General features: G+C 72.3%; 60 protein-coding genes and 1 pseudogene (2 of these 61 running past the window's edge). 34 read left to right on the forward strand and 27 right to left on the reverse strand.

Annotation, left to right across the window (positions count from 1 at the left end; genetic code table 11):
- The 3 genes in view from AB0G32_RS00300 to AB0G32_RS00310 are tightly spaced (at most 16 nt apart) and all read left to right on the forward strand, a layout consistent with a single transcriptional unit that may run on beyond the window.
- Positions 1–258: the 3' end of an FABP family protein gene (locus tag AB0G32_RS00300; RefSeq protein ID WP_361155988.1), read on the forward strand. Its footprint begins 318 nt before the window's first position; 258 of the gene's 576 nt are visible here — the last part of the coding sequence; its start codon lies beyond the left edge, outside the window; it ends in the stop codon at positions 256–258.
- 16 nt (positions 259–274) lie between these two features.
- On the forward strand, positions 275–712 hold the full coding sequence (locus AB0G32_RS00305) for a transcriptional repressor (RefSeq protein ID WP_361155991.1): 438 nt from the start codon (positions 275–277) through the stop codon (positions 710–712).
- A 10-nt stretch (positions 713–722) separates the two neighbouring features.
- Positions 723–1,688, forward strand: coding sequence for a folate-binding protein (locus AB0G32_RS00310; protein WP_361155993.1), 966 nt, complete (start codon positions 723–725; stop codon positions 1,686–1,688).
- On the opposite strand, the gene dtd is transcribed toward AB0G32_RS00310, so the two are convergent.
- On the reverse strand, positions 1,685–2,110 hold the full coding sequence (gene dtd / locus AB0G32_RS00315) for a D-aminoacyl-tRNA deacylase (RefSeq protein WP_361155995.1): 426 nt from the start codon (positions 2,108–2,110) through the stop codon (positions 1,685–1,687). The genes AB0G32_RS00310 and dtd overlap by 4 nt on opposite strands.
- 168 nt (positions 2,111–2,278) lie before the next feature.
- On the opposite strand from dtd, the gene AB0G32_RS00320 reads away from it, so the two are divergent.
- The 3 genes from AB0G32_RS00320 (at position 2,279) to AB0G32_RS00330 (ending at position 5,480) form a co-directional block, all read left to right on the forward strand.
- Positions 2,279–3,004 carry an aerial mycelium formation protein gene (locus tag AB0G32_RS00320; RefSeq protein ID WP_361155998.1) on the forward strand — a complete coding sequence of 242 codons (726 nt, stop codon included), beginning with the start codon at positions 2,279–2,281 and terminating at the stop codon, positions 3,002–3,004.
- A 75-nt stretch (positions 3,005–3,079) separates the two neighbouring features.
- Positions 3,080–4,111: an asparaginase gene (locus tag AB0G32_RS00325; protein WP_361156001.1), complete on the forward strand. Its 1,032-nt coding sequence runs from the start codon at positions 3,080–3,082 to the stop codon at positions 4,109–4,111.
- A 115-nt stretch (positions 4,112–4,226) separates the two neighbouring features.
- Positions 4,227–5,480, forward strand: coding sequence for a GNAT family N-acetyltransferase (locus AB0G32_RS00330; protein ID WP_361156004.1), 1,254 nt, complete (start codon positions 4,227–4,229; stop codon positions 5,478–5,480).
- Positions 5,481–5,699: 219 nt separating this feature from the next.
- On the opposite strand, the gene AB0G32_RS00335 is transcribed toward AB0G32_RS00330, so the two are convergent.
- Positions 5,700–5,885, reverse strand: a complete 186-nt coding sequence (locus tag AB0G32_RS00335; RefSeq protein ID WP_361156007.1) for a hypothetical protein — start codon at positions 5,883–5,885, stop codon at positions 5,700–5,702.
- A 195-nt stretch (positions 5,886–6,080) separates the two neighbouring features.
- Between AB0G32_RS00335 and AB0G32_RS00340 the strand changes: the two genes are divergently transcribed.
- Entirely contained in the window at positions 6,081–6,995 is a 915-nt protein-coding gene (locus tag AB0G32_RS00340) for a winged helix-turn-helix domain-containing protein (protein ID WP_361156010.1), read from the forward strand.
- Between the two features lie 6 nt (positions 6,996–7,001).
- On the opposite strand, the gene AB0G32_RS00345 is transcribed toward AB0G32_RS00340, so the two are convergent.
- Entirely contained in the window at positions 7,002–7,208 is a 207-nt protein-coding gene (locus AB0G32_RS00345) for a hypothetical protein (protein WP_361156013.1), read from the reverse strand.
- Between the two features lie 170 nt (positions 7,209–7,378).
- Here AB0G32_RS00345 and AB0G32_RS00350 point away from each other — a divergent pair, with 170 nt between their 5' ends.
- The 6 genes from AB0G32_RS00350 to AB0G32_RS00375 all read left to right on the forward strand — a co-directional run bounded on the left by AB0G32_RS00350 (position 7,379) and on the right by AB0G32_RS00375 (position 14,984).
- Positions 7,379–8,236 carry a winged helix-turn-helix domain-containing protein gene (locus AB0G32_RS00350; RefSeq protein WP_361156016.1) on the forward strand — a complete coding sequence of 286 codons (858 nt, stop codon included), beginning with the start codon at positions 7,379–7,381 and terminating at the stop codon, positions 8,234–8,236.
- A gap of 29 nt (positions 8,237–8,265) precedes the next feature.
- Complete coding sequence (locus AB0G32_RS00355) at positions 8,266–8,976, forward strand: HAD family hydrolase (RefSeq protein ID WP_361156018.1); 711 nt, start codon at positions 8,266–8,268, stop codon at positions 8,974–8,976.
- Between the two features lie 199 nt (positions 8,977–9,175).
- Positions 9,176–10,033, forward strand: a complete 858-nt coding sequence (locus AB0G32_RS00360) for a GntR family transcriptional regulator (RefSeq protein ID WP_361156021.1) — start codon at positions 9,176–9,178, stop codon at positions 10,031–10,033.
- Positions 10,034–10,151: 118 nt separating this feature from the next.
- On the forward strand, positions 10,152–12,311 hold the full coding sequence (locus tag AB0G32_RS00365) for an aminoglycoside phosphotransferase family protein (RefSeq protein ID WP_361156024.1): 2,160 nt from the start codon (positions 10,152–10,154) through the stop codon (positions 12,309–12,311).
- Positions 12,308–12,919, forward strand: coding sequence for a TetR family transcriptional regulator (locus AB0G32_RS00370; RefSeq protein ID WP_361156027.1), 612 nt, complete (start codon positions 12,308–12,310; stop codon positions 12,917–12,919). The genes AB0G32_RS00365 and AB0G32_RS00370 overlap by 4 nt, the downstream gene beginning before the upstream one ends.
- A gap of 49 nt (positions 12,920–12,968) precedes the next feature.
- Entirely contained in the window at positions 12,969–14,984 is a 2,016-nt protein-coding gene (locus AB0G32_RS00375) for an AAA family ATPase (protein ID WP_361156029.1), read from the forward strand.
- A 151-nt stretch (positions 14,985–15,135) separates the two neighbouring features.
- Here AB0G32_RS00375 and AB0G32_RS00380 read toward each other — a convergent pair whose 3' ends face one another.
- Both AB0G32_RS00380 and AB0G32_RS00385 read right to left on the reverse strand, forming a co-directional pair.
- Complete coding sequence (locus AB0G32_RS00380) at positions 15,136–16,293, reverse strand: SGNH/GDSL hydrolase family protein (protein WP_361156032.1); 1,158 nt, start codon at positions 16,291–16,293, stop codon at positions 15,136–15,138.
- Position 16,294: 1 nt separating this feature from the next.
- A complete protein-coding gene (locus AB0G32_RS00385; protein WP_361156034.1) occupies positions 16,295–16,897 on the reverse strand; it encodes a TetR/AcrR family transcriptional regulator in 603 nt (200 codons plus the stop codon).
- 71 nt (positions 16,898–16,968) lie between these two features.
- Here AB0G32_RS00385 and AB0G32_RS00390 point away from each other — a divergent pair, with 71 nt between their 5' ends.
- The gene (locus AB0G32_RS00390; RefSeq protein ID WP_361156036.1) at positions 16,969–17,463 is read left to right on the forward strand and encodes an FBP domain-containing protein; all 495 of its coding nucleotides are present in this window, start codon (positions 16,969–16,971) and stop codon (positions 17,461–17,463) included.
- Between the two features lie 77 nt (positions 17,464–17,540).
- Here the strand turns inward: AB0G32_RS00390 and AB0G32_RS00395 are convergent, their stop codons facing one another.
- Positions 17,541–18,074, reverse strand: a complete 534-nt coding sequence (locus AB0G32_RS00395) for an AAA family ATPase (protein ID WP_361156039.1) — start codon at positions 18,072–18,074, stop codon at positions 17,541–17,543.
- Positions 18,075–18,230: 156 nt separating this feature from the next.
- Here AB0G32_RS00395 and AB0G32_RS00400 point away from each other — a divergent pair, with 156 nt between their 5' ends.
- Positions 18,231–18,776, forward strand: coding sequence for a 1,4-alpha-glucan branching protein (locus tag AB0G32_RS00400; RefSeq protein ID WP_361156042.1), 546 nt, complete (start codon positions 18,231–18,233; stop codon positions 18,774–18,776).
- A gap of 18 nt (positions 18,777–18,794) precedes the next feature.
- Here AB0G32_RS00400 and AB0G32_RS00405 read toward each other — a convergent pair whose 3' ends face one another.
- Entirely contained in the window at positions 18,795–19,496 is a 702-nt protein-coding gene (locus AB0G32_RS00405; RefSeq protein WP_361156043.1) for a TetR/AcrR family transcriptional regulator C-terminal domain-containing protein, read from the reverse strand.
- A gap of 53 nt (positions 19,497–19,549) precedes the next feature.
- Between AB0G32_RS00405 and AB0G32_RS00410 the strand changes: the two genes are divergently transcribed.
- The 4 genes from AB0G32_RS00410 to AB0G32_RS00425 all read left to right on the forward strand — a co-directional run bounded on the left by AB0G32_RS00410 (position 19,550) and on the right by AB0G32_RS00425 (position 22,404).
- The gene (locus AB0G32_RS00410) at positions 19,550–20,665 is read left to right on the forward strand and encodes an NAD(P)/FAD-dependent oxidoreductase (RefSeq protein WP_361156046.1); all 1,116 of its coding nucleotides are present in this window, start codon (positions 19,550–19,552) and stop codon (positions 20,663–20,665) included.
- Between the two features lie 130 nt (positions 20,666–20,795).
- The gene (locus AB0G32_RS00415) at positions 20,796–21,254 is read left to right on the forward strand and encodes a helix-turn-helix transcriptional regulator (RefSeq protein ID WP_361156048.1); all 459 of its coding nucleotides are present in this window, start codon (positions 20,796–20,798) and stop codon (positions 21,252–21,254) included.
- A gap of 92 nt (positions 21,255–21,346) precedes the next feature.
- The gene (locus AB0G32_RS00420) at positions 21,347–21,970 is read left to right on the forward strand and encodes a hypothetical protein (RefSeq protein WP_361156051.1); all 624 of its coding nucleotides are present in this window, start codon (positions 21,347–21,349) and stop codon (positions 21,968–21,970) included.
- A gap of 98 nt (positions 21,971–22,068) precedes the next feature.
- On the forward strand, positions 22,069–22,404 hold the full coding sequence (locus tag AB0G32_RS00425; RefSeq protein ID WP_361157113.1) for a DUF2516 family protein: 336 nt from the start codon (positions 22,069–22,071) through the stop codon (positions 22,402–22,404).
- 15 nt (positions 22,405–22,419) lie between these two features.
- Here AB0G32_RS00425 and AB0G32_RS00430 read toward each other — a convergent pair whose 3' ends face one another.
- The 3 genes from AB0G32_RS00430 to AB0G32_RS00440 form a co-directional block, all read right to left on the reverse strand.
- Positions 22,420–23,808 (reverse strand): SpoIIE family protein phosphatase, encoded by a 1,389-nt coding sequence (locus AB0G32_RS00430; RefSeq protein WP_361156054.1) that lies wholly within the window; start codon positions 23,806–23,808, stop codon positions 22,420–22,422.
- A 282-nt stretch (positions 23,809–24,090) separates the two neighbouring features.
- Positions 24,091–25,182 carry an NlpC/P60 family protein gene (locus AB0G32_RS00435; protein WP_361156056.1) on the reverse strand — a complete coding sequence of 364 codons (1,092 nt, stop codon included), beginning with the start codon at positions 25,180–25,182 and terminating at the stop codon, positions 24,091–24,093.
- 126 nt (positions 25,183–25,308) lie between these two features.
- Positions 25,309–26,136, reverse strand: a complete 828-nt coding sequence (locus tag AB0G32_RS00440; RefSeq protein WP_361156059.1) for a class I SAM-dependent methyltransferase — start codon at positions 26,134–26,136, stop codon at positions 25,309–25,311.
- A 228-nt stretch (positions 26,137–26,364) separates the two neighbouring features.
- Between AB0G32_RS00440 and mshA the strand changes: the two genes are divergently transcribed.
- The 3 genes from mshA to AB0G32_RS00455 all read left to right on the forward strand — a co-directional run bounded on the left by mshA (position 26,365) and on the right by AB0G32_RS00455 (position 29,127).
- Positions 26,365–27,702 (forward strand): D-inositol-3-phosphate glycosyltransferase, encoded by a 1,338-nt coding sequence (gene mshA / locus AB0G32_RS00445; RefSeq protein ID WP_361156061.1) that lies wholly within the window; start codon positions 26,365–26,367, stop codon positions 27,700–27,702.
- A complete protein-coding gene (locus tag AB0G32_RS00450) occupies positions 27,695–28,213 on the forward strand; it encodes a YbjN domain-containing protein (RefSeq protein WP_361156064.1) in 519 nt (172 codons plus the stop codon). The genes mshA and AB0G32_RS00450 overlap by 8 nt, the downstream gene beginning before the upstream one ends.
- Before the next feature lie 107 nt (positions 28,214–28,320).
- Positions 28,321–29,127 carry a hypothetical protein gene (locus tag AB0G32_RS00455; protein WP_361156065.1) on the forward strand — a complete coding sequence of 269 codons (807 nt, stop codon included), beginning with the start codon at positions 28,321–28,323 and terminating at the stop codon, positions 29,125–29,127.
- Here the strand turns inward: AB0G32_RS00455 and AB0G32_RS00460 are convergent.
- The gene (locus AB0G32_RS00460; RefSeq protein WP_361156068.1) at positions 29,120–29,941 is read right to left on the reverse strand and encodes an AraC family transcriptional regulator; all 822 of its coding nucleotides are present in this window, start codon (positions 29,939–29,941) and stop codon (positions 29,120–29,122) included. The two genes, AB0G32_RS00455 and AB0G32_RS00460, sit on opposite strands and share 8 nt — an antisense overlap.
- 49 nt (positions 29,942–29,990) lie before the next feature.
- Between AB0G32_RS00460 and AB0G32_RS00465 the strand changes: the two genes are divergently transcribed.
- Positions 29,991–30,419 (forward strand): DUF2000 domain-containing protein, encoded by a 429-nt coding sequence (locus AB0G32_RS00465; RefSeq protein WP_361156070.1) that lies wholly within the window; start codon positions 29,991–29,993, stop codon positions 30,417–30,419.
- Positions 30,420–30,487: 68 nt separating this feature from the next.
- Positions 30,488–31,051: a dihydrofolate reductase family protein gene (locus AB0G32_RS00470; RefSeq protein WP_361156073.1), complete on the forward strand. Its 564-nt coding sequence runs from the start codon at positions 30,488–30,490 to the stop codon at positions 31,049–31,051.
- Between the two features lie 67 nt (positions 31,052–31,118).
- On the opposite strand, the gene AB0G32_RS00475 is transcribed toward AB0G32_RS00470, so the two are convergent.
- Positions 31,119–32,063 carry an aldo/keto reductase gene (locus AB0G32_RS00475; RefSeq protein ID WP_361156076.1) on the reverse strand — a complete coding sequence of 315 codons (945 nt, stop codon included), beginning with the start codon at positions 32,061–32,063 and terminating at the stop codon, positions 31,119–31,121.
- A gap of 211 nt (positions 32,064–32,274) precedes the next feature.
- Positions 32,275–33,534: an MFS transporter gene (locus tag AB0G32_RS00480; protein ID WP_361156078.1), complete on the reverse strand. Its 1,260-nt coding sequence runs from the start codon at positions 33,532–33,534 to the stop codon at positions 32,275–32,277.
- 156 nt (positions 33,535–33,690) lie between these two features.
- Between AB0G32_RS00480 and AB0G32_RS00485 the strand changes: the two genes are divergently transcribed.
- Entirely contained in the window at positions 33,691–34,452 is a 762-nt protein-coding gene (locus tag AB0G32_RS00485) for a phosphoglyceromutase (RefSeq protein ID WP_361156081.1), read from the forward strand.
- A 69-nt stretch (positions 34,453–34,521) separates the two neighbouring features.
- Here AB0G32_RS00485 and AB0G32_RS00490 read toward each other — a convergent pair whose 3' ends face one another.
- From AB0G32_RS00490 to AB0G32_RS00525, 8 genes and pseudogenes are all read right to left on the reverse strand, one after another.
- Complete coding sequence (locus AB0G32_RS00490) at positions 34,522–34,701, reverse strand: hypothetical protein (RefSeq protein ID WP_361156084.1); 180 nt, start codon at positions 34,699–34,701, stop codon at positions 34,522–34,524.
- Between the two features lie 203 nt (positions 34,702–34,904).
- On the reverse strand, positions 34,905–35,093 hold the full coding sequence (locus AB0G32_RS00495; protein ID WP_361156086.1) for a hypothetical protein: 189 nt from the start codon (positions 35,091–35,093) through the stop codon (positions 34,905–34,907).
- A gap of 9 nt (positions 35,094–35,102) precedes the next feature.
- A pseudogene (locus AB0G32_RS00500) lies at positions 35,103–35,513 on the reverse strand (site-specific integrase); the annotation flags it as partial.
- On the reverse strand, positions 35,501–35,629 hold the full coding sequence (locus AB0G32_RS00505) for a hypothetical protein (RefSeq protein ID WP_361157182.1): 129 nt from the start codon (positions 35,627–35,629) through the stop codon (positions 35,501–35,503). The gene AB0G32_RS00505 and the pseudogene AB0G32_RS00500, both read right to left, overlap by 13 nt.
- A gap of 838 nt (positions 35,630–36,467) precedes the next feature.
- On the reverse strand, positions 36,468–36,929 hold the full coding sequence (locus AB0G32_RS00510; protein ID WP_361156089.1) for a hypothetical protein: 462 nt from the start codon (positions 36,927–36,929) through the stop codon (positions 36,468–36,470).
- Between the two features lie 93 nt (positions 36,930–37,022).
- Positions 37,023–38,273, reverse strand: a complete 1,251-nt coding sequence (locus AB0G32_RS00515; RefSeq protein ID WP_361156092.1) for a helix-turn-helix transcriptional regulator — start codon at positions 38,271–38,273, stop codon at positions 37,023–37,025.
- Positions 38,274–38,366: 93 nt separating this feature from the next.
- Positions 38,367–38,894 (reverse strand): SMI1/KNR4 family protein, encoded by a 528-nt coding sequence (locus AB0G32_RS00520; RefSeq protein WP_361156094.1) that lies wholly within the window; start codon positions 38,892–38,894, stop codon positions 38,367–38,369.
- A 16-nt stretch (positions 38,895–38,910) separates the two neighbouring features.
- Positions 38,911–39,225, reverse strand: a complete 315-nt coding sequence (locus AB0G32_RS00525; protein ID WP_361156097.1) for a hypothetical protein — start codon at positions 39,223–39,225, stop codon at positions 38,911–38,913.
- 141 nt (positions 39,226–39,366) lie between these two features.
- Between AB0G32_RS00525 and AB0G32_RS00530 the strand changes: the two genes are divergently transcribed.
- Positions 39,367–39,588: a hypothetical protein gene (locus AB0G32_RS00530; protein ID WP_361156099.1), complete on the forward strand. Its 222-nt coding sequence runs from the start codon at positions 39,367–39,369 to the stop codon at positions 39,586–39,588.
- A gap of 375 nt (positions 39,589–39,963) precedes the next feature.
- Here AB0G32_RS00530 and AB0G32_RS00535 read toward each other — a convergent pair whose 3' ends face one another.
- Positions 39,964–40,212 carry an SCO4226 family nickel-binding protein gene (locus AB0G32_RS00535; protein WP_361156102.1) on the reverse strand — a complete coding sequence of 83 codons (249 nt, stop codon included), beginning with the start codon at positions 40,210–40,212 and terminating at the stop codon, positions 39,964–39,966.
- A gap of 419 nt (positions 40,213–40,631) precedes the next feature.
- The gene (gene phoU, locus AB0G32_RS00540; RefSeq protein ID WP_361156103.1) at positions 40,632–41,321 is read right to left on the reverse strand and encodes a phosphate signaling complex protein PhoU; all 690 of its coding nucleotides are present in this window, start codon (positions 41,319–41,321) and stop codon (positions 40,632–40,634) included.
- A gap of 280 nt (positions 41,322–41,601) precedes the next feature.
- Between phoU and AB0G32_RS00545 the strand changes: the two genes are divergently transcribed.
- Together AB0G32_RS00545 and AB0G32_RS00550 are read left to right on the forward strand one after the other, a co-directional pair.
- Positions 41,602–42,921, forward strand: coding sequence for an ATP-binding protein (locus tag AB0G32_RS00545; protein WP_361156106.1), 1,320 nt, complete (start codon positions 41,602–41,604; stop codon positions 42,919–42,921).
- Entirely contained in the window at positions 42,918–43,598 is a 681-nt protein-coding gene (locus AB0G32_RS00550) for a response regulator transcription factor (protein ID WP_215166158.1), read from the forward strand. The genes AB0G32_RS00545 and AB0G32_RS00550 overlap by 4 nt, the downstream gene beginning before the upstream one ends.
- Before the next feature lie 101 nt (positions 43,599–43,699).
- On the opposite strand, the gene AB0G32_RS00555 is transcribed toward AB0G32_RS00550, so the two are convergent.
- Complete coding sequence (locus AB0G32_RS00555; protein ID WP_361156109.1) at positions 43,700–44,410, reverse strand: DUF461 domain-containing protein; 711 nt, start codon at positions 44,408–44,410, stop codon at positions 43,700–43,702.
- A 629-nt stretch (positions 44,411–45,039) separates the two neighbouring features.
- Between AB0G32_RS00555 and AB0G32_RS00560 the strand changes: the two genes are divergently transcribed.
- The 6 genes from AB0G32_RS00560 to AB0G32_RS00585 all read left to right on the forward strand — a co-directional run bounded on the left by AB0G32_RS00560 (position 45,040) and on the right by AB0G32_RS00585 (position 51,530).
- The gene (locus AB0G32_RS00560) at positions 45,040–45,522 is read left to right on the forward strand and encodes a CarD family transcriptional regulator (RefSeq protein WP_003953493.1); all 483 of its coding nucleotides are present in this window, start codon (positions 45,040–45,042) and stop codon (positions 45,520–45,522) included.
- A gap of 293 nt (positions 45,523–45,815) precedes the next feature.
- Complete coding sequence (gene ispD / locus AB0G32_RS00565; protein ID WP_361156112.1) at positions 45,816–46,616, forward strand: 2-C-methyl-D-erythritol 4-phosphate cytidylyltransferase; 801 nt, start codon at positions 45,816–45,818, stop codon at positions 46,614–46,616.
- A complete protein-coding gene (gene ispF / locus AB0G32_RS00570; protein WP_361156115.1) occupies positions 46,606–47,130 on the forward strand; it encodes a 2-C-methyl-D-erythritol 2,4-cyclodiphosphate synthase in 525 nt (174 codons plus the stop codon). Before ispD ends, ispF begins: the two co-directional genes overlap by 11 nt.
- 125 nt (positions 47,131–47,255) lie before the next feature.
- Positions 47,256–48,656, forward strand: coding sequence for a cysteine--tRNA ligase (cysS, locus tag AB0G32_RS00575; RefSeq protein WP_361156117.1), 1,401 nt, complete (start codon positions 47,256–47,258; stop codon positions 48,654–48,656).
- A 111-nt stretch (positions 48,657–48,767) separates the two neighbouring features.
- Positions 48,768–49,706: a 23S rRNA (guanosine(2251)-2'-O)-methyltransferase RlmB gene (gene rlmB, locus AB0G32_RS00580; protein ID WP_361156120.1), complete on the forward strand. Its 939-nt coding sequence runs from the start codon at positions 48,768–48,770 to the stop codon at positions 49,704–49,706.
- 90 nt (positions 49,707–49,796) lie between these two features.
- Positions 49,797–51,530: a DoxX family membrane protein gene (locus AB0G32_RS00585; RefSeq protein WP_361156123.1), complete on the forward strand. Its 1,734-nt coding sequence runs from the start codon at positions 49,797–49,799 to the stop codon at positions 51,528–51,530.
- 84 nt (positions 51,531–51,614) lie between these two features.
- Here AB0G32_RS00585 and AB0G32_RS00590 read toward each other — a convergent pair whose 3' ends face one another.
- The 3 genes from AB0G32_RS00590 to msiK all read right to left on the reverse strand — a co-directional run.
- A complete protein-coding gene (locus AB0G32_RS00590) occupies positions 51,615–52,346 on the reverse strand; it encodes a nucleotidyltransferase family protein (RefSeq protein ID WP_361156125.1) in 732 nt (243 codons plus the stop codon).
- Positions 52,347–52,492: 146 nt separating this feature from the next.
- Positions 52,493–52,948, reverse strand: coding sequence for a hypothetical protein (locus AB0G32_RS00595; RefSeq protein ID WP_361157115.1), 456 nt, complete (start codon positions 52,946–52,948; stop codon positions 52,493–52,495).
- 214 nt (positions 52,949–53,162) lie between these two features.
- Positions 53,163–53,915, reverse strand: partial view of a diacetylchitobiose ABC transporter ATP-binding protein MsiK gene (gene msiK / locus AB0G32_RS00600; RefSeq protein WP_361156127.1) — the 3' portion only. It continues 384 nt past the right edge of the window; 753 of the gene's 1,137 nt are visible here — the last part of the coding sequence; its start codon lies beyond the right edge, outside the window — the gene reads right to left on this strand; the stop codon is at positions 53,163–53,165.

Consider the following 53,915-nt stretch of genomic DNA (forward strand, 5'->3'; position numbering starts at 1 on the left):
CAGAAGCCGCAGATCGACCTGGTGACGGACGCGGTGGCCCGTACCGCCGCCGCCCGGCCCTACACCGGTGGCAAGCGGCTGTACGGCTACGTCAAGAGCGACCTGATGTGGGTCGGCGAGAAGCAGACCCCCGAGGTCGAGCTGCGCCCCTACATGTCCGCGCACCTGAAGAAGGTCGTCACCCCGGAGGACGTCGAGCGCTGGGCCAAGGCGCTGCCCGACGACATGCCGGACGACGGGATCGCTTTCTTCAAGTAGTCCTAGACTGGCCGGTGTGGTGAGCACCGACTGGAAGAGCGACCTCAGGCAGCGCGGCTACCGGCTGACCCCGCAGCGACAGCTGGTGCTGGAAGCCGTGGACACCCTGGAACACGCGACCCCCGACGACATCCTGGGCGAAGTCCGCAGGACGGCGTCGGGGGTCAACATCTCCACCGTCTACCGCACCCTGGAGCTGCTGGAGGAGCTGGGCCTGGTCAGCCACGCCCACCTCGGGCACGGTGCGCCGACCTACCACCTCGCCGACCGGCACCACCACATCCATCTGGTCTGCCGGGACTGCACCAACGTGATCGAGGCCGATCTGTCGGTGGCCGCCGAGTTCACCGCCAAGCTGCGCGAGCAGTTCGGGTTCGACACCGACATGAAGCACTTCGCGATCTTCGGCCGCTGCCGCGACTGCGCGCTGAAGGATTCAACTACCGAGTCGTAGGCTGGGAGCCATGAAGAGCCCCCTGCTGTCCCTGCCCGGAGCCGTATCCGCCGAGGGCGTGGACGAAGGCGTCGCCGCGCACTACGGCGACCTGTTCCGCGAGCAGCGCGCCCTCGCCGACGGCACCGGTTTCGTCGACCTCTCGCACCGCGGGGTCGTCACCGTCACCGGAGCGGACCGGCTGACCTGGCTGCACCTGCTGCTCACGCAAGCCGTCAGCGACCTGCCGGCCGGCCGGGCCACCGAGGCGCTGATCCTGTCCGCCAACGGCCACATCGAGCACGCGCTGTACCTCGTCGACGACGGGGCGACCGTCTGGGCGCACGTCGAGCCGGGCACCCGTGAGGCGCTGGTCGGCTACCTGGAGTCGATGAAGTTCTTCTACCGGGTCGAGGTCGCCGACCGCACGGACGACATCGCGGTGGCGCACCTGCCGGCCGGGTCCATCGCCGCCGTCCCCGAGGGCGTCGCCGTACGGGAGACCCCGTACGGGCGTGATCTCTTCCTGCCGCGCGCGGAACTGGCGACCTGGGCGGCGCAGGCCGGGCCGCCGGCCGGGCTGCTGGCGTACGAGGCGCTGCGGGTCGAGCAGCACCGGCCCCGGCTCGGCTTCGAGACCGACCACCGGACCATCCCGCACGAGCTGGGCTGGATCGGCTCGGCCGTCCATCTCCAGAAGGGCTGCTACCGCGGCCAGGAGACCGTCGCCCGGGTGCAGAACCTGGGCAAGCCGCCGCGCCGGCTGGTCTTCCTGCACCTGGACGGCAGCGAGGTCCACCTGCCGGCGGCGGGCACCGAGATCCGGCTCGCGGACGACGGCCCCGACGGGCGGAAGATCGGCTTCATCACCACCTCGGTACGCCACCACGAGCTGGGCCCGGTCGCCCTCGCCCTGGTCAAGCGGAACGTGCCGGTGGACGCCCGGCTGGTGGCCGGGGACACGGCGGCGGCCCAGGAGACGGTCGTAGCGCCCTAGATCTCGATCAGTACGGTGAACGGGCCGTCGTTCGTCAGCGACACCCGCATGTGCGCGCCGAACCGGCCCGTCGCCACCGTCGCGCCCAGTGCGCGCAGCTGGGCGACCACCTCGGCGACGAGCGGTTCGGCGACGTCGCCGGGGGCGGCGGCGTTCCAGGTGGGCCGGCGGCCCTTGCGGGCGTCGCCGTAAAGAGTGAACTGGCTGATGACCAGCAGCGGGGCGTCGAGGTCGCTGCACGACCGCTCGTCCGCCAGCATCCGCACCGACCAGAGCTTGCGGGCCAGTTGCGCGGCCTTCTCCTTCGTGTCCCCGTGGGTGATGCCGACCAGGACGCACAGGCCCTCGCCCGCGAAGCCGCCCACCGTCTCGCCGTCCACGACGACGCTCGCGCCGTCCGCCCGTTGTACCACCGCTCGCATGCCGTCATGATGCCGTGCGCCCCCCGGGCGCCGGCGGGCGGCCCCGTACGGGTTTCTTTTCGTATCCGAACCCCCCATCTGGGGCCGATCGGGGGCACTCGGTCACATAGCGGCCAGCTGTGGTGGCACGATGCTCCCAGAAGCCGGTCGAGGGGACGGTTGAGGCACATGAGCACACCGAGTACCGGGCAGCCGTTGAGCACTGTCTCGTTGACGTATGCGGTCGGCAGAGACAGGCTCCGGACGCCCGTACAGCGCACGAACAGTCCGGAGCTGCCCGCGGATCCACCCGCGAGCACACCGCCGGGGGGGAGCACACAGGGAATCACCCAGGGGATCACCCAGAGAACCACCCAGGGCAGTACTCAGGGAACCACCCAGGGGGCGACCGCGAGGGACGATCTGACCGCGCAGAGTCTGCCCGAATTGCGCGCGCTGCGCAGGCACGCCCAGCGGGAGGAGGCCGACCTGAGTTACGTACGGCGGCTGCTTCAGGGGCGGATCGACATCCTGCGGGCCGAGCTGACCCGGCGCCTGCCGGCCTCCGTCACGGCGGCCGGGACGGGGGCCGGGTCCGTGGTCGAGCGGCTGTCGGAGATCCTGACGGACGCCCCGGCGCGGCACCGCTCCTCCGCCCGGCACGTGACGCTGGGCACGCCGCGCAGCGAGGAGTACCGGCAACTGGCCGCCGAGATGCTGGGCGAGGTCGAGCTGTCGGACCTCCAGGCGCGCACCGATCCGGAGCTGACCGCGGCGATGGGGCGGCTGGTGCGCTACGAGCAGCAGGTGTCCCGGCGACGGCAGCGGCTCCAGCGCACGGCGGACGGTTGCAGTGCCGAGATCGCCCGCCGGTACCGTGAAGGGGAAGCTCAAGTAGACGACCTGCTGGCGTGACGTGCGGGCCCGGTGATCCCGGGCCGTTCGCTCGGCCGACCGCCCGGCGGGTCCCCCGTCGGAAGGCCACCGCCGATGCCCGCGCCCACGTCCGCATCCACGTCCACGTCCGCATCCACGTCCGCACCCACACCGACACCCACAGCCACGTCCGAGGCGACACCCCCCGCGCCGCCCGTCCTCGCCGAGGTCGTGCGGTCCGGGTTCGTCGAGGGCCGGCACCGCGGCAGCCTGGTGCTGCTGGGCCCGGACGGGACGGTCGAACTGGCGCTCGGCGACCCGGCCGCCCCCGTCTTCCCGCGTTCCGCCAACAAGCCGATGCAGGCCGCCGGCGTGCTGCGGGCGGGCCTCGGCCTGGCGGGGGAGCGGCTGGCGCTGGCCGCCGCGAGTCACTCTGGAGAATCGTTTCATCGCGATCTGGTCCGGAAGATGCTCGCCGAGCACTCGCTGGCTGCCGGACAGCTCCAGTGCCCGCCCGACCTGCCGCTGGACCCGGTGGAACGAGAGACGTACCTGGCCTCGGGCGCCGCACCGGACCGGGTGACCATGAACTGCTCCGGCAAGCACACCGCGATGCTCGCCGTCTGCGCCGAGCGCGGCTGGCCGCTGGAGAGCTATCTGGACCCCGGCCACCCGCTCCAGCGGCTGATCCACGAGGTGGTGGAGGAGGCCGCCGGGGAGCCGGTCGCCGCCGTCGGCACCGACGGGTGCGGGGCGCCGCTGATGGCGATCACCCTGACCGGGCTGGCCCGCGCCTTCCGGTCCTTCGTGCGGGCCGCGCCGGGCTCGGCCGAGCGCCGGGTCGCCGACGCGATGCGGGCCCACCCCGAGTACGTCGCCGGCACCCGGCGGGCCGACACCTGGCTGATGCGGGAGGTGCCGGGCACGCTGTCCAAGATGGGCGCGGAGGCGGTCCAGGCGGTGGCCCTGCCCGACGGCCGGGCGCTCGCCTTCAAGGTGGACGACGGCTCGACCCGGGCGCTCGGCCCGGTACTGGCCCGGGCCCTGACCCTGCTGGGCGTCGACGCGCCGGTGGTGACGCGGATCGGGCAGGCCCCGCTGCTCGGCGGCGGCCAGGAGGTGGGGGAGATCCGGGCCGCGTTCTGACGGGGGCCGGGGCTGATCAGGCGTTGGGCAGCGGTTGGTCGGTTGTTGGCCCGGGCGCCAGCGGGGGGCGTGAATTGCCGCGACGCCGGTCAGGCCCCCGGCCTACGGTGAGCGCATGAGCAGCAGCACAGCCATTGACGTACGCCCCGTCACCGAAGCCGAACTCCCGGACTGGAACCGGGCCCTGAACACCGGGTTCCTGCGGGAGCCCACCGCCGCCGAGGAGCAACTGCGCGCACGGCGCCTTCAGTTCGTCCCCGAACGGCTGCTGGGTGCCTTCGACGGAGGGCGGTGCGTGGCGACGTTCCGCTCCTTCGCGCAGGAGATCACGGCGGTCGGCGGCGGCTTCGTGCCCGCGGACGCGATATCGAACGTCACCGTCACTCCGACGCACCGCCGGCGCGGGCTGCTGACCCGCATGATGGCGCAGGACCTGGCGGCCGCGAAGGAGCGCGGGGACGTCGTCGCCACGCTGATCGCCGCCGAGTACCCGATCTACGGGCGGTACGGCTTCGGCCCCGCGACCACGATGACCGAGTGGACGGTCGACGTGCCCCGGGCCGGCCTGGACCCGCGCTGGGCCGGGCCCGCGGACGGCGGCCGGATCGACCTGGTGGACGGCGCGGACGTGCGCGAACTCGGCCCGGAGTTCCACGAGCGGCTGCGCCGGAGCCGGCCGGGCGCGGTCAGCCGCGACGAGCTGTGGTGGCGGGCGCGGACCGGCGCGCTGCGCTTCGACCCGTCCTGGACCGAGCCCTTCTTCGTGGTGTACCGCTCGGCGGCCGGTGAGGTCGAGGGCATGGCCGCCTACCGGGCCGACGACACCTGGGGGGACGCCAAGCAGCCGCTGAACACGGTGAGCGTGGCGTGGCTGGCGGGCACGACGCCGGCCGCCGAGCGGGCCCTGTGGCACTTCCTGTGCTCGATCGACTGGGTCGTGACGGTCAAGAGCGGCTGGCGCTCCCCCGACGACCTGCTTCCGCACTTCCTGCCCGACCCGCGGGCCGCCCGGATCAGCACGCAGGCCGACTGGCTGTGGATCCGGATCCTGGACGTCGTACGGGCGCTGGAGGCGCGCACCTACGGCGGTGCGGGCGAACTGGTGCTGGAGGTGGTGGACCGGGACGGGCTGGCCGGCGGGCGGTGGCGGCTGGCGGCGTCCGGCGGCCGGGCGTCCTGCCGGGCGACGGCCGACGGCGCGGACCTGGTGCTGGACGTGGCCGACCTGTCCCGGCTGTGGCTGGGCGACGAGTCGGCGGTCCGGCTGGCGGCGCTGGGCCGGGTCCGGGAAGAACGAGCGGGCGCCGCCGTGGTGGCCGACGCCCTGCTGCGTACTTCCAGGCGACCGTGGTGCCCGGACCAGTTCTGAGGGACCAGCCTCCTTCCGGCGGGGACGGGTGAGCGGTGCGTGTGCGTAGGTGCGTATGTGCGTTTGTGCGTATCCGTAGCGTGCTCTTCAGTTGTGGTTGTGGTTGTGGTTGCGGTTGCGGATTGCGGTTGCGGTTGTTGTGCGGTGGTGCCGGCCCGTCCGTCCGGATTCCCGGCTCCCCTCCGGAAGGGAGTCCGGACGGCGGGCACACTGAGGGGCTCAGCCCGACTGGGCGAGCAGCATGACGAGGATCACCGCGCCGACGCCGCCGATCGCGGTGTTCTTCGCCTTGATGCCGATGGACAGCGCGACGAACGCGATGATGCCCAACGGGCCGTACTTCCACTGGACGAGCTGCTCGAACCCGATGGCGAGCGCTGCGATGACGACTGCGACGAGCGGCATGGTGGTTCCCCCCTTCGGGACGTCCCCCCGCGGGACATGGTCCCAACTGACATCCTCTTGGCCAACCCCTGTGAGGTCGAACCATGTTGTGCAAGTTGGCTGCCAACTCTTCCATAGTTCTCTCCACTTGGATGCGGCTCATAACCACCTTCTCGCGAACTGTCTGAACTTGGCGAGAAGTTGTAGGGTTCGTGCGTGGAGCCGGAACACGCCACCGTCAATGGACGGAAGAGGTCACAGCGGCCGCAGCGGACCCATCGCGAGGTGGCCGCCGAACTGCGCGCCCGGATCAAGGCCGGTGAACTGGGGCCGGGCCAGCGGATGCCCACCCAGGCCCAGTTGGCGGACGAGTTCGGCGTGGAGCGCGGCACGGTCCGCCAGGCGCTGCGCATTCTCCAGTCCGAGCATCTGCTCACCAACGTCTCCAAGGGCAGTCCCGCGACCGTCGCCGCCGACTTCGGCCGGGCGGCGACGGGGCCGTCGGCGGACCCGCTGCCCACCACGGTCGCCCTCGCGCCGCGGATCGCCGCCGCCTTCGCCGCCGAGCACGTGCGCATCGACGCGCTGTGCCTGACCTCGGTCTCGCTCACCCTCGCCATCGGGGAGCCGCTGCGCGAGATCCACGCCGGGCGGATGAAACCGGCCAAGATCGACCTCAGGGTCCTGCTGCCCTCCCGCGACATCAGCCTGGCCTTCCCGGTGGCGGTCGCCGGACACCCCGGGAACAACCCCGAGGACCCGGTGCACCGCCGGTGGCTGGCCCAGCGCAACGCCCAGGGGCAGGTGCTGCGGCACAACCTGCTGTCCCTGCGCTCCACGTACGGCATCGACGTGAGCGTCACCTTCCGGGCCCTGCCCTTCACGCCGCCGGTCAAGCTGTACCTGCTCAACGGCGAGGAGGCGCTCTTCGCCTACTACACGCTCGGCCGGCGGCGGCACGAGACCGACGACGGCGAGGTGGAGATGTACGACGCCGAGGGCATCCGCTCGGTGCTGTTCGCCTTCGAGCAGGGCGCCGGGCCGCGGGACGCCGGATTCGTGGAACAGTCCCGCCGGTGGTTCGACGCGCTGTGGGAGACGATCAGTTCGCGGCTGGTGCTCACGGTCTGACCCCGGTCACAGGGCGGGCCGCGCCACCAGCAGGGCGAGCACCACCGCGCCGGTGGAACTGACCGCGGGCCGACGGGCCTTGATGCCTATGGTGAGCAGCAGCAGAGCGATGACACCGGTGGCGCCGTACCGCCAGTGGAGGAAGTCCTCGAAGGCGACGACGAAGACGGTGGAGACACTGGAGGCGGTGGGGACGACGGCGAGGACGGGCATGAGTTCCTCCTTGGCCGAGCGGAGGTGAAACGTTCGCCAACTCGGCTAAGTTGGCGACCAACTCTTCTTATATGGTCCCACTTGGTGGCAGGCACTAAACAACTTCCAAACAACTCCCCTAAGATGGATCACAGTTGTAGTTTTCGGACGTGACTCAGGAGAACGTTGCGGTGGACGGCAGCAGAAGGCTCTCTCCCCAGGAGATCGCCGACATCCTGCGGGAGCGCATCCGCGCCGGTGAGCTGAAGGCGGGCGACCGCCTGCCGACGCAGGCGGAGCTGTCGGAGGAGTTCGGGGTGGAGCGCGGCGCCGTCCGGCAGGCCCTGCGGTCCCTCCAGGAGGACGGACTGCTCAGCAATGTCAGCAAGGGCAGCCCGCCGCGGATCGCCGCCCCCAACCCGGCGAGCGGCGAGCCGCAGCCCACGATGGTGGCGCTGGCGCCGCGGCTGACACTGGCGTTCAACGAGCCGGAGGTCCGGATCGACGTCGTCTGCCACACCTCCGAGACGCTGATGCTCGCGCTCAGCGAGCCGCTCCGCATGATCCACGAGGGCCGGCTGCGGCCCCGGTCCATCTCCTTCCGCGTCCTGATGCCCTCCCGGGACATCAACCTCGCCTTCCCGGTGCTGGTCGAGACCCCGGCCGACGACGACTCCGACCCGGTGCACGAGCGCTGGGTCCAGATGCGCGACGCCCAGGCCCGGGTCCTGCGGCACAACCTGAACGCCGTACGGTCCACCCAGCGCGTCGACGTCGACGTCTCCTTCCGCGCGCTGCCCTTCACCCCGCCGATGAAGCTGTACCTGCTCAACGGCGAGGAGGCGCTGATCGGCTACTACATGCTCACCCGGCGCGAGGAGGAGTGGCAGAGCCGGACCCTGGAGATGTACGACGCGCTCGGCTCCCAGTCCCTGCTGTTCGCGTTCCTGAAGCAGGCGGGGCACCGGGACGCGGCGTTCGTGGAGGAATCCCAGAAGTGGTTCGACGCCCTCTGGGAAACCATCACCACGGACCTGACACTCTCCTAGTGACTTCAGATACGCAGCAGACTGTTCCGGTGACCGCATCGACAGATTCCTTGCAAGAACTGATCACTCCGGTCCAGTACGTCCTGTGGGACCTGGACGGGCCCATCTGCCGGCTGTTCGCCGGGCGCCCGGCCGGCGGCATCGCCCGCGACCTGGTGCACAAGATCGACGCACTGGGGCTGGGCGGCTCGCTGTCCCCGGCCGAACGGGCCCGGCGCGATCCGCACGCCGTGCTGCTCCGGGTCGGCGAACAGCACCCGGGCAGCGACCTGGTGGTGGAACTGGAGGAATGGCTCACCCGCCAGGAACTCACCGCCGTCCCCGGCGCCCGCCCCACCCCCTACGCCGATCCGCTCATCCGGACCTGGACCGCGCTGCGCGTGGTGTCCGCCGTCACCACCAACAACTCGGCCCGGGTGGCGGCGGCGTACCTGGAGACCCGGGGCCTGGCCGGCTGCTTCGCCTCCCTCTACGGCCGCACCGGCGATCTCGGCCTCATGAAACCGCACCCGTACTCGCTGCGGCGGGCCCTGACCGCGATGGGCGCCGACCCGTCCCGGGCGCTGATGATCGGGGACTCCCCGTCCGACTACGCGGCCGCGGCTGCGGCCGGGGTCCCGTTCCTCGGGTACGCGCGGAACGAGGAGAAGGCCGCTGCGCTGGTGGACGCGGGCGCCCGCCCGACCCACATCGTCGCGGACCTGTCGCACGTACGGACCGCCCTGCTGGCTCAGGCCTGAGCCGTCCCGCCGCGAGTGCCCACGCATCATGTGCCTCCTCATCAGGTGGGTGCTTGCCCGACAACTTGCCGTCCAATTGGTTCGGTTGTCGTAATGCGGTTGTGCCCGCTTCCTGAGATCGCTTAACGGGCCCACCAGTTGGACTGCCTACTTGTCCGAAAGTGGTGTGCGCACCGGTTGGCGACGGTACGGTCGGCGGGTGGGCGAGGCGCGGGCGGGTGACGGCGGCGGCAGGGAGTTCCAGCGGGTCCTGGCGGCACTGCGGGAGCGGATACTCGACGGCACCTACGGGTTCGGGCGGGTGCTGCCACCGCAACGGGAACTCGCCGCGCGGCTCGGTGTCTCACGGGACACCGTGCAGCGGGTGCTGGCGGAGCTGCGCGAGGAGGGCTGGCTCGAGACCCGCCAGGGCAGCGGCTCCCGGGTGATCAGGGAGGGCGCCCCCGCGCCGGTGCCGGCGTTGCCGATGGCCGAGGCGGACCTGGGATGGTTCATCGGCCGGGTGTTCGCCGCTCGCACGGCGGCGCTCGACGTCTACACCCTCACCACCGAATCGCTCGACGCCCATGTCCGGGAACAGGCCGAGCGGATCGTGCACGGGCGTTCCCCGGCGCCGGAGGAGATCACGCTGCGTATCCTCCTGCCGTCCGAGGAGCAGGAGCACCCCTATCCGCGCAGCACGCGGGACCCGGACGACCGGCGGATGCGGGACCGGCTGCGGCGGATCAGCGACCGGCATCTCGGTTCGCTGCGGATGACACTGGCGGAGTTGGCGGCGAACTCCCTGGTCGCCAGGGCGTCGGTGGTCGTGCGGCGGGTACCGCTGACGCCGGCCTTCAAGGTCTACCTGCTCAACCGGACCGAGCTGCTGCACAGCGTGTACCAGGTGATACCCCGGCGGATCATGCTGACCGAGACGGACCAGGTCGACGCGCTCGATGTGCTCGGCCTGGGTGCGCGGGCCACCCACTTCGCGAAGTCGCCCTTCGTCGACGCTCACCAGCAGTGGTTCGACTCCCTCTGGGAGCATCTGTCGGTGCCGGAAAGCAAAACCTGATGCGGTAAGGTCCCCGGCACCTCACTGGTCGCGGCCGTGCAGGTGACACCCCGCCCTGCGCTGTCCCGGCATTGCGTTTACCGTCGTCACACCAGCCCCTTTCGCACCGGAGCGACCAGTGGTCGTACCTTCCCCTCCTGATCCGCTCCGCGCCTTCGTGCGGCTGGCCGTCGATCAGGGGGTGCTCGTCCAGGGCCACCACCACCGGAACCACATCACGCCCCTGCCGCCCCGCCCCGCCGCGCTGCTCGGCCGTGACCCCGGTGAGTCGGTCACTGTGCGTATCCCACGGGCCGACGCCCTCCCCGTGGTGATCCGGACCTGGCCGGACGAGACGGCCGTCCTGACCGCCGTACGGGAGGTGCTGCCCGGTGTGCCGCGGTCTCTGGCGCGGTGGGACGGCGGCACGGTCCAGACCCATGTGGCGGGCGTCACCCTCAACGAGCTCTGCCCGGACGGCAAGCCCGTCGACCGCATCCTCGTCGAAGCGCTGGCCGGCCGGCTCGCCCGGCTGACACAGGTACGCCGTTCCGCGCTGCCGCCGCTGCCGGTGACCTGGCCCCGCAACGGCACGGACACCCGAGCCTTCCTGCGCACCCTCGCGCACCGCGCCGACGTACAGATCAGGCAGGCCAATTGGACTGAGTTCGGCGGGCTCTTCACCGCGCTCGGGCTGCCCGAGGACGCGCTGCGGGAGTGGGGCGAGCGGACGCCCGCCCTGACCCGCCGGCCGTTCAGCCTGCTCCACGCCGATCTGCACCGGGACAACGTGATCGTCTCGGAGGGGCCCGACGGTCCCCGCCTCACCTGCGTGGACTGGGAGCTGGCCAGCTACGGCGATCCCCTGCACGACCTGGCGACCCATCTGGTCCGCATGCGGTACCCGGACGCTCAGTGGCCCGAGGTGATCGAGGCGTGGGCGGCGGCCGTGCGGGAGGTCCGGCCCGCGGCCGGGCACGGACTGAGCCGGGACCTGCCGCACTACCTGGCCTTCGAACGCGCCCAGTCGGTGTACCCGGACGTCATGCGCGCCGCGCGCTCGCTGGCCCGGTCGTTCACCCAGGAGCGGCTGACGGCGGCGACGGAGGCGGTCCGGCGGGCGCTGGACACGGCGGCGCAGCCGCTGCGGCTGGCCCGGGTGGCCGGCGACGGCGAGATCGAGCGGGCCCTGTTCCGGTGGTGCGCGTCCCGGGACGGCGGCGGACCGCGGCCGCTCGCCGGCGCGCACCGCTGGAGCCGCGACCGGCGGGTGCCCGAGCGGGCCGACTTCCCCGACGCGGCCGTGCGGCAGGCGCTGCGCGAGGAGGGCGCCGCGCCCGCGCACCGCGTCTTCAAAGGCACCGGGCATCTGAACACCGTCGTGTGGGTACCGGGTGCCGGCACCCCCGTGGTCGTCCGGCGGAAACTGCCCCAGGACTGCCGTCGCGAGCGGAGTTTCCTCAGCGAGCACTCCGTGCTGCGGGCCATCGAGCGGGCGAACGTCCGGGTCGCGGCACCCCGGGTGCTGGCGCTCGGCGAGAGCGGCAGCCGGGACCCGTTCGCGATCCACACCTACGTCGGTCCGGCCGACGTCGACCGGACCCCCCGCCACCCCGTCGACGGCCTCCTGCCGCACGAGGCGGACGGGCTCGTCGACCAGCTCTGCGCGCTGACCCGGGTGCACTACCGGCAGCTCGACCCGGTGGCCGGCGGCGGCGGGTTCTACGGCTGGCTGGTGGAACAGCTCGTCGCGCTGGTCGCCGAACTGCCCGCCGAGTCCCTGCGCCGCGCCCGGCTGCTCGGCCTGCCCGACGCCGACCGGCTGCGCCGCATCCTGTCCCGGCAGCCGCCGACCGAGCGGAAACCGTCCCTGCTGCACGGCGACCTGAACCCCTGGAACCTGGTCCGCCGGGACGACGACCTGGCGCTCACCATCATCGACTGGGAGATGGCAGTGGTCGGCGACCCGCTCTACGACCTGGTCCGGCACCTGCATCTGACGCCGACCCGCCCGGAGATCCGGGCCCGGATGTTCCGCCGCTGGGAGCGCGGCCTGCCGCCCGAGCACACCCGGGACTGGCGCCAGGACTGGCGGGCGTACCGCAGGCTGGAGGCGGTCCGGTCGGCCTACATCGACCTGGACCGTCTGGTGACCGGCGCGAGCCTGGACGCGCCCAACGTCCGCCGTGCCATCGACTCCTACGCGGGGACCCTGGCGGTAGCCACCGGCGCGCTCGGGCTGCCGGTGCGCCGCCTGAGTGCGGGGATGCGGGAGCGGCTGCGTACGCTCGCCCCATGACCGAGCCCGGCCTGCGTGAGCGCAAGAAGCAGCGGATGTACCAGGTGCTGTCGGACACCGCCGTCCGGCTGTTCCTGGAGCGCGGCTTCGACGCCGTGTCGGTGGCCGAGGTGGCCGCCGCGGCCGAGGTCTCCAAACCGACGCTGTTCCGGTACTTCCCGGCCAAGGAGGACCTGGTCCTGTACCGGATCGCGGACCACGAGGGCGAGGCCGCCCGGGTGGCCGCCGAGGGCCCGGACCCGGTGGCGGCGCTGCGGCGGCACTTCCTGGCCGGACTGGACCGGTGCGACCCGGTGACCGGGCTGAACGACCACCCCGACGTCCTCGCCTTCCACCGGCTGCTCTACGGCACCCCCGCCCTCGCCGCCCGGGTCTGCGGACACCAGGAACGCGCCGAGGCCGCGCTCGCCGACGCCCTCGGCGGCGACCTGGACGCCCGGCTGGCGGCCGGGCAGATCATCGCCGTACAGCGGATCCTCGCGCTGGAGAACTGGCGGCGGATCGCGGGCGGGGAGCGGGTCGAGGAGGTACGGGCGGACGCGGTGGCGGCGGCCGGGCGGGCTTTCGGGCGGCTGGCGGCGGGGCTGTCGCAGCTGAACCCCGAGTGAGATGCGGTTAAAAATGTTACTCGGTTAAGAAATCCATTAGGCTCGGGGAATGACGTCACCCGACCCCGTCCTCCGGGACGCCCTCGCCCAGGAACGCGCCCACCACGACCGGTGCCGTGCCGCCCTCGCCCGGATGCTCGACGGCGCCCAGGAACACGTCGTCACCGGCGAGGACGTCTCCGCCTCCGGTGCCGACGCCGAGGTACTCGGGTTCCGGCTGCGCAGCCGGGCCAAGGAACTGCGCGAACTGCCCGAAGGGCCGCTGTTCTTCGGGCGCCTCGACCTCACCGAGGGGCCGCTGCACATCGGCCGGCTGCGGATCTCCGCGCACCCGGCCGCCCCGCCGCTGGTGGTCGACTGGCGGGCCCCCGTCTCCCGCGCCTTCTACCAGGCCACCGCGCACGACCCCCAGGGCGTGACGGTCCGCCGCCGGTTCGGCTGGGCGCCCGGCAGCCGCGGCGACTCGGCCGACCTGACCGGGCTGGAGGACGAGCACCTGGCCCGGGGCGAGTCGGGGGCCGGCCGGATCGTCGCCCGGGAGATCGAACGCCCCCGGGTCGGGCCGATGCGGGACATCGCCGCGACCATCCAGCCCGAGCAGGACGACCTGGTCCGGGCCTCGCCGGCCGACTCGGTCTGCGTGCAGGGCGCCCCCGGCACCGGCAAGACCGCCGTCGGCCTGCACCGGGCCGCCTACCTCCTCTACACCCACCCGCGCCGGATGCGGCGCGGCGGACTGCTCGTCCTCGGCCCCAGCCCGGTCTTCCTCAACTACATCGCCGAGGTGCTGCCCGCCCTCGGGGAGAGCGGCGTACGGCAGTCCACGCTGACCCAGGAGATCGCCCGGCACCCGGTGACCGGCACCGACGAGAGGGCGGCGGCCGTCGTCAAGCACGACGCCCGGATGGCCGAGGTGCTGCGCCGGGCGCTGTACGGGCGGGTGTCCGCGGCGGCGGCGGCCGACCTGGAGGTGCCGGACGGGTCCCTGCGCAGGCGGCTGCCGGCCGGTGCGCTGGCGCGGATCGTGGCCGGCGTACGGGCGGAGGAACCGCCGTACGACACCGGGCGGGAGCGGGTCCGGGCCCGGATCGTGCGCTGCCTCCAGGACCAGGCCGAACGGCGCGGTGAGACCTGCGGCGCGGCCTGGGTGCGGCGGATCGGGCGGGCCCGGCCGGTCACCGCCTGCCTGGACGCCGTATGGCCGCGGGTGCGGCCGGAGGAGGTGGTGGCCGGGCTGCTGGGCGACCACCGGGCGCTGGCTGAAGCGGCCGACGGGGTGCTGGACGCCGACGAGCAGAAAGCGGTGCGGTGGCCGCGCCCGCCGCGGTCCTGGCGGTCGGCGCGCTGGTCCGCCGCCGACCTGGTCCTGCTCGACGAGGTCGCCGGACTCCTGGACCGTCCCGGCGGCTACGGCCATGTCGTCGTCGACGAGGCGCAGGACCTGTCCCCGATGGAGTGCCGGGCGATCGCCCGCCGGGCCGCCTTCGGGTCGCTCACCGTCCTGGGCGACCTGGCGCAGGGCACCACGCCGTGGGCGGCACGGTCCTGGCACCCGGTCCTCGGCCACCTCGGCCGGCCGGACGCGGCCCTGGCGGAGCTGACCACCGGCCACCGGGTGCCGCAGGCAGTCGTCGGCCTCACCAACCGGCTGCTCGGCCGGCTGGACGTGGCCGTCCCGGAGGCTCGTTCGCTGCGCCGGGACGGTGAACTGACGATGCGGCGGACAGCTCCGGAAGACGTGCCGGGGGCGGTGCTGGCCGCCGTGCGGGCCGCGCTCACCCGGGAGGGGTCGGTCGGGGTGATCGTGGCCGACGCGGACGCCGGCCGGGTGCGGGCCGCCCTCGCCGCGGCCGGGATCACGGCGGGCGGCCCCGAGGACCCGGCCGCCCGCCCGGCCGTGGTCCCGGCGGGCGAGGTCAAGGGACTGGAGTACGACCACGTCGTCGCCGTGGAACCGGCGGCGATCGCGGCGGCGGAGGAGCGGGGGCTCAACCGGCTGTACGTGGTGCTGACCCGGGCGGTGTCGCGGCTGGACGTGGTGCACGCCCGGCCGCTGCCGTTCTGATGCCCGGCCGCGCCTTTTCGTTCGCTTTCGGGTTCGTTCGCTTTTGCGTTCGCCTGCCTTCGTGTTCGCCTGCCTTCGTGTTCGCCTGCCTTCGCGTTCGTTCGCCTTCGCGTTCGTCCGCCTTTGCGTTCGTTCGCTTTCGCGCGCGAGGTCAGCCGAGGGGGCCGCCGGGGGCCAGGGCCAGGTCCGCGAAGCGGTCGCCGACGCGCAGGTGGGTGGCGGCGTCCGGGTGCAGGCCGTCGGGGAGGGGGAGTTCGGCGTGGTCGGACTCGCCGTACAGGGCGCGGCCGTCCAGGAGGTGCAGGTGCGGATCGGCGGCGGCGCGGTCCCGGACGATACGGGCGAGTTCCTCGCGGATGACGGTCAGCGTCAGCTTCCCGGCGGCGACCTCGGCCGGGTCGCCGGTGGCCCGGAAGCCGAGCCGGCCCTCGGCGAGCAGGGCGGGGTCGAAGGCGGCGGGCCCCGGGGTGTCCTCGTGGATCGGGCAGTAGAGCGGGGAGACCACCAGCAGGGGCGTCGCCGGATGGCCCTCGCGGACGGTGTCCAGGAAGCCGTGCACCGCCGGGCCGAAGGCGCGCAGCCGCATCAGGTCGGTGTTTACCAGGTTGAGGCCGATCTTGACGCTGATCAGGTCGGCCGGGGTGTCCCGCAGCGCGCGGGCGGTGAACGGGTCGAGCAGGGCGCTGCCGCCCAGGCCCAGGTTGACCAGCTCCACCCCGGCGAGCAGGGCGGCGCGGGCCGGCCAGGTGGTGGTGGGGCTCGCGGCGTCCGAGCCGTGGCTGACCGAACTGCCGTGGTGCAGCCAGACCTTGCGGCCCCGGTCGGGTACCGGGGACACGGGGGCGTCGGCGCGCAGGGCGACCAGTTCAGTGGTCTCGTTGTGCGGCAGCCAGATCTCGACGTCCTTGTCGTGGTCCGGCAGGCCGGTGAAGCGCAGGGTGGCCGCCGGGCCGGGGCGGTGCTCGGTGGCCCCGGTGCCCAGGTCGACGGTGAGGGTGTGGCCGCCGGCGGCGGTGGCCCGGCCGTGCGGAACGCCGTCGACCAGGAGGTCGTAGACGCCGTCCGGGCGGGGCGGGGCGCCGGGGTAGACCCGTTTGGTGGGGACGGTGTCCAGTTCGACGGTGGTGGCGCGGGTGCGCAGCGCCAGCCGTACGCCGGAGGGCTGGCTCTCGGCCAGGGCGAGCTGCGGGTCGGCGCACTGCGCGCGGGCCCGGGCGGGCAGCCGGTGCGGCAGCAGGCCGTACGCGGTGCGCTCGAGGTCGAGGGCGCCGCGCAGCAGGCCGGGGGTGGTGAGCGGGATGGTGTGCATGTCAGGGGCCTGTCGGTGCGGGGGCGGGGGCGGGGGGCGCCGGGGGCCAGTTGCGCAGCAGGGCGTCCAGGGCGTCCAGGATCCGGCTCCAGGACTCCTCGGGGCCGGGGGAGCTGTGGCTGAAGCTGCCGCCCAGCTCCATGCTGACGTAGCCGTAGAAGACGCTGCCGAGCAGCCGTACGGCGTGCGTCTGGTCGGGTTCGGCCAGGTGGTAGCCGCGCAGCAGCGCCCGGGTCAGCTGCGCCTGCCGGGCGCCGGCGCTGGCGGCGGCGGTCTCGGGGTCGAGCCGGAGCTGGGCGGCGGCGAAGCGGCCGGGGTGCTCGCGGGCGTAGTCGCGGTAGACGTTCGCCAGGGCGGTCAGGGCGTCCCGGCCGGCCCGGCCGGCGAGCGCGTCGGCGGCCCGGTCGGCGAGGTCGGCCAGGGCGAGCAGGGCGATACCGGTCTTCAGCTCCTGGGAGTTCTTCAGATGCGAGTAGAGGCTCGCGACCTTGACGTCGAACCGCCGGGCCAGCGCCGAGACGGTCACCTGCGCGAAGCCGGTTTCGTCGGCGAGCTCGGCGCCCGCCGCGATCAGCCGTTCCCTGGTCAGTCCCGCTCGTGCCATGACCGTCCTTCCGTCTGCCTAGTAGCAATAATCGTTTGCCTAAAGCTTTTAGGCAAATTACCGTCGGCTCTATGGAACCTGTGACCGAACCCGAGATCCGCGCCGCGTTCGTCAACCGCACCAAGGGCGAGGCCAAGCGCCTGCACGTGCCGCGCGATCTCGCCGACCGGCCCTGGGCCGACCTGGACTTCCTGGGCTGGCGCGACCCGCAGGCCCCCGACCGGGCCCACCTCGTCGCCGAACTCGACGGTCGGCTGGCCGGCATCGCCCTGCGCTGCCCCGCACCGCACTCCGGGCAGGCCCGGCGCAGCATGTGCTCGATCTGCCTGACCACGCACACCGGCGGCGTCTCCCTGATGGTCGCCCCGAAAGCGGGCAAGGCCGGACAGCAGGGCAACTCGGTCGGCATCTACCTGTGCGACGACCTCGCCTGCTCGCTCTACGTACGGGGGCTCAGGAGCGCGGGGCCGGGGGCGCGGCTCCAGGAGTCGCTGACCTTGGAGGAGAAGATCGCGCGGACGGCGGGGAACGTGGCGGGACTCTTCGCCATGGTGATGGCGGGATGACGGGGTGACGGATGGCGGCGAGAGGGGGCGACGGGGGTGAGGGGGGGCGACGGGGGCGTCCTCCTCGCGGAACGCCGTCAGTTCTTGACGACGGCCGTCGCGATCCGCCGGGCGGCCTCGGCGGGGGTGAGGTGCGTGGTGTCGACGACCTCCGCCGCGGCGTGCAGCCAGGTGCGGGCCGCCTCGGCGTAGGGCTCCAGGTAGGCGAGGCGGAAGGGCGAGTCGGGGCCGATGACGGTGTCGCCCGCGATGCGCTCGCGCAGGGTGGCCGGGTCGGCGTGGAGGACGAAGTGCCGTACCGGGACGCCGTGCTGGGCGAGGCCGGTGCTGATCTCGCGCCAGTACCGCTCGACCAGCACGGTCATCGGCATCACCAGGGTGCCGCCGGCGAAGTCCAGCACCCGGCGGGCGGTCTCGACGACGAGCGGGCGCCACGGCGGCCAGTGCTGGAAGTTGTCCACCCCCGCGCCCGGCAGCTTCGGCCTGATGTCCATGAGCGTCTCGCCGACCTTCTCGGCGTCGAACACCCGGGAGTCCGGGATCAGTCGCTGTACGAGCGCGGCGGTGGTGGTCTTGCCCGCGCCGTGGGTGCCGTTGAGCCATACGATCATGGGCGCTCAGGCTAGCGGGCCACGGTTTCGCGGGGCCACGGGCACGGCGACGCGGCCGCCGCCGTCGCCCGGCAGCCCAGGGCCACTCCCGTGCCGGACGGCTCCGCGGGCGTGAAAGGATCCCGGCCCACGCGTTGCTCCGAGGAAGGAACCCCAATGGCCGTCATCCACCTCACCACGATGAGTCCCACCAAGCTGGAACTGCTCGCCGAGTGGCTGCCGGCCCAGTCCTGGTACCGGGACGGCCCCGACGCGGAGCTCACGAAGGCCGGCGGGTTCCGGCTGGACGACCCGGCCGGGGAGGTCGGCATCGAGTTCATGATCGTCACGGGTGCCGCGCCGGGGGCGTACTTCGTGCCGCTGACCTACCGGGGGGCGCCGCTGGACGGCGCGGAGGCGGCGCTGATCGGCACGTCCGAGCACGGCGTCCTCGGCACCCGCTGGGTATACGACGGCGTGCGCGACCCGGTGCTGGTCGCCTGCCTGACCGCGCTGCTGCGCGGCGAGACGGCCGCGCAGGCACAGAGCGAGAGCGACACTCCGGACCCGTCCGTACGGGTGCGGGCCACCGACCCCGGCGACGCGGTGCCCGTCGTCCACCGGCTGCTGCCCCACCACGAGCCCACCGCCACCGGGACGGTCACCGCACCCTGGCAGCGCCCGGACGGGACCCGCACGGAGTCGGTCGTCGTCTCCGTCTAGCGGTCGTCTAGAGGTCGTCTAGGAGTCGTCTACCGGCGGCCGGGTCAGTTTGGCGGCCACGGCGTCGAGGACCCAGTCCAGGCCGGTCGCGAAGGAGGTCCCGGCGTCCACGTCCGTGCCGTCGTACACGGCCTTGGCCAGCGCCGGGAAGCGGCCGGTGGCCAGCATCCTCGTCACATGCGGGCCGTGCGCGCGCTGCCAGTCGTGCGTGGACAGGCCGGTGGCGCGCTCGGCCCGCAGGTACGCGATCTCGCGCCGGATCGCGCCGATGAAGTAGGCGCTGACGGTCTCCACGGCGCGCATGACGGTGTCGATATCGGCGAGACCGTCGAAGGCGGCCAGCGTGGCCTCGGTCACGGCGAGGCCGTTCGGACCCATGGCCGGGCGACCGCCGAGCAGGTCGGCCAGCCATTCGTGGCGCAGGGCGGCCCGCCTGGTGCGCTGGGCGAGGCCGCGCAAGGCCGCCCGCCAGTCACCGGGCTGCTCCGCGGGGAGGATCTCGGCCTGGACCTCGTCCACCATGAGGTCGAACAGCTCCTCCTTGGTGGAGATGTACCGGTACAGCCGCATCGGGCCGGCGTCCAGGCGGGCCGCGACCTTGCGCACCGACACCGCCTCGAGTCCGCCCTCGTCGGCCAGTGCGATGGCGGCGGCGACGATCCGCTCCCGGTCGAGCGGCACGGGGCGAGTCGGCGGCTCCGGCCGGTCCCAGACAGTCATGCTCACACCGTACCGTTGCGATGCACCGTACACGAGCAATACGGTGTATCGATATGAGACACCGCATCGCAGTGGTCGGGGGCGGTCCGGCCGGCCTGACTTTCGCCCGTGTCCTGCACCGCCACGACCGCCCCGTCACCGTCCTCGAACGCGATCCCGCCCCCGACGCCCGCCCTCCGGGCGGCACGCTGGACCTGCACCAGGGGATGGGGCAGCTCGCGCTGGACAAGGCGGGGCTGCTGGCGGAGTTCCAGGCGCTGGCCCGCCCCGAGGGGCAGGCCATGCGCATCCTGGATACGGACGGGACCGTCCTGCGCGACTGGCGGCCCCGCCCGGACGACCGGGCCCATCCCGAGATCGACCGCGGGCAACTGCGTGACCTGCTGCTCGGCGAACTCGACGTCCAGTGGGGACGGGCCGTGACGCGGGTGGTGCCGGGGCCCCGGGACGGCGTACTGGTCCGGTTCGCGGACGGGCGACAGGAGACGTTCGACCTCGTGGTCGGCGCGGACGGCGCCTGGTCCCGGACCCGCCCGGCGGTCTCGCCGGCGACACCGCACTACACCGGCGTCACGTATGTCGAGACCTCCCTCGACGACGTAGACACCCGCCACCCCGGCCTCGCCCGGCTGATCGGCGACGGTTCCATGGCTGTGTACGGCGTGAACCGGGCTCTCGTCGCCCAGCGCAACAGCGGCGGCCACGTCAAGGTGTACGCCCAGTTCCGCGCGCCGCTGGACTGGCACACGGACCTGGACCTGGCCGACGTCGAGGCCGTGCGATCAAGTCTGCTGGCCCTGTTCGACGGCTGGGCCGCTCCCGTCCTGGACCTGCTCCGGCACGGCACCGCCTTCGTCCACCGCCCCCTCCACGTCCTGCCCGTGTCCCACACCTGGACGCACGTCCCCGGGGTGACGCTGCTGGGCGATGCCGCCCACCTGATGCCCCCGTTGGGGGCGGGCGCGAACCTCGCGATGCTGGAAGGCGCCGAACTCGCCGAGTCGATCGCCGCCGGCCCGGGAGACCTGGACGAAACCGTCCGCGCCTTCGAGGAACGGATGTGGGCACGGGCCGGCGGGTGGGCGCGGAGCACGAAGGCCGGTCTGGAACGCCTCGTGAGCCCGGACCCCGCCGCAGCCCTCGCCCTCTTCGACCAGGTCCAGCCATAGTCCAGCCATCCTGACCGGCGAGCGTGGGAGCACCGGTACCGACAGCGGAGACAGGGCAGCCGGCCCGGGGTGAGTCACTCTTGCAAGCACCTTGCTTGCAATAGTTAGCACGGTCGGGCATCGTGGAGGCATGGCATCGCTCAACGTCGGCAACCTCGGCGAGTACCTGCGCGAGCAGCGGCGCACCGCGCAGCTGTCGTTGCGGCAGCTCGCCGATGCCGCGGGGGTGTCCAATCCGTATCTGAGCCAGATCGAGCGCGGGCTGCGCAAGCCGAGCGCGGAGGTGCTCCAGCAGGTCGCCAAGGCGCTGCGGATCTCCGCCGAGACGCTGTACGTGCGGGCCGGGATCCTGGATGCCGAGCGGGACCGGGAGGAGTGGCAACGGGAGGGGGCGACCACGGCGGTCATCCTCGCCGACCCCACCCTCACCGAGCGCCAGAAGCAGGTACTGCTCCAGATCTACGAGTCCTTCCGCAAGGAGAACGGATTCGTGGCCGGACCGGACCCGGCTCCCGACGACGACACCTCCATACGCGGCCCGCGCGTGACCGGCGGCGACGACGCCGCCCCGCGACGGACGGCCGGGTAGGAAGCGGCCACCGGCCGCCGGCCCCGCGCGGGAGACCCGTACCACGCCCTTCACACACTTAAAGCTGAACGCGATCCGGGAGGACCGTCACCATGGCCATCACCGACGACCTGCGCAAGACCTTCAGCGACCCGACGCCGCTCTACTTCGCCGCCGGCACCGCCGATCTGGCCTGGCAGCAGGCCAAGAAGGTGCCCGTCCTGGTGGACCAGCTGCGCACCGAGGCCCCGGCCCGCATCGAGGCCGTGCGCAGCACCGACCCCAAGGCCGTCCAGGAGAAGGCGACCGCCCGCGTCAAGGAGACGCAGGGCACGCTCCAGACCAAGGTCAACGAGTTCATCGGCTCGCTCGACACCGACCTCAAGAAGCTCGGCGAGAGCGCCCAGGACCTCGCGCTGCGCGGGGTCGGCGTGGCCGCCGAGTACGCGGTGAAGGCCAAGGAGACCTACGAGAAGGTCGCCGAGCACGGCGAGCAGGCCGTGCGCACCTGGCGCGGCCAGGCCGCCGAGGGCATCGAGGACGTCGCCGAGGACGTCGAGAACCTCGCCGTGGCCGTCGAGCCGAAGACCGAGCCGGTCAGGGTCGAGGAGGAGAAGCCCGGCACGGCGCCGGTGACTCCCGCCGCGGTCGCCGCGAAGAAGACGTCCGCCGCGCGCAAGGCCCCGGCGAAGAAGACCGCCACCGCCGCCACCACGAAGAACACCACGAAGAAGTGAGCCCGCGGCGGTCCGGGCACCCTCGGGGTGCCCGGACCGTTGTACGGGTACGGTGACGGCGTAGGGACGACCCGAGTCTGGTGGTGGACGTAGTGCTGATGCAGGGGTTCGCGGGCTTCATGTGGCTGTTGAGCATGGCCCTGATCGTGTTCAGCGGCTTCGCGCTGGTCGACGCCGCCGTCCGCCGCGAGGACGCCTATCGCGCGGCCGACAAGAAGACCAAGCCGTTCTGGCTGATCATCCTGGGGCTCGCCTTCGTGGTGAACCTGATCTTCAACATCCTGTCGTTCCTGCCGATCATCGGCCTCATCGCGACGATCGTGTACATGGTCGACGTACGCCCGGCCCTGCGCGGCCTGCCGGGCGGCGGCCGCAGCAGCCGCCGGGGCAGCAGCAGCGACGGCCCGTACGGGCCGTACAACGGGGGCCGCTGACCGGGGCGGACCGCCTCAGGCGGTCCGGTCCAGCAGCACCACCGCCACGTCGTCCGCCAGCTCGCCGCCGTTCAGCCGGCGCACCTCGTTGACGGTCGTCCGCAGCAGCGCCTCGCCGCTCAGTCCCTCGGCGAACTTGCCGCGGACCAGCTCCACCATCCCGTCCTGGCCGAGCCGCTCCCGGCCCGCGCCGATGTGGCCCTCGATCAGCCCGTCGGTGTAGAGCATCAGGCTCCACTCGGCGCCCAGTTCCACCTGCGTACGCGGCCAGCGCGCCCCGGGCAGCAGCCCGAGCGCCGGGCCGTTGTTGTCGTACGGCAGCAGCCGCGCGGGCCGGCCGGGGCCGGCGATCAGCGGTGCCGGGTGCCCGGCCAGGCACAGCCCGGCGCGGCGGCCGTCCGGCGCGATGTCCACGGTGCACAGCGTCGCGAAGATCTCGTCGTCCCCGCGTTCGTGTTCCAGCACCTCCTGGAGCGTGCCGAGGAGCTGATCCCCGCAGAGCCCGGCCAGGGTCAGCGCCCGCCAGGCGATCCGCAGCTCCACGCCGAGCGCCGCCTCGTCCGGGCCGTGCCCGCAGACGTCGCCGATCATGGCGTGCACGGTGCCGTCGGGGGTGCGGACGACGTCGTAGAAGTCGCCGCCGAGCAGGGCGCGGGAGCGGCCGGGGCGGTAGCGGGCGGCGAACCGCAGCGAGGAGCCGTCCAGCAGCGGCGTCGGCAGCAGGCCGCGCTCCAGCCGGCGGTTCTCCTGGGCCCGCAGCCGGCCCTCGGCCAGCCGCCGCTCGGCCGAGTCGGACCGCTTGCGTTCGACGGCGTAGCGGATGGCCCGGCTCAGCAGCCGGCCGTCCAGCTCGTCGCGGAACAGGTAGTCCTGGGCGCCGACCGCCACCGCCTCGGCGCCGCGCTCGGCGTCGGACGACGAGGTCAGCGCGAGCACGGCGTGCCGGGGCGCGAGCTCCAGTACGTGCTTGAGCACCGCCAGTTCGTCGCCGCCGCCATCGCCGCCACCGTCGCCTTCCGCGTCGGTGGTGGTGGTGGTGGCGGTGGCCGGTCGGCCGGGGGCGGGCAGGGCGAGGTCCAGCAGGATGCAGTGCACGTCGTCGGTGAGCAGCCGCCCGGCCTCGGTGAGGTTGCGGGCGGTACGGATCCGGATCGGCCTGCCGGACTGGTCCACCAGGTCGGGCACGATCGGCGAGCCGGCCGGGTCGTCCTCGATGAGCAGCAGCGTCAGGCTGGTGTGCGCGGCGGGGTCGGCGGCGGCCGGCTCCCTGCCGGCGTCGTGACCCGCCGTCCGGCCGGCCGGGCCGCCGGGGCCGGCCGCGCCGGTGTCCTTCCGGGCCGGGGCCTGCGCCTGACCACTCTCCACGGCCGGGATCGCTCTCTGCCGCGGTACGGGTACGGGCATCGTCTGGGTTCCTTCCCTCCCCCCGAGGGCATGGTGGGGCGAGGGACCTCGACCCACCGACGGGGACCATAGCGGGTGACCGCCGGGCAGCGGAATGGCGCACGGCACGTCGGTCCGCCAACGGCCACTGTCATATGCCGCGTTCCGTACCGCAGTTGGACAGCGGTCCCGGTTCCCGAGGATGACGAACGTCACGTCGCCGCGAGAGCGGGACCGGGAACCGGGGGTGGGGCCGGTCACGTGGCGCGGCTCACGCCGGCCTCCGGCGCGCCCGCACCCGCGTCACGCCTCCGGCCGGACCACCCCGAGGATCGGCATGGTGCCCGCCCCCGTGACCGTCACCGTGCGTCCCGGCCGCGGGGCGTGCACCACCTTGCCGTCCCCGACGTACATCCCCACGTGGCTGGCGTCGTCGAAGTAGATGATCAGGTCGCCGGGCCGCATGTCCTCGGTGGATACGCGCTTCAGCTGCCGCCACTGCTCCTGCGAGGTGCGCGGGATGCCCAGGCCGGCCGCGGCCCAGGCCCGCGAGGTCAGTCCGGAGCAGTCGAACGCCTTCGGGCCCTCGGCGCCCCACACGTACGGCTTGCCGATCTGTGCGGTGGCGTACTTCACGGCCTTCGCGCCCTGCTCGGTGGCGTCCGCGCCGGCCCCGTCGAGGGCTCCGGAGTCGAGCCAGGCGGTCTGCGCCCGCTCGGCCGCCGCGCGCTCCAGGCGGGCGAGGCGCTCCTTCTCCTCCTTCGCCAGCTCGGACTCCAGTTTCTCGGCCGCCGCGATCCGCTGCTCGACCGTCCGCTGGGCGGCGGCCTTCGTCTTGCGGTTCGCCTCCAGTTCCTGCCAGTGGCCGGCGGCGTCCGCGGCGTAGGTCTTCAGGGCCGCCTGGGCCCGCTCCAACTGGCCGAGCAGGCCCTTGGCGGCGCGCTGGCCCTGGATCACCCGGCCCGCGCCGTCCAGGAACTCGGCCGGGTCGTCGCTGAGCATCAGCTTCGCCTCGTCGGGCAGTCCGCCGGTGCGGTACTGCGAGCGGGCCGCGGCGGCGGCGCGCTGCTCCAGGGCGTCCAGCGCCTCCTGGCCCTCGACGATCTTCGCGGCCAGCTCGACGACTTCCGCGGACTGCCGCTCGGCCTTCTCCTCGGCCGCGTTGTACGCGTCGGTGGCGGCGGCGGCCTCCCGGTAGAGCCGGTCGAGCCGGTCGCGTACGGCTGCCAGGTCCTTGTCCGGGGTGCCCCCGGCGTCCTTGCCCGAGGTGATGCCGGCCGTCGGGGCGGGGGTGGGGTCCGGGGCGGCGAACGCCGTGCCCGGCGCGGTCAGCACGGTGACCGCGCAGACCACCGCCACGGCCGCGGTGATCAGGCCACGCTTCCCCGGTCCCATACCTCTGCCCCCGACCTGATTAACCGTCAGTAACGTCTCGTTTCCCCGGGGATCGTGCCATGTCGGACAGTGAAGCGACAGAGGCAGTCAGAGACCGACAGAAGCAGTTCTTCTCCCCGTTGTCCCTCAGGGGTTCCCCGGTCCCCATGCGCCCGGCGCCAACGCGTCCCACCGCACCGTCACTTCCCCCTGCCGCCACCGGGCCGGCCCGTCCGTCACCGGCCAGTCGGCCGTGAGGTCGCGCACCGCGCGCAGCCAGCGCTGCCGGGCGCCGTAGGAGGCGTAGGGCGCGGCGGCGGCCCAGGCGCGGTCGAAGTCGCGCAGGAAGGCGTGCACCGGCTCGCCGGGGACGTTGCGGTGGATCAGCGCCTTCGGCAGCCGTTCGGCCAGGTCGGAGGGGCGGTCCAGGGAGCCGAGCCGGGTCGCGAAGGTGACCGTGCGCGGCCCCTCGGGCCCCAGCGCCACCCACACGTGCCGCCGCCCGATCTCGTCGCAGGTGCCCTCCACCAGCAGTCCGCCGCGGGAGCCCGCGGTGGCCGGCGCGAGCCGCCCGCACAGCCGCCGCCAGACGGCGGTGACCTCGGCCTCGTCGTACTGGCGCAGCACGTTGGCCGCGCGGATCAGCAGGGGGCGGCGGGGGAGCGGGATCTCGAAGCCGCCGTGGACGAAGCGGAGGCCCTCGCGGGCGTACGGCTCGGCGGCCGCGACCCGCGCCGGGTCGATCTCGACGCCCACCACCCGCGCCCGGGGCGCCACGCTCCGCAGCCGGCGCAGCAGTTCCACGGCGGTCCAGGGGGCCGCCCCGTAGCCGAGGTCGACGGCGAGCGGGTCGTCGGCCCGGCGCAGCTCGGCGCCCTGCGTGGCCGCGATCCACCGGTCCATGCGGCGCAGCCGGTTCGGATTGGTCGTCCCGCGCGTGACCGTGCCGACGGGGCGGGGAGCGCGGGCGGACATGCCTACGAGGGTATGCGGTACCCGTACCCGGAAGGGCCCAGGATCCTGCCGTTGATCGCGCCCCCCGGACCCCATCGACCCTCGAACGGTTGAGCGACAGTCGGTAACAATTCGGCAAAGGCCGGGAAACCGGAATGCGGCACCGCGTGCCCGCGTTCCACTCCGGTGGAGGGCGAGCCCTGCCCTCCGCGTCGTGCACCGGCCGCCCGCAGCAAGGAGGAACGCCACGTGAGCCAGTACGCCGGCAGGCTCGGGCGTCGCTCGGCGGCGGCCCCCGCGCGGCTCAGGCCGCGCCGCAGGCCCCGTCGCGTCGCCATGCTCTCCGTGCACACCTCACCGCTGCACCAGCCCGGCACCGGCGACGCCGGCGGCATGAACGTCTACATCGTGGAGCTCGCCCAGCGGCTCGCCGCGATCAACATCGAGGTCGAGGTCTTCACCCGGGCCACCACCGCCGCCCTGCCGCCCACCGTGGAGCTGTGCCCCGGCGTCCTGGTCCGGCACGTCGACGCCGGCCCCTACGAGGGCCTGGCCAAGGAGGACCTCCCGGCCCAGCTGTGCGCCTTCACGCACGGTGTGATGCAGGCGTGGGCCGGCCATCGCCCCGGCTACTACGACCTCGTGCACTCGCACTACTGGCTTTCCGGCCACGTCGGCTGGCTCGCCGCCCAGCGCTGGGGCGCCCCCCTGGTGCACGCCATGCACACCATGGCCAAGGTCAAGAACGCCAACCTGGCCGCCGGCGACCGCCCCGAGCCCGCCGCCCGGGTGATCGGCGAGACCCAGATCGTCACCGCCTCCGACCGGCTGATCGCCAACACCGAGGAGGAGGCCGGCGAACTGGTCCGGCACTACGCCGCCGACCCCGGCCGGGTCGCCGTCGTCCACCCCGGCGTCAACCTCGACCGGTTCCGCCCGGCCGACGGCCGCGCCGCCGCGCGGGCCCGCCTCGGCCTGCCGCAGGACGCGCTGATCCCGCTCTTCGCGGGCCGTATACAGCCGCTGAAGGCCCCCGACGTGCTGCTGCGCGCCGTGGCCGTGCTGCTGGCCGAACGCCCCGGACTGCGCTCCAGGATCGTCGTCCCCGTGGTCGGCGGCCCCAGCGGCAGCGGCCTGGCCAAACCGGAGGGCCTGCAGAAGCTCGCCGCCCGGCTCGGCATCGCCGACGTCGTACGGTTCCGCCCGCCGGTCGGGCAGGAGCAGCTCGCCGACTGGTTCCGGGCCGCGTCCGTGCTGGTGATGCCGTCCTACAGCGAGTCGTTCGGGCTGGTCGCGATAGAGGCGCAGGCGGCCGGCACCCCGGTGCTCGCCGCCTCGGTCGGCGGCCTTCCGGTGGCGGTGCGCGACGGCGCGACCGGCTTCCTGGTGGACGGCCACGAACCGGCCGCGTACGCGCGGGTACTGCGCGATTTCGCCGACCATCCCGACCTCGCCGCCCGGATGGGCGACGCCGCCGCCCGGCACGCGCGGTCCTTCGGCTGGGACACGGCCGCCGCCGCCACCGCCGACGTCTACACGGCCGCGATGCACGCCCACCGCCGTCGCGTACCCTCCCACCATGGCTGACGAGGCACAGCGGACGGCGGCGCGCACCGTCGAGGAGGCCCTGCGGGAGGCCGGCCTGGAGTGGGAGAGCCCGGAGCCGGGCAGCTACGTGGCGAAACTCCCCGGCACCCGCAAGCTCTCCACCACCGTCTCCCTGATCGCCGGCCGGCACTCGCTCTCCCTCAACGCCTTCGTCATCCGCCACCCCGACGAGAACGAGGCGGGCGTCCACCGCTGGCTCCTGGAACGCAACCTCAAGCTGTACGGCGTGAGTTACGCCGTCGACCGGCTCGGCGACGTCTACGTCACCGCCCGCCTCCCGCTGCCCGCCGTCACCCCCGACGAGATCGACCGCCTGCTCGGCCAGGTGCTGGAGGCCGCCGACGGTGCCTTCAACACCCTGCTGGAGCTGGGCTTCGCGAGCGCGATCCGCAAGGAGTACGAGTGGCGCACGGCGCGCGGTGAGTCGACCCGCAACCTGGACGCGTTCAAGCAGCTCATCGAGCGCCCGGGCGACCACGGCCCCTCCTGACCTGCCTGGCCTGCCTGGCCTGCCTGACCTGCCTGACCTGCCTGTTAATCTGCGGCGATTTCACTTCCTCCATGAGCTTCAGCAGCTCCACCAGTGAGAGGCCGTGCATGAGCACAGGCAGAACCGGCGGCGTGGCCGCGGTGATCGCGGGCGCGCTCGCCCTCGCGGCGTTCACCGCCCCGGCCGCGCAGGCCGCCGACACCGGCATAGCGGTGTCCAACGTGGTCCTGAACAAGGGCAAGCCCATCGTGGTGGGCACCACCGCCGAGGTGGAACCGACGATCAGCTTCCACGCCACCTGGCCGGCGGGATACTCCATGCCCGACGTGGACTTCGAGCCGTTCCTGTACCACGGCACCACCGCCGCCAAGGGCGCCGAGTCCGGCGGCATCTGGGCGGGCGGCTACACGTGTTACGAGGACGGCAGCCGCGCCGCCGACTGCGAGGGCACCCTCTACATCGACCCGCGCTACCGCCTCGACTCCAACAACGACGCCACCACCTGGAAGCTCGCCTTCCACGCCATGCTGTGGACCAAGTCCGGCCAGGTGAAGTCCGAGGAGTACCTGACCGGGAAGGGCAGCGTCGCGGTCAAGCGGGCCGCGAAGGTCACCGTCAACGCCGCCCCGGAACCGGTCACCAAGGGCAAGACCCTCACCGTCACCGGCAAGGCCACCCGCGCCGACTGGGTGAAGCACACGTACACCGGCCACGCCGACAAGCTGGCCAAGCTCCAGTTCCGCAAGGCCGGCACCAGCACGTACAGCACCGTCAAGACGGTCCGGGCGAGCTCCACCGGCGCCCTGAAGACCACGGTCAAGGCGGCCGCGGACGGCTACTGGCGCTGGACCTTCGGCGAGACGGCCACCACCGGCGGCGCGACGGCCGCCGGGGACTACGTCGACGTCAAGTAAGTCCCGTACTCGTGCGGTAACGCCCGGGAGTCACCCCCACCAGCTTCTTGAAGTGCCGGGTCAGATGGGCCTGGTCGTAGAAGCCGGTGGCGGTGGCCACGTCGGCCGGGCTGCGCCCCGCGAGCAGCAGCCGCCGGGCCCGGTCGACCCGGCGGGACATCAGGTACTGGTGCGGCGCGATCCCGTACGCCCCGCTGAACGCCCGTACCAGATGCGCCGGATGGGCCGGGACCAGTGCCGTGGCCTCGGTCAGGCTGAGCCCCTGGACGACCCGTTCGTCGAGCAGCTCCCGCAGCCGCCGGGCCAGTACCGGGTCCCGGCGCACGGCTCGGGCGTCGGCCGGCCGCAGCCGCGTACGCAGCCGCTCCCCGATCAACGACAGCCGGCTCTCCGCCTCCAGTTCCTCGCCGGACCGCACCAGCGCGGTGTGCAGCTGCCCCACCCGGCGCCGCAGCACCGGATCGCGCGCGTCCGGCCGGTCCACCGCGGGCCCGATCAGATCGTCGCCCAGCCGGGACCCGTCGAGGTACAGCACCCTTTTCCGGAAGCCGCCCGGGGTGGCGGGCGACCCGTTGTGCGGGACGTGCGGCGGCAGCAGGGTCACGGTGTCGTGCGGGGTGCCGTGCTCGTGCCGGTCCAGGTCGTACCGTACGGCCCCGTCGTCCACGATCAGCAGCGTCCACGCCTCGTGCACGTGCATCGGGTAGGCGTACTCGGTGAAACGGGCGTGCAGGACCTCCACGACGCCCGGCACGCGCGGACGCCAGGCGGAGACGACGGTTCCGTCCCCGGGTGCGCTCCTGGATGCGGCCATGCAAAAAACGTACAAGACCACCCCGGGAGGCGGACGGCAGTCTCACTCCATGAACGACGCAGAGCCCATCCGCTTCGACACCAAGATCGCCGTACTGCTCCGCGCGGACCTGGAGGTGTGGCAGCGCCTGAACGTGACCGCGTTCCTGGTCAGCGGCCTGGGTCCGCAGGTCCCCGAGGTGGTCGGCGAGCCGTACGAGGACGCGGACGGCGTCCCCTACCTGCCCATGTTCCGCCAGCCGGTGCTGGTCTTCGAGGGCACGAAGGAACTGCTGAAGACCGCCCACACCCGCGCCCTGTCCCGCGCCCTGCCCCGCTCCCTCTTCACCGCCGACCTCTTCACCACCGGCAACGACCGCGACAACCGCGCGGCGGTACGCGCCGTCCCCACCGCCGACCTGGACCTGGTGGGCCTCGCGGTGTACGGGCCGAAGAACGCGGTGGACAAGGTGCTGAAGGGGGCACGGATGCATCCGTGAGTTCCTCACGGGGCCCTTGACGAGGACGGACTACGGTCGACACCGTCAGCGTCACCGAGGAGGCCCCGATGCGCAGCGTGACCTATTCGATGAACGTCTCACTCGACGGCTACATCGTCGGACCGGACGGCCGCTTCGACTGGTCGGAACCCGACGACGACGTCTTCCGCTTCTGGACCGACGAGATCCGCGACGTCGGCGTCCACCTGCTGGGCCGACGGCTGTACGAGACGATGCTGTACTGGGAGACCGCCGACCAGGACCCGTCGCTCGACGCCGCGACGCTCGAATGGGCCGCGCTGTGGAAGCCGCTGCCCAAGGTGGTGTTCTCCACGTCCCTCCCGGCGGTCCAGGGCAATGCCCGCCTGGCCTACGGCGGCCCGGCGCAGGAGATCGAGCGGTGGCGGGCCGAGCCGGGCGAGGGCGAAATCGCGATCGGCGGTGCGACCCTCGCCGCCGAGGTGGCCGCGGCGGGCCTGATCGACGAGTACCGGGCCATGGTCTACCCGGTGCTGGTCGGCGGCGGCATCCCGTTCTTCCCCCGGCACGAGCGCCGGGTCGATCTCGAACTCGTCGAGACCCGCACCTTCGGTTCAGGGGTCGTCTACCTCCGCCACCGGGTGGCCCGATAGGCGGAGCCGGACGCCGCGGCTCCCGGCGGCACGGCGGACGTCCGTCGGCCGGCCGCCCACGGAAGCGTTACGCCGACGCCTGCGTCAGCCTCGCCGTCTCCGCTTCCGTCAGCGTGACATCGGTGAGCGCCAGCAGCGCCGGGAGCTGCTCCACCGTCCGCGCGGAGGCGGTCGGCGCGATGACGGTCGGGCGGGAGGCGAGCCAGGCGAGGGCGACGGTGGCGACCTCCACCTCGCGCGCGCCGGCGATCTCGTCGAGCGCCTTCAGCACCCGTGCGCCCCGCTCGGAGTCCACGAGCTGCGCCACGCGCCCCGCGCGCACCGAGTCCACCGTCGCCCCCGGCCGATACTTCCCCGTCAGGAAACCCGACGCGAGCGCGAAGTACGGCACCGCGGCGAGGCCGGCTTCCTCGGCGACGTCCTGGAGGGCGCCCTCGTAGGTGTCCCGGGAGACCAGGCTGTAGTGCGGCTGGACGGCGACGTAGCGGGCCAGGCCCTCGCGCTCGGAGAACTCCAGCGAGGCGCGCAGCCGCTCGGCCGAGATGTTGGAGGCCGCGATGTGCCGTACCTTGCCCGCCTTCACCAGCCCGTCCAGCGCGCCGATGATCTCCTCGACGGGCACGTCGGGGTCGTCGTAGTGCGTGTAGTACAGGTCGATGCGGTCCGTCCGGAGCCGCCGCAGCGAGGCGTCGGCCGCCGCCCTGATGTTGTCGGCGGACAGCCCCGGAAATTCGGGGTGCCGGCCGACCTTGGTCGCGAGGACCACGTCGGAGCGGTTGCCGCGCGCCGCGAACCAGTTGCCGAGGACGGTCTCGGACTCGCCGCCCTTCATGCCGGGGGCGAACGCCGAGTAGCCGTCGGCGGTGTCGACGAAGTTGCCGCCGGCGGCCAGGTAGGCGTCCAGCACGGCGAAGGACGCGGTCTCGTCGGCGGTCCAGCCGAAGACGTTGCCGCCCAGGCAGAGCGGGGCGACCTTGAGGTTGGTTGAGCCCAACGGGCGAAGAGGCATCATTTAACGATGTTAAGGAGACGGTCCTGCGATCCTGCCCCGACTGGCCGATCCGGCCAATATCCGGCCAATATCTGGCCGGTATCCGGGCCGCTGCTCCAGTCGTGCACACCCCTGCTGTACGCCGACCGGGCCGCGTTCGAGGCGCGCGAGGAGCAGCCGCACACCCAGCGGTTCCTGACTGACGGACCGGCACGGAAGTGAGCCGTCCCCCTCAGGCCCGGCTGACCTCCTGCTCGGCAGCGGTCGCGGTGCCCTCGGTGACGGCGGACGCCGTCGCCGGCAGCCGCCGCATCAGCGCCAGGTACCCGGCACCGGCCCCCGTGCCGATCACCGCGCACATCCCCCACAGCCACGCCGCGCCGAACCGGTCGATCACGAAACCGCTCATCAGCGGCGCGACCAGCGCGGCGACCGACCAGGACATGCTGTACATGCCCTGGTACCGGCCCCGCCCCCGGGCCGGGGAGAGCCGGACGACCAGCCCTGTCTGGGTCGGCGCGTTGACGACCTCGGCCAGCGTCCACACGCACACGGTGAGCGCGAAGACCCCGACCGACCCGGCGAACGCGGTGAGCCCGAACCCGTACCCGGCCAGCAGCGACGACACGATCAGCAGCCGCCGGGGATCGCGGTGCTCGATGAACCGGGTCACCGGGATCTGGAGTACGACGATCAGGACGCCGTTGACGGCGACGACCATGCCGTAGTCGGCCGGCGTGAACCCGGCCTGCCCCATGGCCACCGGCAGCCCCACGAACCCCTGCTGGAAGATCAGCGCGACCAGGAACGACAGCCCGACCACCCCCATGAACCGCCCGTCGCGCAGTACGGTGCCCAGCGAGACGGGCGCCTCGTCGGCCACGCTCTCCTTGACCGCCGGCCGCGACTCGGGCAGCTTCACGAACACCACGACCGCGCAGACCAGCGTCATCCCGGCCTCGATCAGGAACCCGGCGAGATAACTGAACTCCGCGATGAACCCGGCCCCCGCCGACGACACCGCGAACCCGAGGTTGATCGCCCAGTAGTTCAAGGAGAACGCCCGCACCCGGTCCTCGGGCCGCACGATGTCCGCCATCATCGCCTGCACGGCCGGGCGGGAGGCGTTGGACGCCGCCCCCACCAGGAAGGCGACCGCCGCGATGGCCACCGGCTGGGTCATGAACCCGAGCAGCGCGACGGAGGCCGCCGTCGCCGTCTGCGCCACCAGCAGCGTGGGCCGCCGCCCCAGCCGGTCGGCCATCACCCCGCCGGCCAGCGAGGAGACCACCCCGCCCAGCCCGTGCAACGAGGCGACCAGACCGGCGTACGAGGCGGAGTACCCGCGCTCCAGCGTCAGGTACAGCGCCATGAAGGTCGCCACGAAGGCACCCAGCCGGTTCACGAGGGTGCTGGTCCACAGCCACCAGAACGCACGGGGCAGCCCCGCGACCGACTCCCGGACAGCACGTATCGGACTGGCGGCTGGCATGGCTCCCCCGAGGACTTCCCGTAGAACAGATGTAAGTACCTACATCAGCAAGCACAACTTACTCATCTGTCCTCCCGGGAGCCACCCGATTAACACCGCACCCGGCCCCTGCGCCCACACGCGGGCGCCGCACGGGCGTCGATTACGCTCGGACCCATGGCCGACGCACCGTACAAGCTGATCCTCCTCCGCCACGGCGAGAGCGAGTGGAACGAGAAGAACCTGTTCACCGGCTGGGTGGACGTCAACCTCACTCCGAAGGGCGAGAAGGAGGCGACGCGCGGCGGCGAGCTGCTGAAGGACGCCGGCCTGCTCCCCGACGTCGTGCACACCTCCCTCCAGAAGCGCGCCATCCGCACCGCGCAGCTCGCCCTGGAGTCCGCGGACCGCCTCTGGATCCCGGTGAACCGCTCCTGGCGCCTCAACGAGCGCCACTACGGCGCCCTCCAGGGCAAGGACAAGGCGCAGACCCTCGCGGAGTTCGGCGAGGAGCAGTTCATGCTGTGGCGCCGCTCCTACGACACCCCGCCGCCGGCCCTGGACCGCGACGCCGAGTACTCCCAGTTCTCCGACCCGCGCTACGCGACCCTCCCGCCGGAGCTGCGCCCGCAGACGGAGTGCCTGAAGGACGTCGTCGTCCGGATGCTCCCGTACTGGTTCGACGCGATCGTCCCCGACCTGCTGACCGGCCGCACGGTCCTGGTCGCCGCCCACGGCAACTCGCTCCGCGCCCTGGTCAAGCACCTCGACGGCATCTCCGACGCCGACATCGCGGGCCTGAACATCCCGACCGGCATCCCGCTCTCCTACGAACTGGACGCCGACTTCAAGCCGGTGACCCCGGGCGGCACGTACCTGGACGCGGACGCGGCTGCGGCGGCGATCGAGGCGGTCAAGAACCAGGGGAAGAAGAAGTAACGCAACACCGTTAAGCCCCGGACCTGCTGTTTCTCGGCAGGTCCGGGGCTTTCTGGTGGTGCTGGACCGTCAGGTGCGACGACGCCAGCGGCGGACCCGGATGTCTAGGACGATCAACAGCGCTACGGGAACGGCGATCGCGACGGGGGCGTCGGCCCAGAGGGCGAGCGCGCCGCCGGCGGTGCCGATGAGCGCGAGTGGCAAGTCGCGAGGACAGATGTCGACGGTGACACCTGTGCGTGGGATCATGTGGCCTCCATCTGGGGTCGGTTCCTGGCAAGGGTTCCGGGTGCGGAAATGGAAACGAATGCCGCCTCTGGCCGGGCGGCATTCGCATGTGGTGAGACCATTTCACAGTCAGGGATCGCAGGACAAACGCGCAGCTGGGCGAGGCTTCTACTTCTAGAGTAGAAAAGTAGAAGAGAGAGAGGGGTTCTCCAGGGTGGCCCATTTCATGGAGCGCACGAGGCGTTCAAGGCGTTGAACTGCGGGAACTTCCCCTCCCCGGGGAGGGAAAGTTCCCGCAGTTTCTCAATCTTTCCTTTACTTTCCTGAACTTTCCTGTGTTCGAGGAAAGAGGCTCTCCGGGCGAGGATGGTGGGTGTCATGCTTGCTTTATGGGCCTTGAGAGGCTTGAGCATGCTTAGAAACTAGGCACTACATGCTTCGTATGCTTGCGCGACTGCTTTTCGCGTCCGCTCTTGGCTGGACGGCATGAGGTGCGCATACACCCGGAGCGTCAGACCGGGATCAAAGTGGCCGAGGTACTCGGCGAGGGCCTTGATGTTCTCCCCGGCGTCCAGGAACACCGAGGCATAGAAGTGGCGGAGCGCGTGCATGCCGTTCTCGCGGGACTCGGCGTACGGCTGGCCCCGCTCGGGCACGGGGATGACACCGGCCGCAGCCGGCGCCGGCTTCCACGCCTCCTCGTTGAGCGACGTACGCCGGACGTGCCCGCCACGCGGCCCGGTGAAGAGGAGTTGCTTGGTCACCGGAGGCCCGTCGGTCACCTTCCACGGCAAGGTGATCTCGACCGGCGGAAACCGCTTCATGTGTGCCCGACGGCGGCGGCGCGGTAGGTGATGCCGTGGCGCTGCTGGCCGTTGAACACGGACCCCCACGGACACCCGCTCTCCGGGACGGTCATCTTGACCAGGGACAGCTCCCCGGGGTGCACGCGTGGTGAGAGAATCCTGAAGGGGACCGGGACGACACGAGTTTCGCTTTAGAGCCGACCGACTTGACGGCTATGCAAAGCTGATCGCAGGAGCGGGCGTCAACGTTGATGCAGGCATCAGTTTCGAGCGAGCGCAAAGTCGGCCACATATTACCGAGCGACCGCTGCCGAGCAGGACCGTGCGGTTGATGCCACGTACCCCCGGAGTCGGTCTGGTCAAAGTGGCGATGCCACGGATGCGACGAGCTCGTCGTCGAATTTTGTGCCCAGGGAGGACGCCGAATCACATCTGAAGCCTCCCGGCGGCGATGACGGGTATGTGGCCGACTGGGCCGGAGCGTTCGAATCCCACCCCTTCGAGAAGGGAGTCGGCACGCTTCTCGATTTCGCCAGCCCGTCGGGCACGACTCTTGGGGGGGGGCGCTCAACGCCGTCAACAGTTTTCCAGTGCCCGGCTCGGCGTACGACAACCGGTCTGTGTAGGAACAGGGGGGGCGAAATGACCCAACCGGAGCTTCCTGATATGGGGGACCCGATTCCGCGCGAAGGGCCACCACTGTGGGAGGCGCGTCGCCATCAGTACGCGGTTGTGTTCATCGGGCTGCTGGCCCCGTGGGTCTTCCTCTGGGTTGCCGCGACGAGGAATCCGGGGTTGCTGTGGATTCCGGCGCTGAATCTGCTTGTCACGTACGCGGGACTCCTTGTCCTGCTCCGGAGATCGCGGGGCCGGTCCGGCGGCTGTATGGGACGGTGGGGGTTGTGGTGGTGTGCTGGATCTTCTGCACGGAACTGTTCCGCCACCTGAACTGACCTGCCTGGGCTTGGACGTGACCGCAGGTCAGGAAAGGCCGGTCTCGTCCAGCGCGTGAACTCCGGCCGCGACGAGGCGCGCGACCGCCAGCGGTCTGCACAGGCTGCCGGCCGACTCCGGCGCCACCGACCAATACGACCCATTGCCCCGCAGCGAGAACTCCACGGCATCCAGCCGGGGCACCCCGAGGTACGCGCCGAGGCCCAGGCACGCCACGTCGAGCGGATCGGTGCTCGCGGCCACGGCCTGGACCAGGCGGCCAGGGATACGGACAGTGGAGAACACGGTGCCGAGAGGGAGCACCGCGACACCGTACGTCTGCCACTCCACGCGGGCGAGGCGGGGACACGCGTGCGCGGACAGCAGCCATGCCTCCTGCCCGGCGGCCCATCGCCGGTCGGCGCCGGAGCGCACGAGACCCCCGGGTTCCGCGTCGACCGGTCCTACGGCGTGCGGGGCGTCGCGGCGGTGCGCGGGTCGGCTCGGCATGGCTGTGGCCTCCACGGTGGCGGTGATCCGTCGTACACCCGCGACCGTAGGGACCCGCCGGCAAGGTCAGGGGCACAATCTGTGCCCCGTCCCTCATGCGGCCAGCAGTCCGAGTTTCATGGCGAGTTCCGCAGCGCGACGGCGACGTGCCGGGCTCTTCGCCTCTGCCTCTTCCAGCACGATCCGCTTCGCGTAGCCGTTGTACCGGATCGTCTCCGGGGCAGCCTCGTGCGCCTGAGCCAGGGTGGCCAGCGCCACGTCGGGCTGACCGTCGAGCTGGTAGCCGCGGGCCGCCTCGATGCGGTGCCGGGCCCGCCGTGGCCGGGACGGGATCGCCACGGCGTCCGCAGCCGCCGCCTGGCGCACCGACTCACCGGCCTGGTGCAACTCGACGGCGACCGTGACCGCGTGGGCCCCCATGATGGCCTGGGAGAACGAGGTGACGGGGTGGTAGTAGTCCTGCGGCAAGCGGACCGCCATGGCACGGGCCTGGTCCCAGTACCGCCACGCGGTGCCTGTTCCCCCACGGCGGGCCGCGGTGTAACCGGCCTCGAAAGTGAGCGCGCCCGCGATCGCGAGGACATCGTCGGACGCGTCCGCGAGCAAGGGCTGCAAGTAGGCCAGGGTCCGCAGGTTCACCTCGTCGGCGGCGTCGAAGTGCGAAGGGCCGCAGTCGCGGTGCGCCTGCGCGGCCAGCCACGCGGCGACGCCGATGGCGTGCGGGTCCTCCGACTCCTGAGCGGCGACCAGACCACGCTCGGCGACGCGCCAGAGCAGCGCGGCATCGGGCTGGTAGGCGACGAAGAACTGGCAGAGGCCGTACACCTCGGCGAGGACCGCGTGCGCCGCCCGGCGGTCCACCGCCGTCTCGGCCTGGCGCACCGCGGCTTGCCCGTCCCGGACGAGATCCGGGAGCAGCGCCCCGATCACGTCCCGGTGGTCGGGCGCGCGGTGGCGGGCAGCCCACGCCCGCGCCAGGCGGGCCCGCAGCTGTGCGATCGGCGGCGCCGCACGGTCCGCGTCCAGCGGAAAAGCCTCCACCGCCGCCTTGACCTCGGGCAGACGCGGATGGCCGGGACCGGCGAACAGACCGACGCGCAGCGACTGGTTCCCGGTGAGTTCGGACAGGTCACGGACCCGGAGGATCTCAGCGAGCCGCAGGATCACTTGCAGCTTCGGCGTCTTCAGCCGACCGGTCTCGACGCCCTTGACCCAGGAGCCGGACCGGCCGGCGAGTCCACCGAGCTGTTCCCGGGTGAGGCCCCGACGGGTACGGAGAACCTGGAGCCGTTGACCGAAGACCAAGGGGTCGGCATACGGGTCCGGACTCGGTTCAGCTGGCACGGTCTCGCCCCTCTCCGAACAGCTCGTCACTGTCAGGGTATGGCTCGGGACCCTCCGCTCGCGGGCGCTTTTGGCCCGCTTCTCGATGTTCCGTCAGCGACAGAGTGCCAGGGCGAAGTCGTCGAAGTGGGGGAACTCCCGGGCCGCCTGGGCCAGGACGTCCGGCGCCGGCAGCCGGCAGTCCGCCGCGAACTGTTCGGCGACAACCGTCAGTTCGTGGTTGCTTCGCGCGGTCCAGCCGGGTTCGTAGGAAGTGGCCGCTTCCCAGGGGCCGTAGCCGCCGGCCAGCAGCCACAGGAAGGCGCCGAGATCACGAGCCACTACGCCCGTCTCGCCCTCGGATCCCAGGAAGACGACCGGTTGTCCGGTGAGCGGCTGGTGCTCCTGGAGCATCCAGAACGCCGCGTATCCTCCCGTGCCGTCTCGGCCGAAGACCCGGAAGGCGTCGCCGTCGACTGCCGGATTCCCGGTCCAGGAACGGAGCCAGTCCGTGGTCTCCGCCCGGGACAGGAACGCCGGGAACGGTTCGAAGTCGACGCCCTTGCCGTCGTCGTATTCGAACGACACCGCCAGTGCGGCAGCCAGCGCGGGAGGGAAGGAACGATCCGGACCGTGGCTCATGCGGACAGGCTAGTGATCACCGCCGGTGCCGCCCAGCCAGCAGCACCACGCCCCCCACCGCCCCCGACGCCAGCAGACCCCCCACCGACCGTGCCGACAGCACCGACCACCGGGACTGCGCGGAGAGCAGGGACCCCGTGCTCAGCCACGACCCCATGGAGAGGAAGGACAGCGAGCTGCCGATCGAGGCGATCGACAGGGCCGAGCCCACCGAGCCGATGGACAGCACCGAGCCGACCGAACCGATCGACAGCACCGAGTCCTTGGACCAGAGCGACAGCACGGAGCCGTGGGCGGGGCGGCGGGCCGGGCGGGCGGGCGGTTTCGGCATGGGACCATCATGCCTCCCGCTCGGGATTCCAGGCAGGTCCGTTCCGGAGAACTGTCTCTGAACAGGGCAAACACGGGTCGGCTCGATCTCCGGGCCGCTGCGGCCCCACCGAGTGGCGCGGGTGGGGTCATACTGAGGACAATGACAAAGCCATCTGCACCGAAGCGCCATCTGCCGACCAGCCCCTTCAAGGCCCCGGTCGCGCCGCCCCTCAAACACTTCGCCGTGGGAGACCAGGTCACCCACGACATGTACGGCCTCGGCCGCGTGATCGGCATCGAGGACGGAATCGCCGCGCTCGTCGACTTCGGGTCGGCTCAGCAGCGGATTCTGAGTCCGTACTCCAAGATGAGCAAGCTGTAGCAGCAGCTCGCTCCGCACCCGAACGGGAGACCTCTCATCGAATCGACCTCGCTGTTCTCCGCTCCGGAAGGAGCGCCTCGCTACGCCACCGCCGCGTCGCCGCCGCCCGCGACGAATCCGTTCGTGGCCCCGGATCTCGGGGAGGACGAGGACTTTCCACTGGACGAGGGGCCCGCGTCCTTCTCGGCTGTGGAGGAGGCCCGGCACACAGCGCGCTAGCCCGAGGCGCGCTCACACCGCGTTCAGCCGGGGACGGTGGCCGTGCAGCGCGTGCCACACCGCGCCGTGCGGGCCTGCGCGCCCCAGGGCGAGTGCGTCGGGAACGTGAGGAGCGTCGGCGTGCTGTTCCGAACGGGGGGCGCCGCCGAGGCGGCCTCACACCGTGAGCGGCACCGCGTGCACCTCGTCCGCCGGATGGCCGGCCCGTTCGTGCACCCGCTGGACCGCCGCCGCGGACGGAGCCTCGGAGAGGCAGTAGACCGTGCCGGAGTCCGGGTCCGCCCAGGCCCGTTCGAAGTGCACCCGCTCGTCCTGCTCGACGGCCAGGTCGGCCTGGTGCGCCTGGTGGAGCTGGTCGGCGGTGATGCCGTGCATCCCGTGATGGACGTCCATGAACCGGGTCATGGCTCCGCACCTCCCACACGTTCGAGTACGTCCGCCCCTCACCTCCATGGTGCGTCCGTACGGGGGACCGGGCGACCCGGCGACGGCCGAGGGCCCCGGCGAGCGCGTCGCCGGGGCCCTGAGCCTCGTACCTGAACCGTCAGCCGCACTGACAGGGGCTGCCCGACTGGCAGCCGCAGCCGCAGCCCGAACCGCAGCCGCACGCCGCGATCAGCGGTAGGGACTTCAGCTGCGCGGGCTGCTCGGTGGGGCGTTCCTGTGCGGGATCCGGCGTGGTGCTGGGGGATTCGGCCATGGGTCCTCCTAGCGGCAGATGCCTGTGCCCATTGGATGCCCAGGGCGGCGGTCGCATCAACGGCGCATCGAGGCGCCGGTACGCGCTCCGCCCGCACTACCGCCCGCACCACCGCACGCCCGGTTCAGGCGCCCTCCACCCCCGTCACCGGCTGGATGTCCGCCTGGAGCTCGTCCGCGTGCTCACCGGTGACCAGGTACACCACCCGCTTGGCCACGGCCACCGCGTGGTCCGCGTACCGCTCGTAGTAGCGGCCCAGCAGAGTCACGTCGACCGCCGTCTCGATGCCGTGCTTCCACTTCTCCTCCATCAGGTGCTGGAAGAGCGTGCGGTGCAGCAGGTCCATCTCGTCGTCGTCCTGCTCCAGCTGGAGCGCCAGGTCGACGTCCTTGGTGATGATCACCTCGGCCGCCTTCGCCATCAGGCGCTGCGCGAGCTGGCCCATCTCCAGGATGGTGGCGTGCAGGTCCTGCGGGACCGCGCGCTCCGGGTACCGCAGCCGGGCCAGCTTCGCGACGTGCTGGGCCAGGTCGCCGGAGCGCTCCAGGTCCGCCGACATCCGCAGCGACGTCACGACGATCCGCAGGTCCGTCGCCACCGGCTGCTGGCGGGCCAGCAGGGTTATCGCCTTGGCCTCCAGGTCGTGCTGGAGGTCGTCGACCTTCTGGTCGCCCTCGATCACGTTCTCGGCGAGCTTCAGGTCGGAGTCGAGGATGGCGGTCGTGGCGCGCCCGATCGCCGACCCGACCAGCCGGGCCATCTCCACCAGTCCGTCGCCGATCGAATCCAGTTCCTCGTGGTACGCGTCCCGCATCTTCGGTTCCCTCTCGTACGTCCTGCCAGGGGGTTCCTGTCAGGGGGTTCCTGATCAGGAGGTCGGTGTCCGTGAAGCTCCTGCCCAGGAGGCCCCCGTTCAGGAGGTTCCGGTCCAGGGGGTTCTGACTCCCACGCTGCCACGTTCCGGCCCGTACGCGTCCGTTTCCGGCACCTCAAATGAACCAGTACTGGCTCCAAGGTGAACTCTGGGCGACGAGTGTTCGAGGTCGCACTCCGATGGCTTCGGCCCGGCCGTTCCGCATGCCTAACCTGGACGCATGGACGTGAACGCGGCGGTCGCCGCAGTGGCAGCGATCGCCGGAGCGGTGACCGGTGTCATCGCCATGCTCGCGTTCCGCTGGAGCGAGCGCGACCAGAAGCGCCCCACCCGCACCTCGCTGCACACCGACCCCGTGCTGCCGCCGGGGGTGGACACCGTCCTGTCGGTCCTCAGGTCCTCCGCCGTCGTGCTCGACGAGGAGGACGCCGTGGTCAAGGCCAGCTCGGCGGCGTACGCCCTCGGACTGGTGCGCGGCGGCAAGCTCGCCGTCGAGCCGATGCTCCAGATGGCGCGCGACACCCGGCGGGACGGCGAGATACGCCAGGTGGAACTGGACCTGCCGCGCCGCGGCACCGGCCGGGGCGAGGCCCTGGCGGTCTCCGCGCGGGTCGCGCCGCTCGGCTCCCGGCTGGTGCTGCTCCTGGTCGAGGACCTCACCGAGGCCCGGCGGATAGAAGCGGTACGGCGCGACTTCGTCGCCAACGTCAGCCATGAGCTGAAGACACCCGTCGGCGCGCTCTCGCTGCTGTCCGAGGCCGTCATGGACGCCTACGACGATCCCGAGGCGGTGACCCGGTTCGCCGGGCGCATGCAGATCGAGGCGACCCGGCTCACCAACCTCGTACAGGAACTGATCGACCTCTCCCGGGTGCAGAACGACGACCCGCTGGAGGACGCCGAACCGGTCCGCGTCGACGAACTGGTCGCCGAGGCCATCGACCGCTGCCGGCACGCGGCCGGCACGAAACAGATCACCATGGCCGCGGGCGGCACCGCCGAGCTGCGGGTGCACGGCAACCGCGGCCAGCTCGCCGCCGCCCTCGGCAACCTGGTCGAGAACGCCGTCAACTACTCGCCCGCCCGCACCCGGGTCGGCATCGCGGTCCGGCGCGTCGCCGCCGCCGGCGGTGACATGATCGAGGTGGCCGTGACCGACCAGGGCATCGGCATCTCCGACAAGGACAAGGAGCGCATCTTCGAGCGCTTCTACCGCGTCGACCCGGCCCGGTCCCGGGCGACCGGCGGCACCGGCCTGGGTCTCGCGATCGTCAAGCACGTGGCCGCCTCGCACGGCGGGGAGGTCACGGTGTGGAGCGCCGAGAACCAGGGCTCCACCTTCACCCTGCGGCTGCCGGAGGCGGGCTCGGCCCGTGTCCGCGCACGGCAGCGTCCCGACCGCTTCGGACTCGCCGACGACGCCGAGCACCCCGACGACCCCGACGACGGCCGGCCCGCCGCAGCCACCGGCGCGTCCTCCGTCACACCCCCCGCACCATCCCCGTACGAAACGCTTCCCGCCCCGGAGGTCCTTCCGTGACCCGTGTGCTCGTCGTCGAGGACGAGGAGTCCTTCTCCGACGCCCTGTCGTACATGCTCCGCAAAGAGGGCTTCGAGGTCGCCGTCGCGACCACGGGGCCCGACGGACTCGACGAGTTCGAGCGCAACGGCGCCGACCTCGTCCTGCTCGACCTGATGCTGCCCGGCCTGCCGGGCACCGAGGTCTGCCGTCAGCTGCGGTCCCGCTCCAACGTCCCCGTGATCATGGTGACCGCCAAGGACAGCGAGATCGACAAGGTCGTCGGACTGGAGATAGGGGCCGACGACTACGTCACCAAGCCCTTCTCCACCCGCGAACTGGTCGCCCGTATCCGCGCCGTCCTGCGCCGCCGCGGCGAGCCGGAGGAGGTCACCCCGGCCGCGCTGGAGGCCGGGCCGGTCCGGATGGACGTCGACCGGCACGTGGTGACCGTGGCCGGCGCCAAGGTCGACCTGCCGCTCAAGGAGTTCGACCTGCTGGAGATGCTGCTGCGCAACGCCGGCCGGGTGCTGACCCGGATGCAGCTCATCGACCGGGTCTGGGGCGCCGACTACGTCGGTGACACCAAGACCCTCGACGTCCACGTCAAGCGGCTGCGCGCCAAGATCGAGCCGGACCCGGGCGCGCCGCGGTATCTGGTGACGGTCCGCGGTCTCGGCTACAAGTTCGAGCCGTAGACCGGCCCGCGCCACGCGTTCGCCACGCCCGAAGGGCGGGCCCCCGGTCGTCGGGGGACCCGCCCTTCGGCGTACCGCGCTACCGCGCGGTTGGGCTGTGCTCAGTGACCGGCGGTGTCCGCGTCGGTGGAGGCGCTGGCGGAGGCCGCGTCGGTCGGGGTGCCCGAGTCCGTGCTGTCCGACTCGGAGTCCGACCCGGACCCGGTGCCGCCCGACGCGTCGTCGGACGGCTCGCCCTCGGGCTGCTCGTCGGCGGAGGCGGTCGAGGTGGACGGGTCCTCGGACTCCTCCGGCGAGGTCGGGACCTCGCTCGGGCCCCACGAGGTGAAGTAGGTCTCGGCCGGCACGACGAACGCCTTCAGGCTCACGTCACCGGTCTTGCTGAGGGTGAAGGTGATCTTCTGCGCGTTGCCGTCCTGGACCGCCTCGCGGCTGCTGGGCAGGGTGGCGGCGGCGTTGTCCTTGCCGCCGAGGATCAGCCGGCCCCCGGCCGGGATGGTCAGGTCCTTGCCCTTGAGCGGCTTCAGCTCGGCGGTCTTGCCGGTGCCGTCGACGCGGATCGACTCCAGCTTCTGGTCGGTGGAGCCGCCGTTGAAGAGGGTGGCGGAGATCGCGGCGGGGCCGGTCGACTCCAGGTCGGGCTGGGTGATGACGATGGCGTTCTGGATCTTGATGTCGCCGACGCTCGTCGCCGCGTTGTCCGGCTTGATCTCCAGGGTCTGGGCGCTGTTGCCGGCGCCGCACGCGGCGAGCGGGAGAATCGAGAACGCGATGGCGGCGGCGGGGGCGCCGCGTCGAAGGCTGCTGCTCACGGCGGCGGCAACTCCTTGACTCGTCAGAGGCGGCGGCAGGGATAAAGCCGCCCTAAGTGGTGGTCAGCGGCTTCAGGTTACCGACCGGGCCGTCCGCCGCCGCACCCGACCCTCCCCCTGGGCTCCCGCTTCGCCCGGAGAGCGGCCCGTTCCGCACGGTCCCCACCGGTCGCATTGAGCCGCCCGCGCATCCGCCATTCGGATAAGAACCCGTCCGGCATACCGGCCGCCGAACGGACCGCACATTTTCCGTGCGGAATGCGCGGGCGGCCGCGGAATTGATCACGAGCCGGGTAGTGCGAACGCGGCACGAACGTGTCGTGATCAATTCCGGAATCGTCCGGAAGCCCGCTCCGGACACCGAACGGAGTAGCGGAAGTCGCACGGATGGAATCGGACATATGGGGATGTTCGGTCGCGTGGCCGGTCCTCCGGACATGTGTGACGGCGGTGTTTCGCCCACCCCGAAGAGCCGCTCCGACCTGCGAATACCTGCCTCCGATCGGCCCGCGCAGCACGTTCCGGTTGCTGTTGTCAAGCCCCGAGATATGCCCTGACCTGCGAAAACGCCATTCAGAACCCGCCGTTTCCGTGTTACCCTGGATAGCCACGGAAGGGGTACCTGTCACATGACGTTCAAGGTTGGCGACACCGTGGTCTATCCCCATCACGGGGCCGCGCTGATCGAGGCTATCGAAACTCGCCAGATCAAAGGCGTGGACAAGACCTACTTGGTGCTGAAGGTCGCCCAGGGCGACCTGACGGTACGTGTGCCAGCGGACAATGCGGAGTTCGTCGGCGTGCGTGATGTGGTCGGTCAGGACGGGCTGGACCGGGTCTTCGAGGTGCTGCGCGCGCCGTACGCCGAGGAGCCCACGAACTGGTCGCGTCGTTACAAGGCAAACCTGGAGAAGCTCGCCTCCGGCGATGTCATCAAGGTCGCGGAGGTGGTACGTGACCTGTGGCGCCGGGAGCGTGAGCGCGGACTCTCCGCCGGTGAGAAGCGCATGCTCGCCAAGGCCCGCCAGATCCTGGTGAGCGAGCTGGCTCTCGCGGAGAACACCAACGAGGACAAGGCCGAAGCGCTGCTCGACGAGGTGCTCGCCTCCTGAGGATCCCCCTCCTGAGGCATTCCTCCTGAAGCACGGCGGAACCGCCCCGTTTCCCACCGCTCGGTTCCACACATGAAATGCCGCGGTGCCCGATGACGTCTTTGCCGTCGCGGGCGCTGCGGCATGTTCGCGCCCGGGTCCCCGCACCCGGAGAATGTCTTCCCCGGTCCTGGTGTGCCGGGCCCGGGCAGCTGTCTCGACCGGTGTCACGGAAGGGACCGGTCAAGGCGTCGCGCCCGGCACTCCCAGGGCCATACCCACGCCAGGCCAGCACACAAACCTGACAGGAACCGATGTCTGACGAATCGCGTCCCTCGCCCGTGGTTGCCGCCGCGAACGGCTCCGAGAGCGGCCCGGCGGGCGGGTCCGCCGGGTCCCGTACCGCCGCCGTGATCCCCGCCGCCGGACGGGGTGTGCGCCTCGGTCCGGGCGCCCCCAAGGCCCTGCGCATGCTCGCCGGCACGCCCATGCTCATCCACGCCGTCCGCGCGATGGCCGCCTCCCGGGCGGTCTCCCTGGTCGTCGTGGTCGCGCCGCCCGACGGGGCCGCCGAGGTCAAGAGCCTGCTCGACGCCCACGCCCTGCCCGAGCGGACCGACTTCACGGTGGTGCCCGGCGGGGCGTCCCGGCAGGAGTCCGTCCGGCTCGGCCTCGGCGCGCTGCCGCCCGAGTACGACGTCGTCCTCGTGCACGACGCCGCCCGGCCGCTGGTGCCGGTCGACACGGTGGACTCCGTCATCGAGGCGGTGCGCGGCGGCGCGCCGGCGGTGGTACCGGCGCTGCCGCTCGCCGACACCGTGAAGGAGGTCGCGCCGGCCACCGCGCCGGGCGGCCCGGAGCCGGTGGTGGCGACCCCCGAGCGGGCCCGGCTGCGCGCGGTGCAGACCCCGCAGGGCTTCGACCGGGAGATCCTGGTACGGGCGCACGAGACCGTGACGGAGAACGTGACCGACGACGCGAGCATGGTCGAGCAGCTCGGGCCGGCCGTCGTGGTGGTGCCGGGGCACGAGGAGGCGTTCAAGGTGACGCGGCCGCTGGACCTGGTGCTGGCGGAGGCGGTCGTGGCCCGCAGGAGGCTGAACGATGGCTTCTGACCCGTTGTTGCCCAGGGTCGGCATCGGCACCGACATCCACGCCTTCGAGGACGGGCGGGAGCTGTGGTGCGCCGGCCTGAAGTGGGAGGGCGAGGGCCCGGGACTGGCCGGGCACTCGGACGCGGACGTGGTCGCGCACGCGGCCTGCAACGCGCTGTTCTCGGCGGCCGGGCTCGGCGACCTCGGCCAGCACTTCGGGACCGGCCGGCCGCAGTGGTCCGGGGCGTCCGGGGTGACGCTGCTGACGGAGGCGGCGCGGATCGTGCGGGCGGCGGGGTTCCGGATCGGGAACGTCGCCGTACAGGTGGTCGGCGCGCGGCCGAAGGTCGGCAAGCGGCGGGCGGAGGCGGAGCGGATCCTCTCCGCCGCGGCCGGAGCACCGGTGTCGGTGTCCGGCGCGACCACGGACGGGCTGGGCTTCCCGGGGCGGGGCGAGGGACTGATGGCGGTGGCGACGGCGCTGGTCGTCGCCGAGCGGGGACCGGAGCACCCGTCCACCCGGCTCGGTCAGTAGAGAAGACCGGTCAGTAGAGAAGAAAAGACAAGAAAAGAGCAGTCCCCCCGCCCGGACCCGGGAGGGGGGACCCTCACCCGCCCAAAAGTCATGGGGCACTGCTCGCGGCCCACTACCCTGGACTCGTGACTATTCGGCTGTACGACACCAGCGCCCGGCAGATCCGTGACTTCGCCCCCCTCGTGCCGGGCTGTGTCTCGATCTACCTGTGTGGTGCCACCGTGCAGGCCGCCCCGCACATCGGGCACATCCGGTCGGGGCTGAACTTCGACATCATGCGCCGCTGGTTCGCCCACCGCGGCTACGACGTCACGTTCATCCGCAACGTCACCGACATCGACGACAAGATCATCAAGAAGGCGGCGGAGCAGAACCGCCCCTGGTGGTCCATCGGGTACGAGAACGAGCGGGCGTTCAACGACGCCTACGCCGCCCTCGGCTGCCTGCCGCCGACCTACGAGCCGCGCGCCACCGGGCACATCACCGAGATGGTCGAGATGATGCGCGGCCTCATCGAGCGCGGCCACGCCTACGAGGCCGAGGGCAGCGTCTACTTCGACGTGCGGTCGCTGCCGGGGTACCTGTCGCTGTCCAACCAGGACATCGACGAACTGCGCCAGCCCGCCGGCGAGGGCGAGACCGGCAAGCGCGACCCCCGCGACTTCGCCATGTGGAAGGCGGCCCGGCCCGGCGAGCCGAGCTGGGAGACGCCCTGGGGACGCGGGCGGCCCGGCTGGCACCTGGAGTGCTCGGCGATGGCGCACAAGTACCTGGGCCGCGAGTTCGACATCCACGGCGGCGGGATCGACCTGATCTTCCCGCACCACGAGAACGAGATCGCCCAGGCCAGAGGCTTCGGCGACGCCTTCGCCCGGTACTGGGTGCACAACGCCTGGGTCACCATGAGCGGCGAGAAGATGTCCAAGTCGCTCGGCAACTCGGTACTCGTCAGCGAGATGGTCAAGCAGTGGCGGCCGATCGTGCTCCGCTACTACCTGGGCACCCCGCACTACCGCTCCACCATCGAGTACAGCGAGGAGTCGCTGCGCGAGGCGGAGACGGCGTTCGCCCGGATCGAAGGGTTCGTGCAGCGCGCCGCCGAACTGGCCGGCATCGCCGTGGAACCCGCCGCCGAGGTGCCGCCCGCCTTCGCCGACGCGATGGACGACGACCTGGGCGTCCCGCAGGCGCTCGCCGTCCTGCACACCACCGTCCGGCAGGGCAACAGCGCGCTGGCCGCCGACGACAAGGAGGCCGCCGTGGCGCGGCTCGCCGAGGTGCGGGCCATGCTCGGGGTACTGGGACTCGACCCGCTGGACGCCCGCTGGGCCGGCGACGCCGAGACCGGTGAGGACCTCAACGGCGTCGTCGACAGCCTCGTACGCCTCGTGCTCGACCAGCGGGAGGCGGCCCGGGGCCGCAAGGACTGGGCCACCGCGGACGCCATCCGGGACCGGCTCGGCCAGTCCGGGCTGGTCATCGAGGACAGCCCGCAGGGCCCGCGCTGGAGCCTCGGCCCCCGCTGAACCGCACCCGGTTCCCCTCGGTCACCGAAGATCGACTGTGCCGCCCGGCCTCCCGGGCGGCACACTGCATAGAACGTACCGACCACAGCTCAGGAAGCGAGACCCGTACTCATGGCCGCTAACAACCGCCGCATGTCCGGCAAGAAGGGCGCGCAGGTCGGCAGTGGCGGCCAGCGACGCCGGGGCCTGGAAGGCAAGGGACCCACCCCGCCCGCCGAGATGCGCAAGGGACACGCCAAGCAGCGCGTCGCCAACGCCAAGGCCCGCCGTACCCAGGGCCGCACGCAGGCCCGGCGCGGCGGCCGGTCGGCCTCCGAGATGGTCGTCGGCCGCAACCCGGTCGTCGAGGCGCTGCGCGGCGGCGTGCCCGCCTCCACGCTCTACGTCCAGCAGTTCATCGACAGCGACGAGCGGGTCCGCGAGGCACTCCAGCTCGCCGCCGACCGCGGCGGCATCAACCTCATGGAGGCGCCCCGGCCCGAGCTGGACCGGATGACCAACGGGCTCAACCACCAGGGGCTGGTGCTCCAGGTGCCGCCCTACGAGTACGCGCACCCCGAGGACCTGCTGGCCGACGCCGCCGACGCCGGCCAGGACGCGCTGATCGTCGCCCTGGACGGGGTGACCGACCCGCGCAACCTCGGTGCCGTCGTCCGGTCCGTCGCGGCGTTCGGCGGGCACGGCGTGGTCGTGCCCGAGCGGCGCGCCGCCGGGATGACCGCCGGCGCCTGGAAGACGTCCGCCGGCACCGCCGCCCGTACGCCGGTCGCCCGCGCCACCAACCTGACCCGCGCCCTGGAGCAGTACAAGAAGGCGGGGATGACGGTGGTCGGACTCGCCGCCGACGGGGAGACCGAGGTCGGCGAGCTGGCCGCGCTGGGCGGGCCGGTCGTGATCGTCGTCGGCAGCGAGGGCAAGGGCCTGTCCCGGCTGGTCGGCGAGACCTGCGACTACCGGGTGCGGATTCCGATGCCGGGCGGCGCGGAGTCGCTCAACGCCGGTGTGGCGGCGGGCGTCGTGCTCTACGAGGCGGCCCGCAAGCGGTCCTGACCAGCACCGCAGCGGTGCGGTTGATCTTGACGGGGTCCGGACAGATCCGGCCGGTCAAGACAGTGTCCTAACGTCACGTCACTCGGTTAGATGAGTGTGGACACCAGAACACCCCGCACACCCACGGGGGACCGCTCGTCGGAAATCGACGACGCTCCCGCGCTGAGCATGGTGAAGGTGCCGAGCGATCCGGCCCAGGTCATCGTCAACCACGCGAGTTTCCGCGTCCGGTTGGGTGCCTCGGCGGGGCGGACCACGTCCGCGCGGATCACGCGGCACCTGAGCGCCACCCAGGACACCGCCCGCATCCCCGTCGTGGGCGCCGCCGAGCGCGCGGGCGCGCCCGCGCGGCGCCGGGCCGTCGTCTGGAGCGGCCGGTCGGACCCGGACGACTCCGGTGCCCACCGGCTGCTCCAGGCGGTACGGGCCGGCGCCGCGCCCGCCGACGCCGGGACCACCCAGGTCATCCCGCGCGTCGACGGCGGCGTCGCGGGCGGCGGCGGATACGGCGACCAGTACGACGACCGCGACGACGACCTCGGCCCGGGGACCGTCCCGACCCCCGTCGTCGGCGCCCAGCGCACCGGCGGCCGGGGCGACGGCACCCGGCTGCTGCCCGCCATGCGCACCGTCGGCAGCGCCTACGACGAACCCGCCTTCCAGCCGCCCGGCTATCCGGCGGACGGCTACCAGCACGGCTACGAGGACGACCTCGACGCGGCGGACCCGCACACCGGCCGGCCCGCCGACGACCCCGCCCGGCACGCCTACTACCCCGGCCGCCGGATGAACCTCGGCGTCGTGCTGCTGCCGCTGCGCGTCTTCCTCGGCTTCATCTCCGTCTACGCCGGCATGGGCAAGCTCTGCGACCCGGTCTACTTCGACGGCGGCGAGCGCGGCTCCATGGTGAAGTGGCTGAACACCCTGCACCCGTGGGAAGTCGCCGAGCCGCTGCGGCAGTTCGCGCTCGCCCACCCGGTCGGCTCCGGGCTGGTCATCGCCTTCCTCCAGGTCATCGTCGGCGTGCTGACCGTGCTCGGCTGCTGGCAGCGGGTGGCCGCCGCGGTCGGCGCCTTCCTGTCGGCGGCCCTGCTGCTCACCGTGAGCTGGAAGAGCGTCCCCGTCTACGACGCGCCCGACATCATCTACTTGGCCGCCTGGTCGCCGCTGGTCATCGCCGGCGCGCCGGTCTACTCCGTCGACGGCCGGCTCGCCGGCGGCGCCTGGCGGCGGCTCGGCCCCCGCGCCCACATCTGGGACCTGCGCCGGTACGTGCTGCGCCGCGGGGCCCTGATCACCTTCCTGGTGACCGGCGTGACGCTGCTGGTCGGCTCGCTGCTCGGCGGTGCCGTGCGCGACGCGGACCGGGTGGTGGTGCCCGGCCCCGGCGAGGGACCGCGCAACGAACTGCCGGGCTCCGCGCTCCCCGCCGACCCCGGCGAGCGGAAGGGCGGCGGCCCCGAGGCGCCGGCCGGTTCCCCGTCGCAGGGCGCGACCGCCGGCACGACGACCGGTCCCAGCGGTGCCGCGTCCACGCCGGGCGCGACCCGCGAGACGGACAGCGGTGCCGCCACCGGCGGTACGCCGAGCCAGACCCAGGGCGCCACCGGCGGGCAGGCCCCGCCGCAGCAGTCCGCGCCGGCCGGACAGGCCCCGAGCACCAGCGCCGGTCCGTCCGGCGGCGGGGCCGGCCCGGGCGCCGGAACCGGTGCCGCGACCGGCGGCGCGGGCAGCGGCACCGGCACCGACACCGGGGGCGGCGGCGACGGCGGCGGGGCGACGTCCCCCGGGCGTCCGGGGCTCGTGGGCGGTCTGCTGGGCTGAGTCGGCCGTACCGTACGGGCGGGGCCCGCACCTTCCGGTGCGGGCCCCGTCGGTGTTTCCCGGCCGGTCCGGGCTCAGCGGCGCTCAGCGGCCCTGCGCGGCCAGTTCCTTCGCGGCCTCCGTGAGGTCCTTCGCGGTGTCGATGGCCCGCCAGTAGGACCCCTGCGGGATCGGGAAGCCGGACAGCCGGCGCTCGCGGGCCAGCCGGGGGAACGTGGTCCGCTCGTGGTCACCGCGCTCCGGGAGCAGCGCGGCGAACGCCGAGGAGAAGACGTAGACGCCCGCGTTGATCTCGAACGTGGACGGGGGCGCCTCGATGAAGTCGGTGATGCGGCCGAAGCCGTCCGTCTGCACGGCGCCCCACGGCAGCCGCGGGCGGGCCAGCGCGAGGGTGGCGACGGCGTCCCGCTCGGCGTGGAAGTCGGCCATGTCGCGCAGCGAGAAACGGGTCCAGATGTCGCCGTTGGTGGCGTACCAGGGGCGGTCCGGGTGGGGCAGCCGGGCGGCGGCGTACTTCAGGCCGCCGCCGCGGCCGAGCGGCTCGGGCTCCACGACGGTGGTCACGGAGACCGGCAGGTCGGCGGTGTCCAGCCACTTCTGGAGCACCTCGGCGAGGTGCCCGCAGGAGACGACGACGTCCGTCACGCCCTCCTCGGCCAGCCAGGCGAGCTGGTGACCGATGATCGGTGTCCCCGTGCCGGGGATCTCGACCATCGGCTTGGGCCGGTCGTCGGTGTACGGGCGCAGCCGGGTGCCCTGGCCGCCGGCCAGGACTACGGCCTGGGTGGGGCGGCGGGTGGTGGTCGGGTCGGTCATGGCCGAACCCTACGTGGGTGAGATTCCTCGAGCTGCGGTGTGTAGCGGTCCGGGCCGAGTGGTGCGGTGGTTCAAGGGGTGCGGGGAGGCCGCGGCCTGTCGCGTGGTTCCCCGCACCCCTTCGAGGCGCGCTGCCGGGCCGCGAGTCATCCGTGGGCGGACAGGACGCCGGAGGCGAAGGCCGTGTCGCAGACCGGGCGGGAGTAGGACTGGGCGCGGGTGGGGCCGTAGACGCGGACCGCGGCGCGGCCGAGGGCGCGGGCGATGGAGGCGCAGTGCCGGGCCAGCGACGGGCGGTCGTTGACGGCCTCCTGGAGGTGGGTGAGGGCGACGCCCGGGTCCTCCTCCTGGAGCTCGGTCAGCAGCCGGTCGCGCAGCACCTCGTGCGGGGCGCGGGCGGCGGCCGGCGAGGACGCCTCGGGGGCGGCGGCGTCCGACGCGGTGAGCACCGAGTCGGCCGGGGCGCCCGACCAGTTGACCCGGGTGACCGCGAGGGTCCCGGAGAGCACCAGGACGACGGGCAGGACGAAGGCGAGGGAGCGGCCGATCCGGCGGGCGGGCCCCCGGCCGCGTCGCGTCTGAAGGGCGGTGGAGTGCTTCACGGAGTGCTTCACGCGAGTGAGGGTAGCGTCCGGTAATGATTTGGCGACATTTAGTCACCGGTTCGGGGGATGAGAAAGCGGGGTGACGGGGGTGGGGAGTTGACGAACAGAGGTCGAAATGGGCGGTGTGCCGGGGTATTTGTCGACAACGGGAAGGGCCCCGCGGCAGCGCCGCGAGGCCCTTTTCGTCAACTCGGGTGAATCTGCGCCGGTGTCAGTCGGTGAGCCGCTCGCCCGTGGAGGACGAGAACACGTGGGTCTCGCCCGGCTGCGGCACGACGTGCAGGCTGGCGCCCTTCTCCGGCACCGCACGGCTGTTGACGCGGACCACCAGGTCCTTGGTCTCGCCGCCGACCTGGACCGCGCCGTAGACGAAGCCGTCGGCGCCGGTCTCCTCCACGACGTTGACCGAGACCGCGAGGCCGGCCGGGGCGCCCGCGGTGTCCTTGGCCAGGCCCGCGGCGGTGCCGCCGTTCAGCTCCACCACGTCGAAGTGCTCGGGGCGGACGCCGACGGTGACCGTGCGGTCGCCGCGGTCGGCGGCGGCCTTGAGCGCGTCCCGGTTGACCGGCACCACGCTGTTGCCGAACTTCACGCCGCCGTCGGTGATCGGCACCTCGATGAGGTTCATCGCGGGGGAGCCGATGAAGCCGGCGACGAAGAGGTTGGCGGGCTTGTCGTACATGTTGCGCGGGGTGTCGACCTGCTGGAGCAGACCGTCCTTGAGGACCGCCACCCGGTCGCCCATCGTCATGGCCTCGACCTGGTCGTGGGTGACGTAGACGGTGGTGATGCCCAGCCGGCGCTGGAGGCTGGCGATCTGCGTACGGGTCGACACGCGGAGCTTGGCGTCCAGGTTGGACAGCGGCTCGTCCATGAGGAAGACCTGCGGCTCACGGACGATCGCGCGGCCCATGGCGACGCGCTGGCGCTGACCGCCGGAGAGCGCCTTCGGCTTGCGGTCCAG

The organism is Streptomyces sp. NPDC023723, from assembly GCF_040639815.1.
Taxonomy (GTDB): Bacteria; Actinomycetota; Actinomycetes; order Streptomycetales; family Streptomycetaceae; genus Streptomyces.

Bases quoted from the DNA above. Each gene is read 5' to 3' on its own strand.
- AB0G32_RS00310 (WP_361155993.1), top strand. From the start codon at position 723: ATGAAGAGCCCCCTGCTGTCCCTGCCCGGAGCCGTATCCGCCGAGGGC.
- dtd (WP_361155995.1), bottom strand. From the start codon at position 2,110: ATGCGAGCGGTGGTACAACGGGCGGACGGCGCGAGCGTCGTCGTGGAC.
- AB0G32_RS00320 (WP_361155998.1), top strand. From the start codon at position 2,279: ATGAGCACACCGAGTACCGGGCAGCCGTTGAGCACTGTCTCGTTGACG.
- AB0G32_RS00325 (WP_361156001.1), top strand. From the start codon at position 3,080: ATGCCCGCGCCCACGTCCGCATCCACGTCCACGTCCGCATCCACGTCC.
- AB0G32_RS00330 (WP_361156004.1), top strand. From the start codon at position 4,227: ATGAGCAGCAGCACAGCCATTGACGTACGCCCCGTCACCGAAGCCGAA.
- AB0G32_RS00335 (WP_361156007.1), bottom strand. From the start codon at position 5,885: ATGCCGCTCGTCGCAGTCGTCATCGCAGCGCTCGCCATCGGGTTCGAG.
- AB0G32_RS00345 (WP_361156013.1), bottom strand. From the start codon at position 7,208: ATGCCCGTCCTCGCCGTCGTCCCCACCGCCTCCAGTGTCTCCACCGTC.
- AB0G32_RS00370 (WP_361156027.1), top strand. From the start codon at position 12,308: ATGACCGAGCCCGGCCTGCGTGAGCGCAAGAAGCAGCGGATGTACCAG.
- AB0G32_RS00375 (WP_361156029.1), top strand. From the start codon at position 12,969: ATGACGTCACCCGACCCCGTCCTCCGGGACGCCCTCGCCCAGGAACGC.
- AB0G32_RS00380 (WP_361156032.1), bottom strand. From the start codon at position 16,293: ATGCACACCATCCCGCTCACCACCCCCGGCCTGCTGCGCGGCGCCCTC.
- AB0G32_RS00385 (WP_361156034.1), bottom strand. From the start codon at position 16,897: ATGGCACGAGCGGGACTGACCAGGGAACGGCTGATCGCGGCGGGCGCC.
- AB0G32_RS00390 (WP_361156036.1), top strand. From the start codon at position 16,969: ATGGAACCTGTGACCGAACCCGAGATCCGCGCCGCGTTCGTCAACCGC.
- AB0G32_RS00395 (WP_361156039.1), bottom strand. From the start codon at position 18,074: ATGATCGTATGGCTCAACGGCACCCACGGCGCGGGCAAGACCACCACC.
- AB0G32_RS00400 (WP_361156042.1), top strand. From the start codon at position 18,231: ATGGCCGTCATCCACCTCACCACGATGAGTCCCACCAAGCTGGAACTG.
- AB0G32_RS00405 (WP_361156043.1), bottom strand. From the start codon at position 19,496: ATGACTGTCTGGGACCGGCCGGAGCCGCCGACTCGCCCCGTGCCGCTC.
- AB0G32_RS00410 (WP_361156046.1), top strand. From the start codon at position 19,550: ATGAGACACCGCATCGCAGTGGTCGGGGGCGGTCCGGCCGGCCTGACT.
- AB0G32_RS00415 (WP_361156048.1), top strand. From the start codon at position 20,796: ATGGCATCGCTCAACGTCGGCAACCTCGGCGAGTACCTGCGCGAGCAG.
- AB0G32_RS00420 (WP_361156051.1), top strand. From the start codon at position 21,347: ATGGCCATCACCGACGACCTGCGCAAGACCTTCAGCGACCCGACGCCG.
- AB0G32_RS00425 (WP_361157113.1), top strand. From the start codon at position 22,069: ATGCAGGGGTTCGCGGGCTTCATGTGGCTGTTGAGCATGGCCCTGATC.
- AB0G32_RS00430 (WP_361156054.1), bottom strand. From the start codon at position 23,808: ATGCCCGTACCCGTACCGCGGCAGAGAGCGATCCCGGCCGTGGAGAGT.
- AB0G32_RS00435 (WP_361156056.1), bottom strand. From the start codon at position 25,182: ATGGGACCGGGGAAGCGTGGCCTGATCACCGCGGCCGTGGCGGTGGTC.
- AB0G32_RS00440 (WP_361156059.1), bottom strand. From the start codon at position 26,136: ATGTCCGCCCGCGCTCCCCGCCCCGTCGGCACGGTCACGCGCGGGACG.
- AB0G32_RS00450 (WP_361156064.1), top strand. From the start codon at position 27,695: ATGGCTGACGAGGCACAGCGGACGGCGGCGCGCACCGTCGAGGAGGCC.
- AB0G32_RS00455 (WP_361156065.1), top strand. From the start codon at position 28,321: ATGAGCACAGGCAGAACCGGCGGCGTGGCCGCGGTGATCGCGGGCGCG.
- AB0G32_RS00460 (WP_361156068.1), bottom strand. From the start codon at position 29,941: ATGGCCGCATCCAGGAGCGCACCCGGGGACGGAACCGTCGTCTCCGCC.
- AB0G32_RS00465 (WP_361156070.1), top strand. From the start codon at position 29,991: ATGAACGACGCAGAGCCCATCCGCTTCGACACCAAGATCGCCGTACTG.
- AB0G32_RS00470 (WP_361156073.1), top strand. From the start codon at position 30,488: ATGCGCAGCGTGACCTATTCGATGAACGTCTCACTCGACGGCTACATC.
- AB0G32_RS00475 (WP_361156076.1), bottom strand. From the start codon at position 32,063: ATGATGCCTCTTCGCCCGTTGGGCTCAACCAACCTCAAGGTCGCCCCG.
- AB0G32_RS00480 (WP_361156078.1), bottom strand. From the start codon at position 33,534: ATGCCAGCCGCCAGTCCGATACGTGCTGTCCGGGAGTCGGTCGCGGGG.
- AB0G32_RS00485 (WP_361156081.1), top strand. From the start codon at position 33,691: ATGGCCGACGCACCGTACAAGCTGATCCTCCTCCGCCACGGCGAGAGC.
- AB0G32_RS00490 (WP_361156084.1), bottom strand. From the start codon at position 34,701: ATGATCCCACGCACAGGTGTCACCGTCGACATCTGTCCTCGCGACTTG.
- AB0G32_RS00495 (WP_361156086.1), bottom strand. From the start codon at position 35,093: ATGCTCAAGCCTCTCAAGGCCCATAAAGCAAGCATGACACCCACCATC.
- AB0G32_RS00510 (WP_361156089.1), bottom strand. From the start codon at position 36,929: ATGCCGAGCCGACCCGCGCACCGCCGCGACGCCCCGCACGCCGTAGGA.
- AB0G32_RS00520 (WP_361156094.1), bottom strand. From the start codon at position 38,894: ATGAGCCACGGTCCGGATCGTTCCTTCCCTCCCGCGCTGGCTGCCGCA.
- AB0G32_RS00525 (WP_361156097.1), bottom strand. From the start codon at position 39,225: ATGCCGAAACCGCCCGCCCGCCCGGCCCGCCGCCCCGCCCACGGCTCC.
- AB0G32_RS00530 (WP_361156099.1), top strand. From the start codon at position 39,367: ATGACAAAGCCATCTGCACCGAAGCGCCATCTGCCGACCAGCCCCTTC.
- AB0G32_RS00535 (WP_361156102.1), bottom strand. From the start codon at position 40,212: ATGACCCGGTTCATGGACGTCCATCACGGGATGCACGGCATCACCGCC.
- phoU (WP_361156103.1), bottom strand. From the start codon at position 41,321: ATGCGGGACGCGTACCACGAGGAACTGGATTCGATCGGCGACGGACTG.
- AB0G32_RS00545 (WP_361156106.1), top strand. From the start codon at position 41,602: ATGGACGTGAACGCGGCGGTCGCCGCAGTGGCAGCGATCGCCGGAGCG.
- AB0G32_RS00560 (WP_003953493.1), top strand. From the start codon at position 45,040: ATGACGTTCAAGGTTGGCGACACCGTGGTCTATCCCCATCACGGGGCC.
- ispD (WP_361156112.1), top strand. From the start codon at position 45,816: ATGTCTGACGAATCGCGTCCCTCGCCCGTGGTTGCCGCCGCGAACGGC.
- ispF (WP_361156115.1), top strand. From the start codon at position 46,606: ATGGCTTCTGACCCGTTGTTGCCCAGGGTCGGCATCGGCACCGACATC.
- rlmB (WP_361156120.1), top strand. From the start codon at position 48,768: ATGGCCGCTAACAACCGCCGCATGTCCGGCAAGAAGGGCGCGCAGGTC.
- AB0G32_RS00585 (WP_361156123.1), top strand. From the start codon at position 49,797: ATGAGTGTGGACACCAGAACACCCCGCACACCCACGGGGGACCGCTCG.
- AB0G32_RS00590 (WP_361156125.1), bottom strand. From the start codon at position 52,346: ATGACCGACCCGACCACCACCCGCCGCCCCACCCAGGCCGTAGTCCTG.